Genomic DNA, 56,943 nt, shown 5'->3' on the forward strand with positions numbered 1-56,943 from the left:
ACCCGCCGCTGCACGAGTTCCTGCCGAAGGGCGAGCAGGAGATCGCCGAGACGGCCGTGATGCTGGGGATCAGCGTCGAGGTGGTGACGGAGCGGATCGAGGCGCTGCACGAATTCAACCCGATGCTCGGCCACCGCGGCTGCCGCCTCGCGATCTCGCATCCCGAGATCGTCGAGATGCAGGCGCGTGCGATCTTCGAAGCGGCCATCGAGGCGGGCGAGCGCAAGGGCAAGGCCGTGGTTCCCGAGATCATGGTGCCGTTGGTCGGGCTTCGTAAGGAGCTCGACTTCGTCAAGGCGCGCATCGACGAGGTGGCCGAACTCGTGATCGCCGAGCGCGGCAAGAGCTTCACCTATCTCGTCGGCACGATGATCGAACTGCCGCGCGCCATCGTGCGCGCCGACACGATCGCCGAGGTCGCGGATTTCTTCTCCTTCGGCACCAACGACCTGACGCAGACCGTCTACGGCATCTCGCGCGACGACGCGGCCAACTTCCTCTCGACCTACGAGCGTCAGGGCATCATCGAGCGCGATCCGTTCCAGTCGCTCGACATCGAGGGCGTCGGCGAGTTGATCGCGATGGGTGTCGAGAAGGCGCGGCGCACCCGGCCCGACATCTCGCTCGGCGTCTGCGGCGAGCAGGGAGGCGATCCCACCTCCATCGCCTTCTTCGAGCAGACCGGCCTCGACTACGTCTCGTGCTCGCCCTACCGCGTGCCGATCGCCCGGCTCGCCGCCGCGCAGGCCGCGATTCGCTTCGAACGCGCCCTGCGCGCCGCCGCCGCGCCGAAGACCCGCGGCCGTATCTGACGGGAGCTTCGAGCGCGGCTTCGTGAAGGCCGGGCGCGCGCGCGAACTGGACAAAGAGGACGCGAACCGAAATCCTCACCCCAAGCGCCGGGCAACGGCGCATCGGGAGGACGATATCGCATGCTCGGACTGATGCAGGACTGGCCGCTTCTCTGCACGAAGGTGATCGACCACGCCGCCGAGAATCACGGGGGTCGCGAGGTCGTCTCCCGGTCCGTCGAGGGGCCGATCCACCGGACGAACTACCGCACGGTGCGCACCCGCGCGCTGCAGCTTGCCAAGCGCCTCGAGATGGAAGGTGTCGGCCGCGGCGACCGGATCGCCACGATGGCCTGGAACACGTGGCGCCATCTCGAATGCTGGTACGGCATCCTCGGCGTCGGCGCGGTCTATCACACGCTCAATCCACGCCTGTTCCCGGACCAGATCGCCTGGATCATGAACGACGCGCAAGACCGCATGGTCTTCGCCGACCTGACCTTCCTGCCGATTCTCGAGGCCATCGCGCCGCGCGTTCCCAGCCTGAAGCGGATCGTCGTCCTCACCGATGCCGCCCATCTGCCGCAAACGACGCTCGACGTCGTCGCCTACGAGGACTGGCTGGCGGAAGCCGACGAGGACTTCCGCTGGGTCGCCATGGACGAGCGAGACGCCGCTGGCATGTGCTACACGTCGGGCACGACGGGCAGCCCGAAGGGCGTCGTCTATTCGCATCGCTCGAACATCCTGCATTCCTTCATCGCCATTCAGCCGGACGCGATGAACCTCTCGTCGATGTCGCGGGCCATGCCGGTCGTGCCACTCTTCCACGCCAACGGTTGGGGTATCGCCTTCTCGTGCCCGATGGTCGGCGCGACGATGATCCTGCCCGGCCCGAAGATGGACGGCGCCTCGATCTGCGAGTTGCTCGTCGGCGAGCGGGTGACCTTCTCCGCCGCCGTTCCCACGGTCTGGCTGATGCTCCTGCAGCATCTGGAGAAGACCGGCGGGGCGCTGCCGGATCTCGGCCGCGTCGTGATCGGCGGTGCCGCGTGCCCGCGCGTCGTGACGGAGGCCTTCGAGACCCGCTACGGCGTCGAGGTCGTCCATGCCTGGGGCATGACCGAGACCAGCCCGCTCGGCACGCTCAACACCGCCAAGCCCGAAACCGGACACCAGACGGGCGCCGAACTCTTCGACCGCAAGCAGAAGCAGGGGCAGGTGCCCTTCGGCGTCGAGATGAAGGTGACGGACGACGAGAACCGCGAGCTGCCGCGCGACGGGCGCACCTTCGGCCGGCTGAAGGTGCGCGGCCCTGCCGTCTCCAGCGCCTATCACGGCGGGTCGGGACAGGAGGCGTTCGACGCGGAAGGCTGGTTCGATACCGGCGACGTCGCCCATATCGACGCGAACGGCACGATGCAGATCACCGACCGGGCCAAGGACGTCATCAAGTCGGGCGGCGAGTGGATCTCGACGATCGACCTCGAAAACCTCGCGGTCGGCCACCCCGACGTGCAGGAGGCCGCGGTGATCGGCGTCGCCCATCCCAAATGGGACGAGCGCCCGCTGCTCGTCGTGGTGCGCCGCGAGGGCACCGACGTGTCGCGCGAGGCATTGCTCGAGTTCCTGGCCGGCAAGGTTGCGAAATGGTGGATGCCGGACGACATCGCCTTCGTCGAGGAGATCCCGCACACCGCCACCGGCAAGATCCAGAAGATGGCCCTGCGCCAACAGTTCGCCGATTACCGCCTGCCGACGGCTTGAGCGAACTGTTGCGCGCGGAGGCGACCTGATAGGACTGCCTCCAGGATCTTGAGGCGCGAGGCGGAACCGCGGTGGCCGGACATTACCTGAGAACGCGGGCGCGATCGGCGGGGATCGCGTGGTCGCTCGGTGCCTTCGCTCTCGTGCTCATCCCCGTCTCGATCGCGTTTTTCCGCCTGCATCTGCTCGATCAGGAAACCCTCTCCTGGTCGCTTGCGCTCGCCGCGCTTCTCGCCTTGACGGGTCTTCTTCTGGCGATCTACGCGATCGCCCGCGTTTGGCATCGCGGCGCCTATGGCGGCGGGCGCGCCGTCGCGGCCTTCGCCGTCGGTTGTCTGGCCGTGCTGCCCTTCGTCGGGATCGCCGCGCTTTTCGCCGAGTATCCCGACGGCAACGCCGCCGAGACCACCGGCCTGACGACAGCCGCCGCGACCGTCTCGGACATGCCCGCGGCGATGCCGGACGCCGCGGCGAAGGACGTGCTCGTCGGGCAGGATTTTCGGGCCACCGCTTCGGTCGTCTACGGCGCGGCGCGCACCGCCATCGAGGCGAGCGGCATGGAGATCGTCGATGTCGCGACCTCGGCGATGCCCCGCGCCGACGACGCGGATCTCGGCGTCAGCGGCACGGTGCTGGTTCCGCTGCCGACGCCGCGCGACAGCGTCGATCCCGCCGAGCCCTATGATCGGTTCGCCGTGCCCGATGCCGACGAGTACACGATTCAGGCCATCGCCTACTCGCCGATCCTGGCCCTGCCGAGCGACGTGACGATCCGCATCGCGGAAGACGGCGACACGACGTTCGTCGACATGCGCTCGGCCTCCCGTACGCTGGAGCGCGATCTCGGGCAGAACCGCCGGATTGTACAGGGCTTCTTCACGCGCCTCGAGGCGGCGATGAACGTGCTCGAAGGCGTGACGCCGGAAAGCTGAGGGCTCAGGCGGGGGTGAAGACCGCGTCGATCGCCACCGGGCCTTCGGTCGCGATGAGCCCGCGTTCCGCAAGATCTTCGAGATGCGCGAGCACCGAGAGGCCAGCCGCGCCGTGGAGACGCGGATCGGTGCTGCGGTAGATCTGCGCGACGATGGCCGGGATGGTCCGGTCGCCCGCCCGGATGCGGGCGAGGATCGCGCCCTCGCGCATGCGACGATGGGTGCGCAGTGCCCGCACGAACGCCTGCGGTCGCTCCACCGGCCCGCCATGTCCCGGCAGATAGGTCGTGTCGTCGCGCTCCAGCAGGCGGTCGAGCGAAGTCATGAAGTCGGCCATCCGCCCGTCCGGCGGCGCGACGACGCTTGTCGCCCATGCCATGACGTGGTCGCCGGAAAAGAGGAGGCCGGTCCCTTCCAGCGCGAAGGCCATGTGATTGGCCGTGTGTCCGGGTGTCGCCACCGCCCGGAAGCGGCCTGCCGGCCACTCCGCAACCTCGCGGTCGGTCAGCCGCCGGTCGGGCACGAAGCTTCGGTCGGCGGCGGCGTCGAGGAGGTTGCGCTCGCCCTCGCGCAATGAGCGCGAGGTGCGGTGAATCCCCTCGCCGATGAGCGGCGCGCCTGTCTTCGCTGCCAGCGCATGGGCAAGGCCGGTGTGGTCGAGATGGGTGTGGGTGGCGAGGATGGCATCGACCGGCCGGCCCGCGATGGCGGCGAGCAGCGTTTGCAGATGGGCGGGATCGTCGGGACCGGGATCGATCACCACGACGCTCGTGGAGCCCACGACGTAGCTGTTGGTGCCGTGAAAGGTCATGGGGCCGGCGTTGGGGGCGGTGATGCGCAGGATGTTCGGCGCGACCGGGACCGCTTCGCCGTGGGCCGGCACGAAATGCGTATCGAGGGTGAGGCTCATGGCCGAACGAGGTCGCGCCACGTGGGCGCGAAGTCAAGTCGGGCCCGGTTTGATGCCGCCGCTCCCGCCCGATATAGGCAGGCGATGACCTGGACCGTTGCCGCCCTCTACCGTTTCACCGAGATCCGCGACCTCGACGCCATGAAGCGCGAGCTTCTCGCGTTCTGCGCCCAGCGCGAGATCTGCGGAACCCTGCTGCTGGCCGGCGAGGGCATCAACGGTACGATCGCGGGATCGGAGGCCGCGATCGACGACGTGATCGACGAACTCGATCGCCGGCTCGGCATCCGGCAGGGCGAGCTCAAGTTTTCGCAGGCGTCGGCCAGGCCGTTCCCGCGGCTGAAGGTGCGGATCCGGCCGGAAATCATCACGATGCGCGCGCCCGAAGCCAACCCGAACGAGCGCGCGGGAACCTACGTGACCCCGCAGGACTGGAACGCGGTGATCGCCGATCCCGACGTACTCGTGCTCGACACGCGCAACCGCTACGAGACGCGCGTCGGCACGTTCCGGAATGCGGTCGATCCGGGCATCGAGAGCTTCACCGAGTTCAAGGACTTCGTGGCCGAGACGCTGGACCCTGCCCGGCATCGCAAGATCGCGATGTTCTGCACCGGCGGCATCCGATGCGAGAAAGCCTCTGCCTACATGCTGGCCCACGGGTTCGACGAGGTGTTCCATCTGAAGGGCGGCATCCTGCAATATCTGGAGGACGTGCCGGCGGAGGAGAGCCGCTGGGAGGGCGAGTGCTACGTTTTCGACGGGCGCACCGCCGTCGGCCACGCGCTGGAAGAGGCGGAATGGCACCGCTGCTTCGGCTGCGGCGAACCGCTGACGCCGGAGGAGACGCAGCTGCCGTCGTTCGAGGCCGGGGTCTCCTGCACTCACTGCATCGACCGACTCACCCCGAAGCGCGCGGCGGGTCTGCGAATGCGACATTCGCAACGTTCGAGCCGGTAATCCACAAGTCCGGCGAGCCTGTGGATAAGTCTGCAGCGGCCGTGATCGCGCCGTTGTCGCAGCGCAGCAACCCGACCATAAATCGATTCAATTCATACCCTTGGTCGGAGTTTCGGCAGTGCACGCGTTTCGTGACCGAAAGCTACAGATGGCCGGTTTCGCAGGGTTGAGCGTCGTCGCGCTCTACCTCGTTTCGGACCGGATCGACGCCTTCGCCTTTGCGCCCACCGGCGGGACGGTGCGCGACCGCATCGCCGACATGCGCTCGACGCTGCCGGCCGACCAGTCCGATGGCACGGTGCTGGAGGACGTCGAGTTCGACGGCCGTCGCGTGACGCTCGCCTTCACCGGCGACGAGCGTATCGATATTCGCATGGTGCGCGACGCCGATCGCGACAGCCGCTGCAAGCTCTGGCGCAAGGCGTTGCGCTCGCGCGAAATTTCCAGCGTCGAGTATCGCTACCGGCTGCAGGGCAGCAGCACCTCGATGTTCCTCGACCGGACCGTCTGCGGCTGACGCGAGACGATCCGGTCGAGCGCTCGCTGAGCCTCAGCTCGTCTTCAGAGCCTTGACGATCTCGGCCGCATTCGAGCGGAACATCTGCTCGTAGGTCGGTGCCGGGCCGTTGGCGTCGGACAAGGCATCGGAAAAGAGCGAGCCGCCGATGCGCGCGCCGGTCTCGCGGGCGATCTGGTCGATCAACCGCGTGTCCGAGATGTTTTCGACAAAGACCGCAGTGATCTTCTCGGCCCGGATCTGGTCGATGATCTTGGCAACGTCGCCCGCCGAGGCTTCCGATTCCGTCGAGACGCCTTCGGGCGCGATGAACTGGATCCCATAGCTGCCGGCGAAATAGCCGAAGGCATCGTGCGAGGTCACGACTTTACGACGCTCGGCTGGAATGGCGGCGAGTTCGCTGCGGACCTGCGTATCCAGCGCTTTCAGCTCCGCCACGTAAGCCTCGCCCTTGGCGTGATAATCGGCGGCATTCTCAGGGTCGGCCTTGGCGAGGCCTTCTGCGATGTTGCGCGCATAGATCTCGCCGTTGCGAAGGTCCTGCCAGGCATGCGGATCGACCGCGCCATGATCGTGATCATGGTCATGACCGGCCTCGGCGGCATGATCGGCATGGGCTTCGTGCGTCTCGGCCTCTTCCTTTTCCGTTTCCTCCGGCGTGAAGGCGCGGGGCGTCACGCCGCTCGAGGCGACCACCGTCTCGCCCTTGAACTCCGAGGTCTTGACGAGGCGCGGCATCCAGCCTTCGAAATTCAGGCCGTTGACCACAAGAAGCTTGGCCTCGCCGAGCGCGCGGGCATCCTTGGGCGAGGGCTCGAAGACATGCGCGTCACCATTGGCACCGACGAGCGTGGTGACCTCGACATGGTCGCCGCCGATCTCGTGAACCATGTCGCCGAGGATCGAGAAGGAGGCGACGACCTTCAACGGGTCCTGCGCAAGGGCCGGCGAGAGCGCGGCGACGGACGCACCGAAGGCGAGGGCGAGACGGAGGGAACGAAGCGTCATGGAGGGACTCCTCTGAATGTCGCCGCTAGGCGAAAGCCTAGCCGGCGAGGGTTTCGACCGGCGAGCGCCGGGCATGCGAAAGCCTTCACCGTTCGCGAGCGGCGAGCGGTGGGGTGATGGGTTGGTGCGATAGGCTGAACCTGCCTGACGAGGTCTAGTGGTGGTGCCGAAGGCGGATGGAGCGGGCGGCGATGCTGTCGACCCGGCCGAACAGGACCGACACCGCGTAGGCGACGCTGGCGGACAGGATGATGGCGGGCGAGGCCGGCAGGTTCTGGTGGTAGGAGACGAGCAGCCCGGCGAGCGACGAGACGATGCCGATGAGGCCGGAGACCGCCATCTGGCCGGTCACGCTTTCCGACCAGAACCGCGCCGAGGCTGCCGGCAGCATCATGATGCCGACCACCATCAGCGTTCCCAGCGCCTGGAACCCGCCGACGAGATTGAGCACCACGAGGACGACGAACATCATGTGGATGGTGCCGCCGCCGCCGCCGACCGCGCGCAGGAAGCCGGGATCGAGGCATTCGGCGACGAGCGGGCGGTAGAACAGCGCGAGCACGGTGAGCGTCACGGTCGCGACGCCTGCCATCAGGAGGATCGCGGGATCGTCGAGCGCCAGCACCGTGCCGAACAGGACATGGAGGAGATCGACGTTTGAGCCGTTCACGGAGACGAGGAGCACGCCGAGACCGAGTGACGACAAGTAGAAGGCGGCGAAGCTCGCATCCTCCTTCAGCGGCGTGAAGCGCGAGACGAGGCCGGCGAGGACGGCGACGAGAAGGCCGGTGATCATGCCGCCGATCGTCATCGCGAAGAGCGAGAAACCGGCGAGGAGGAAGCCCACCGCGGCCCCCGGCAGGATCGCATGCGACATGGCATCGCCGACGAGGCTCATGCGGCGCAGCACCAGCATGACGCCGAGCGGGCAGGCGCCGAACGACAGGGCGAGGCAGCCGACGAGGGCGCGGCGCATGAAGCCGTAATCGACGAACGGGGCAAGCGCGAGGTCGTAGAGGCTCATGCCGCCATCCGCGGCGGGGCGTCGAGCCAGGATTCGCTCAGGTTGCGCGCGCTGCGCAGCTTGTCGGCGGTGAGCACGGCGTCGGTCGGCCCCCAGTCCACCAGTTCGCGGGCCATGAGCAGCGTCTCGGGAAAATGCTCTCGCACCAGTTCGATATCGTGCAGCACGGCGATGATCGTGCGGCCTTCTCCGTGCCAACCCTGCATGAGACGCACCAGATCCGACGTCGTTCGGGCGTCGATGGCGGTGAACGGCTCATCGAGCAGCAGCAGCTTCGCGTCCTGAACCAGCATCCGGGCAAACAGCGCGCGTTGAAGCTGGCCGCCGGACAGGGTGCCGATCGACCGATGCTCGAACCCTTCCAGCCCCACGGCGTGGATGGCCTCCAGCACCTTGTCGAGATGGCGTCCGGTGATCCGGCCGAAGACGCCGACGCGGCGCCAGGCACCGAGCGCCACGAGATCCATGACGTCGATCGGGAAGCTGCGGTCGATGTCGTTGGCCTGCGGCAGATAGGCGACGTCCCGCGCCGAGACGCCGGCCAGATGGATGCTGCCCTCCGACACGGGAACGAGGCCCATGATGCCCTTGAGGAGCGTCGACTTGCCGGCTCCGTTCGGCCCGACGATGGCGGTCAGCGATCCCTCGTGGAATCGGCCGCTGACATGATGCACCGCCGGATGGCGACGATAGGCGAGCGTCAGGTCGTGAAGTTCGACGGCTGCCGTCATCTCAGAGCGCCAGCGTCAGCGCGACGAGGAGCCAGAGGACGACGATCGGCCCAGCGACGACGGCCAGCCGGCCGGCTGCGGACTGGCGCAGCGCGGAGGGCCGGATAGAGGAACGGGACGGGGACAAGGGGCTCGGCATCGGATCCGTTCTCGGCGATTTTCATTTTGTTATAACATAACATTCGAGATCGCCAGAGGCTGAACGAAAAAAGGCCGGACCCATCGGGTCCGGCCTTTCGATCGATCGGCGAAGCGCGATCTCGCGCGCGGCTCAATCCTTGGCGGGGCGCGGCCGGCGGGGCTTGCCCTGCGCCTTGAATGATCCGCGCGGACCGGCATCGTCGGTCTTGCGCGTGAACGTGCGGGGATGCTGCGGCGGCTTGGAGCGGCCGGGACGATCGCCCGGCTTGCCGGCCGGCGGGGCGCCATCGGCATAGGTGATCGTGATGTCGTCGTCCGTGCCCTCGGCGGCTGCCGCGAATTTCTTCGCCACGGCCTCGGTGATCTCGAACTTGGTTTCCTTGTCGAAGATGCGGATGGCGCCGATGTCGTCGCGCGTGATCTTGCCGCGACGGCAGAGCAGCGGCAGCAGCCACTTCGGGTCGGCATTGTTGTTGCGGCCGATGTCCAGGTGGAACCAGACGGAGGGACCGGACGGACGCCCGCGCGGGCCATCGCTCTCGCCGCGTTCGGGACGACCCGGACGAGCGCCCTCGTCGCGCTCGCGCGGACCCTTCGAGTCGCGCGGCGTACCGGGATCGTAGATGTCCTCCGGTGCGGGGAGGCGCTGGCGATAGACGCGCGCGAAAGCGGCGGCGATCTCCTCGGCTGGGCGTTTGCGCAGGAGTTCGCGACCGAGCTCCAGATCTTCCTCGCTCGCCTCTTCGGTCAAGATCGGATCCGACAGGAGGCGGACGCGGTCGAGTTCGCGGATCTCGTCGGCCGACGGCGCAGCACTCCAGATCGGGCGGATGCGGGCATCGGTCAGCAGGCGCTCGGCCTTGCGGCGCTTCGACAGCGGCACCAGCAGGACCGACACGCCCTTGCGCCCGGCGCGGCCGGTACGGCCGGACCGGTGCTGCAGGGTCTCGGCGTCGTTCGGCAATTCGGCATGAATCACCAGCCCGAGGCTCGGCAGGTCGATGCCGCGGGCGGCGACGTCGGTGGCGACGCAGACGCGCGAGCGACCGTCCCGCAGCGACTGGAGCGCCTGGTTGCGCTCGGCCTGGCCCAGTTCGCCCGACAGCGCCACGGCGGCGAAGCCACGGTCGAGAAGGCCGGTGTGGAGGTGGCGCACCTGCTCGCGCGTGTTGCAGAACACGATGGCGGACGGTGACTCAGACTGCCGCAGCAGGTTGACCACCGCATGCTCGGTCTCGGTCGGAGCGATGCGGATCGCGCGATACTCGATGTCCACGTGGCTGGTCGAGCCGGCCGTGGCCTCGATGCGCAGGGCGTCGCGCTGGTAGCGCTTCGTCATCGCGGTGATCGACTTCGGCAGGGTGGCCGAGAAGAGCAGCGTGCGGCGGCTGGCCGGCGTCGCCTCGAGGATGAACTCGAGATCCTCGCGGAAGCCGAGGTTCAGCATCTCGTCGGCTTCGTCGAGAACCACGGCCTTCAGGTTGCCGATGCGCAGGCGACCGCGCTCCAGATGGTCGCGCAGGCGACCGGGGGTGCCGACGACAAGATGGGCGCCGCGGGCGAGCGCCTTCTGTTCGGCGCGCGGATCCATGCCGCCGACGCAGGTGACGACACGTGCGCCGGTCTTGGCATAGAGCCACTCGAGTTCACGCTGCACCTGCAGCGCCAGTTCGCGCGTCGGCGCGACGACGAGCGCCAGCGGCTCGCCGGCCTCGGACAGGCGGTCGGCGTCGCCGAGCAGGGTCGAGACGAGCGCGAGACCGTAAGCGACGGTCTTGCCGGAGCCGGTCTGGGCGGAGACGAGAAGATCGCGGCCCTCGGCTTCGGGCTCGAGAACGGCGTCCTGCACCGGGGTCGGATCGACATAGTTGCGCTCTTCGAGCGCGGCGGAAATAGCGGGATGGGTCGGGCGGAAAGGCACCGGGTCGTCCTTGGGTTGGGACGCTCCTGGCAACGGGCGTCCTCTTGCACGATCGTTGCCGATGGTGCCGTTCTTGCGGGAATGGCGGCAGCCCGAACCCGGCCGCAAACGGCCATGTCGGACATGCGACATGTCCCGGATCGCCCCGCATTCATGCGGAGGAAGTCGGGCGAACGTCTCTGAGCCACCTGTCGATGGCTGGCTATAGGCAAAGACGGCTGGAAAAGACAGCCCTTCGCGAAAGATCGCACGGATTCGATGCCTGCGAAGTCCTCACGCGTTGCGTCAGGACAGGCAGTGCTTGCCCATCATCTCACCGATGAGAACGCGGGGCGCCGTATCCCGACCCGGATCTGCGCCCCACCCGGACCAAGGTCTAGAGTGACAGCCCGATATTGATCGCCGCCAGCCACATGATGGTCGACAGCATCATACCGAACGTCAGCCCGCGGCATGCGCTCAGTGGATCCCAATGCTGGTCCATGGTCCGTCCCTCCCAAGGATCGCGTCGTCCGCCGCATGTATCGCACGCGTGCGGATCGAAGAGAGCGTACCGGTTTGCGTAGCGAGAGCAACGGCTTCGCCGACTTGTCTGCATCTTATTTCAGTTTTGAGACAGTTTTCGGTGCATAAGACGCCCGCTTTCCATGCAGGCGATCCGTGACGAGGGAATCGCCGCTCCTAGACGGATCACGCGTCCGTCCGCGGCCGAGGGGCAAACTTCCCGATATCTTCCCCAAGTTCGAGACCCGCCGGAGCGTCGCCCTCGTTCTTTAACCCCTGGAAGGCATGGCGTTTCGTAAACCGCAGCCTTTGAGAAAAACCCGTGGCAGTTCGCCCGAATGGGGGAGACCGGTGCGGCTTGACCGACATCGCGATCTGACAAACACTATTCCTACCGGAACAGTAGGATTTCACCGATGCTCGCTCTTCGAACGACGACCCTTGCCCTCGGCGCGATTCTCTCGCTCGCCATGCCGGCATTGGCGCAGACGGCGCTTCTCAACGTCTCCTACGATCCGACGCGCGAACTCTATCGCGACTTCAACGCCGAGTTCTCCAAGCACTGGGCGGCCGAAGGGCATGACGCGGTCGCCGTCCGCATGTCGCATGGCGGCTCGGGCGCGCAGGCCCGCACCGTGATCGACGGGCTCGACGCCGACGTCGTGACGCTGGCTCTGGAAGCCGATATCGACGCGATCTCGAAGGCGACGTCGAAGATCCCGGCCGACTGGCGTGGTCGCCTGCCGAACAATTCGGCGCCCTACACGTCGACGATCGTCTTCCTCGTTCGCAAGGACAATCCGAAGGCGATCAAGGATTGGGGCGATCTGGTGAAGGACGGCGTCGAGGTCATCACGCCGAACCCCAAGACGTCGGGCGGCGCGCGCTGGAACTATCTGGCCGCCTGGGCCTACGCCAACAAGACCTTCGGTAACGACCCCGCCAAGTCGCAGCAGTTCGTTTCCGACATCTACCGCCACGTGCCGGTGCTGGATGCCGGTGCCCGCGGCTCGACCACGACATTCGTGCAGCGCGGCATCGGCGACGTTCTGCTTGCCTGGGAGAACGAGGCGTTCCTGGCGCTCGAGGAACTCGGGCCCGACCAGTTCGAGATCATCGTTCCCTCGATCTCGATCCTCGCCGAGCCGCCGGTGGCGCTGGTCGATGGCAATGTCGACACGAAGGGCACGCGCGAGGTCGCGCAGGCCTATCTCGAATACCTCTATACGCCCGTGGGACAGACGATCGCGGCCAAGCACTACTACCGTCCGTCGACGCCCGATGCGGTGACCGACAAGGCGCTGCTCGACCGGTTCCCGAAGGTCGAACTCGTAGGGATCGACGATGCGCAGTTCGGCGGATGGGCCAAGGTCCAGCCCCAGCATTTCGGTGATGGCGGCGTGTTCGACCAGATCTACAAGCCCGGCAACTGACGCGCGCATTCCGTTCGTCCGCCTCCACCAGGAACCTCCGGCCCCCAGCGGCCGGAGGTTCGATGCGATTGACGGATCGATCGTCTGCACGACATGCTGGGCCGGTGGCCACCCAGCGCCAACCAACGGCCAGCCTCGGACGGGACACGACATGACGGGACATCGCGCACGATGAGCGCCCCCTTTCGCCTGCGGGCACCCAGCGTCATTCCAGGGTTCGGCCTGGCGCTGGGCTTTACGCTTTCCTACCTCGCGATCCTCGTGCTGCTGCCGCTGTCGGCGCTGATCTTCCGCAGCGCCAGCCTGGGCTGGGCGCAGTTCGTGGCGCTGGCCTTCGATCCGCGGGTGCTCGCGGCCCTGCGCCTGTCGTTCGGCGCCTCGCTCGTTGCGGCCTTGATCAACATGGTGTTCGGGCTGCTCGTCGCCTGGGTGCTCGTTCGCTACCGCTTTCCGGGGCGCCGCTTCGTGGATGCGGTCATCGATCTGCCCTTCGCGCTGCCGACCGCCGTCGCGGGCATCGCGCTCACCGCGCTCTACGCGCCGAACGGCTGGGTGGGGCAGGCCTTTGCGCCGCTCGGCATGAAGATCGCCTACACGCCGGTCGGCATCGTGGTGGCGCTGGTCTTCGTCTCGCTGCCGTTCGTGGTGCGAACGGTTCAGCCGGTGCTGGAAGAGATCGACGCCGAGCTGGAACAGGCGGCCGCGACCCTTGGCGCCAACCGCTTCCAGACCGTGACCCGCGTCGTCCTGCCGACGATCATGCCCTCGCTTCTCACCGGCTTCGCGCTGGCGCTCGCCCGTTCGGTCGGCGAGTACGGCTCGGTCATCTTCATTGCCGGCAACATCCCTTACGTGTCGGAAATCGCGCCGCTTCTGATCGTGATCCGGCTGGAGGAGTTCAATTACGGCGGAGCCACGGCTGTGGCGACGATCATGCTGCTCATCTCTTTCGCCATGCTGCTGGCGATCAATCTGATCCAGGCTTGGAGCCGCAGGAGGTACGGTCTTGGTGCTTGAGGCTTCGTTCTCCGCCGTGGACACCACAATCACCACCGCCCCGCGCAAGCCGGTGACCACCGAAAGCGACGGGGTGAAGTGGACGCTGATCTCGATCGCGCTCCTCTTTCTCGGGTTCTTCCTCTTCCTGCCGCTCGTGGCGGTGTTCGTGGAAGCCTTCCGCAACGGGCTGGGCGTCTACATCGCCGCCATCGTCGAGCCGGACGCTCTAGCCGCGATCAAGCTGACGCTGCTCGTCGCCGCGATCGCGGTGCCGATGAACCTCGTGTTCGGGTTGGCGGCGGCCTGGGCCATCGCCAAGTTCGAGTTCAAGGGCAAGGCGCTGCTGATCACGATGATCGACCTGCCGTTCTCGGTCTCGCCTGTCATCGCGGGCCTGATCTACATCCTACTTTTCGGGGCGCAGGGTTATCTCGCGCCGTACCTGCAGGGCACCGGCATCCAGATCGTCTTCGCGCTCCCGGGCATCGTCCTTGCCACCGTCTTCGTGACGCTGCCCTTCGTGGCGCGCGAGCTGATCCCGCTGATGCAGGAGCAGGGAACCGGAGACGAGGAGGCCGCGATTTCGCTGGGCGCTTCCGGCTGGAAGACCTTCTTCCGCGTGACGCTGCCGAACGTGCGCTGGGCGCTGCTCTACGGCGTGCTGCTCTGCAACGCCCGCGCCATGGGCGAATTCGGCGCGGTGTCGGTGATCTCGGGCCGCATCCGCGGACTGACCAGCACGATGCCGCTGCATGTCGAGATCCTCTACAACGAGTACGCCTTCTCGGCGGCCTTCGCGGTGGCCTCGATCCTTGCCTTCCTCGCCATCATCACGCTGTGCCTGAAAGCCGCCCTCGAATGGCGCTTCGCCGGCGACATGGCCGCTTCGCGCGGCGGACACTGACCCCAAGGACCGACCCCATGGAAATCCGCGTCCGCAACATCCGTAAGGAATTCGACCGCTACCCAGCGCTGCACGACGTCTCGCTCGACATCCGCTCGGGGGAACTGATCGCGCTGCTCGGGCCGTCGGGCTCCGGCAAGACGACGCTGCTGCGTCTCATCGCCGGGCTGGAGTTCCCGACCTCGGGCCGCATCTTCTTCGGCGAAGAGGATGCCTCGACCAAGAGCGTGCAGGACCGCAACGTCGGCTTCATGTTCCAGCACTACGCGCTGTTCAAGCATATGACGGTGGCCGAAAATATCGGCTTCGGCCTCAGCGTGCGGGACTCGAAGACGCGGCCGACGAAGGCCGAGATCCGCCGCCGGGCAAGCGAGCTCCTCGACCTCGTGCAACTCTCCGGCCTGGAAGATCGCTATCCGCAGCAGCTGTCGGGCGGCCAACGCCAGCGCGTCGCATTGGCCCGTGCATTGGCGATCGAACCGCGCATGCTGCTGCTCGACGAACCCTTCGGCGCGCTGGACGCCAAGGTGCGCAAGGATCTGCGCCGCTGGCTGCGCGAGCTTCACGACAAGATCGGCCTCACGACCGTCTTCGTGACGCATGACCAGGAAGAGGCGCTGGAACTCGCCGACCGCGTCGTGGTGATGAGCCAGGGGCGCATCGAGCAGGTGGGCTCGGCCGACGACATCTACGACCGGCCGGCCTCGCCCTTCGTCTTCTCCTTCATCGGCCAGTCCAACACGCTGCCGGTAAAGGTGCGGGGAGGCGAGATCGCCTATCGCGACATCGTTCTCGGCCGCACCGACGAGGCGGACGGCGAGTGGCAGATGTTCGTGCGTCCGCACGATCTGGAGGCGGCAGCGCCCGGTACGCCCGCACTTCGCGGCACGGTGTCGCTGTCGCGCCGCGCCGGGGGATCGCGCTTCTCCGAGTTCGCGCTCGGCGAGGACCGGCGGCGGATCGAGGTGGAGATGCCGGCGGGCGAGGGCGGCGAGCCCGGCTCCGAGCTGAACGTGCTGCCGCGCCGCTGGCAGCTCTATCCCGGCGGCGCGTCGGCCTGAGGGTCAGCGCTCGCGCAGCGTCTTCATCACGAGGAAGGTCGCGGACGCTCGGTTCTCGACTCCGAGCTTGGCGAAGACGACCTCGAGATGCTTGTTCACGGTGCGCGGGCTTAGCGTCAGGATCTCGGCGATGTCGCGGTTCGACTTGCCGCGCGCCAGCCAGAGCAGAACGTCGGCCTCCCGCGCCGTCAGCGGGAAATGCTGGCGCAGAAGCGCCTCGTCGCCGGCCGAATCATCGGCCGTCAGCCGGAAGAGATGCTCGTCTTCGCCGACCTTGCCGAGGAACGAGAGCTGCAGCTCGGTGCCGGCGGGCGAGGGCAGGGCAATGGGTGCGGGGGGCGCGCCCGAGCCCGCGCCTTGACTGAGCCAGATGCGCAACGCCTCCGGCAGCAGCATCGCGCCATCCGCGCTCGGAAGGGCGGTCTGCAGCAGGCGCGTCGCCTGCGGCGTCGACCAGAGCACCCGGCCTGCCCCGTCCGTCGCCAGAAGGAAGCGTCCGGCGGTGTCGAGCGCGGCGCGGGCGCTCTGCGCGGAGCGCGCATTGGCGAGATGGACGCGGATGCGGGCCAGAAGCTCGTCCGGCACGATCGGCTTCGTCACGTAGTCGACGCCGCCGGCCTCCAACCCCTTTACGACGTGCTCGGTGTCGGTGAGGCCGGTCATGAAGATCACCGGCACATGGCGAAGCGCCGCGTCCGCCTTCAACCGGCGCGTGGTCTCGAACCCGTCCAGGCCCGGCATGATCGCATCCATCAGCACGACGTCGGGCGTTACATGGCCGGCGATGCCGAGCGCCTGCTCGCCGTCGAGCGCCACGAGCACAGTGGCCCCGGACTGCTCGATCGCATCGGTGAGCATGCGCAGCGTATCGGGCGAATCGTCGACGACGAGGATGATGTCGCGTTCCCGGCCACCCCCAGTGGCTCGGCTACCCACGGTTGCCGCGCCGCCCCCCGGCGCGTCACTCAACCCCGATCGCCTCCAGCACGGCGACGAAGCGCTTCAGGTCGAAATTTCGGACGTGGACCCGAAGGTCTTCGGCGAACGGGCGAATGATGGGATCGGCCTCCAGAGCCGCGAGCTTCTGTTCGATCCCTCTGACATAGCCGATCCGGCCGAGCTGGAGAAGTTCGGCGACGTGCTCGGGTGACGGGGCGACGATCGGCGCAGCGGGTGCCGGGCGGGCCTTGGCATCCTCTTCCGCCGCGCTCGTCCATTCGATGTCCAGCGTGTCGCGGATGCGCGCCGTCAACTGGCGGAGGTCGAAGGGCTTGGGCACCATGCCCTGCACCACCAGATCCTCCTCGGCGGGAACGAGAGGAGTGTCGGCGAGCGTCGCCGACAGCATGAGGATGGCGCCGCTCTGGCCGCCGGCCCGCAGCGTCCGCGCGAGGGTCCAGCCGTCCATGCCCGGCATCTGGATGTCGAGGAGGAAGAGGTCGGGGCGGATCTCGGCCACCAGCGACAGCGCGGTCGGCCCGTCGGCGGCGGTGAGGACGATGAAGCCGACCGGCCTCAGCACCTCCACCATGAGGTCGCGATGGGTCTCGTCGTCGTCCACCACGAGGATCGTGCGCCGCGCGCCGCGATAGCCGCGCACCGGTTCGGCGGGTTCGGCCGTCTTGGCCGCCGCCCGGCCGTTGCTGCCGGCGACGGCCGACAGCATCACCTTGACCTCGAAGCGGCTGCCCAAGCCGGCGGTGCTCTCGACCTTGACGTCGCCGCCCATCAGGTTGGCCAGAAGGCGCGTGATCGTCAGCCCGAGGCCGAGGCCCGGGGCCTTGCCGCGCGCCGCGCTGCCCCGCTCGAACGGCTCGAAGACCCGCGCCAACTCGTCGGCGGCAATGCCCGGCCCGGTGTCGGTGACGGTGAGCGTCGCCACCTGGCTGCGATAGGCGACGTCGAACGTGACGCTGCCGCGCTCGGTGTATTTCACCGCGTTCGACAGGATGTTGATGAGGATCTGCCGCAGGCGCTTCTCGTCGGTTCGCACGGTTTCGGGCAGGACCGCCGGACGGTTGAAGCGGAAGTCGAGGCCCTTGGCGGAGGCCTGCAGCGCGAACATGTCGACGAGCTGGGCAAGGAAGTCGGCGAGCTGCACCTCGCCGCGCTGCAACTGGAGACGGCCGGTCTCGATCTTGGAAATGTCGAGAAGCCCGTCGATCAGGCCCGACAGGTGCTCGGCAGATCGTCGGATGACGCGGATGCCGCCGACCTTGGCAGGCGGGATCGCCGCATCCTGTTCGAGAAGCTGCGCATAGCCGAGCACGGCGTTGAGCGGCGTGCGCAGCTCGTGGCTCATGCCGACGACGTAGCGGCTCTTGGCGAGGCTCGCTGCCTCCGCCATCTCCTTGGCCGATTGCAGCGCTGCGTCGGTGCGTCGGTGCGCCTCGATTTCCTTCAGGAGCAGCGTCGTCTGGCGGGCGGATTCCTCCTGCGCGACGCGCCGGCTCTCCTGCGCCAGCACGAAGAACCAGGTCGAGATGCCGGCGACGATGAGGAGGATGAAGAACGCCGCCCAGAGCGCCTTGGCGATCACCTCCGTGTCGTCGGGGCTGGCGAGGATCGCCTGATAGTAGATGATCGAGAGGACGATGGAGATGATGGCGGCAAGCAGCGTCAGCCCGCCGAGATAATGGCCGAGGCGTGAGTTGATCCGTCGTGCAACGGTTGTCGGCAGGGTGGCGTGGGCCGCCGATGCGACCTGCGCCGAAAAGCGGGCGTGCGGCTTGCAGAGGTCGTGGCAGCGCGCGTCGAGCGAGCAGCAGAGCGAGCAGATCGGCGCGGCATAGGCCGGGCAATAGGCCATGTCCTCGGGTTCGAACGCGTGTTCGCAGATCGAGCAGTCGATCTCCACCCGGTCCTTCCAGGCGGTGCGCGGCTTGCGGGCAAGGTAGTAGCGCCCGTCCGTGGCGTAGGCGATGAGAGGCGCAGTGATCATGGCGACGCCGAGCGCCACGAAGGCCGACAGCGCCTCCGCCGTCTCGCCCAGCCAGCCGCCGAAGGCGATGAGCGAGATCAGCGTCGCCAGCCCCATGGAGCCGAGCCCCACGGGGTTGAGATCGTAGAGATGCGCCCGCTTGAACTCGATGCCCTTGGGCGACAGGCCGAGAGGCTTGTTGATGGCGAGGTCTGCGACGATGGCGCCGAGCCATGCCACCGCGACATTGGCGAAGAGGCCGAACGTGACCTCGAGCGCACCGTAGATTCCGAGCTCCATGAGAAGAAGCGCGATCGCGACGTTGAAGACCAGCCAGACGACGCGGCCGGGATGGCTGTGGGTGAGGCGCGAGAAGAAGTTCGACCAGGCGAGCGACCCCGCATAGGCGTTCATCACGTTGATCTTGAGTTGCGACACGACGACGAAAGCCGCCGTCAGCACCGCCGCGGCAACGGGCGAGGGCAAGACGAAGCCGAACGCGATGTCGTACATGTAGGCGGGTTCCGAGGCGTGCTCGGGCGCGACGCCCGAGCGCAGCGCCAGCACCGCCAGGAAGGACCCGAAGAAGAGCTTCGGCGCGCCCAGCACGATCCAGCCGGGGCCGGCCGAGAACAGCGCGAACCACCAGGAGCGCGACGGTTTGCCCTCCTGCGCCGGCAGGAAGCGCAGGATGTCGACCTGCTCGCCGATCTGCGGCATCAGCGCCAGGATCACCGATGCGGCGGCGCCGAACTTGAGGATGTCGAGCGCGTTGGCGCCGGCGGGATCGTCGAGGCCGGGAAAGTTCACCCAGGCGTCCAGCGAGCCCCAGTCCTGCCATAGGATGAACCCCACCGGCAGGATGTTGAGGACGATCCACATCGGTTGGGTGAGAAGCTGGAACCGGCTGATCCAGGCGACGCCATGTGTCACCAGCGGCACCACGGCGACGGCCGAGATGATGTAGCCGAGCCAGAGCGGAATGCCGAAGGCGAGCTCCAGCGCGGCCGTCATGATCGAGGCTTCGACCGCGAAGAGGATGAAGGTGAAGGTGGCGTAGATCAGCGAGGTGATGGTCGAGCCGATGTAGCCGAAGCCCGCGCCGCGCGTCAGGAGATCGATGTCGACGCCGTATTTCGCCGCATAGTGGCTGATCGGGATGCCGGTCAGGAGCAGGAGAATGCCGACCACGACGATGGCGGCGGCGGCGTTGGTGAAGCCGAAGGAAAGGGTGATCGCACCGCCCACGGCCTCCAGCGCCAGGAAGGAGATGGCGCCGATCGCGGTCTGCGACACGCGCGGCGCGGTCCAGCGGCGGGCCTTCTTGGCGGTGAAGCGCAGCGCGTAGTCTTCGAGCGTCTGGTTGGCGACCCAGCGATTGTACTCGCGCCGGACGGGTAGGATGCGCTGCCGCCCTGTCATGTCGGTCCTTCGATCGGGGACGCACGCCCTGCGCCGCACTCAAGGTCTTAGACCGCGGCGGCCGGCACCGGTCTACGTCATTTAACGTATACCGCTCGTTCATATTCCAGCCGAAGGTCCCCGGCAGCGGCGAGTGCGCCGCAGCAAATCTCGACTCGAGGGGACCACCCATGCGACTTTCCACGAAAGCCGGCTGGCTCTTGGGCGCCTATGCGGGAGCCATGATGGCTGCCGGCGCCAATGCCTATGCTGCGGACGACACGATCAAGGTCGGCATCCTCCATTCGCTCTCGGGCACGATGGCGATCTCGGAGACGACGCTGAAGGACGCCATGCTGATGCTCATCGACGAGCAGAACGCCAAGGGCGGCCTGCTCGGCAAGAAGCTGGAAGCGGTGGTGGTCGATCCCGCCTCCGATTGGCCGCTCTTCGCCGAGAAGGCGCGTGGGCTGATCGCGCAGGACAAGGTCGCCGCCGTGTTCGGCTGCTGGACCAGCGTGTCGCGCAAGTCCGTGCTGCCGGTCTTCAAGGAACTCGACAGCGTCCTCTTCTACCCCGTCCAGTACGAGGGCGAGGAGTCCGAGCGCAACGTCTTCTACACCGGCGCCGCGCCGAACCAGCAGGCGATCCCGGCCGTCGACTACCTGATGGGAGAGGGCGTCGAGCGTTGGGTGCTGGAAGGCACCGACTACGTCTATCCGCGCACCACGAACAAGATCCTCGAGGCCTATCTGCAGTCGAAGGGCGTGGCGCCCGAGGACATCAAGATCAACTACACGCCGTTCGGCTTCTCCGACTGGCAGACCGAAGTCGCCGCGATCAAGGAATTCGGCGCCTCGGGCAAGAAGACCGCCGTGGTCTCGACCGTCAACGGCGACGCCAACGTGCCGTTCTACAAGGAACTGGCCAACCAGGGCATCACTGCCGAGCAGACGCCGGTCATGGCCTTCTCGGTCGGCGAGGAAGAGCTGGCGGGCATCGACACCAAGCCGCTCGTCGGCCATCTGGCGGCCTGGAACTACTTCCAGTCGGTCGAGACACCCGAAAACGAGGCGTTCATCGCCAAGTGGAGGGAGTTCACCAAGAACGACAAGCGCGTCACCAACGACCCGATGGAAGCCCATTACATCGGCTTCAACATGTGGGTGAAGGCGGTCGAGAAGGCCGGCACGGTCGATCCCGACGCAGTGATCGACGCGATGGTGGGCGTTTCCGTGCCCAACCTCACCGGTGGCTACTCGTCGATGGGCGCCAACCATCACATCACCAAGCCGGTGCTGATCGGCGAGATCCAGGACGATGGCCAGTTCGAGGTCGTCTACGAGACGCCCGGCCTGGTGCTCGGCGACGAATGGTCCGACTTCCTGCCGGAATCGAAGCCGCTGATCGCCGACTGGCGCGCGCCGATGTCCTGCGGAAACTTCAACACGGCCACCGGCAAGTGCGGCGGCGCGGGCGCGCAGGCCGCTGCCAACTGAGCCGACGGCTCCCGGCCTGTCTCCCGAGGCAGGCCGTCGCACCAGGGAGGTCCGATCCCCGCGGATCGGGCCTCCTGCTTCTTTCCATCCTTTCGACGCCGCGCCGGGGCCATCGTGTCCGTGGCGACAGGGAACGGACCGATGACGACCACCCTCCGCGAAGCCGTGTCCGGCTTCCTCGACGTCCTTGCCGTGGCGCTCGCGCTTCTGGCCGGCGCCTTCCTCGCCATGGGCGGGCGAGCTTACGCGCAGGCCGCAGATCCGGCCGCGATCATCCAGCAGTTCGGCGGCAAGAAGAGCTTCGACGACACCGAGGCGACCATCAAGGCGCTCGCCGCCACCGGCGATCCGGAGGTCGCTCGCGCGCTCAATGCGCTCGCCGACGGCAACCTCTACTATGGCAAGACGGACGGGCGCGTCGTGATCGGTGAGGCGAAGGGCGCCGCCATCGCGGCGAGCGATCCACTCACCGGCGCGAGCCTCGGCGAACAGCCGAAGGCAGCGCTCGAAAAGGTCCGCGTCAAGAATTCTATCCGTACGCTCGTCGCCGATGCGATGGGCGCGCTCACCCTCGGCTCGCCCGATCCCGTGCGCCGCCTCGGCGCCGCCACCTCGCTCTTCGAGAATGCCGAGCCGGCGCAACTGCCGATGCTCGATGCCGCGATCGCCAAGGAAGACGTTCCGGCGATCCGCACCAAGCTCGGCGAGGCCCGCGCCGTTGCGGTGCTGCGCTCGGAGGCGCCCAGCGAAGACAAGCTCGCCGCCATCGAGATCCTGACGCAGCGCGGCGACCGTTCGGCGCAGAACGTTCTGGCGAGCGTCGAGGGTAGTTCCGACCCGGCGATCGCCGCCGCCGCCAAGACCGGTGTCGCCGCGATCGCGCAGACGATCTCGCTTTGGGCCGCGATCCAGAACGTCTGGTACGGATTGTCGCTCGGCTCGGTGCTGCTGCTCGCCGCCATCGGTCTCGCCATCACCTTCGGCGTCATGGGCGTGATCAACATGGCGCATGGCGAGATGGTCATGCTCGGCGCCTACACGACCTTCGTCGTGCAGCAGACGATGCGCGACCACGCCCCGCAATGGCTGGACTACAGCCTGGCGCTGGCGCTGCCGCTCGCCTTCCTCGTCGCCGGCTTCGTCGGCTTCGTGATGGAGCGCGGCCTGATCCGCTTCCTCTACGGCCGGCCGCTGGAAACGCTGCTGGCGACCTTCGGCGTCTCGCTCATCCTCCAGCAGGCGATCCGCACGATCTTCGGGCCGACGAACCGCGAGGTCGGCAATCCCTCGTGGATGTCCGGCTCCTTCGACGTCGGGCTGATGTCGGTGACGTGGAACCGGCTCTGGATCATCGTCTTCGCGCTCGCCGTCTTCTCCGCGCTGCTCTTTGCGCTCAACCGCACCTCGGCCGGCCTCAAGATGCGCGCCGTCACGCAGAACCGGAAGATGGCGGCCGCGATGGGCATCCGCACGCCGATGGTGGACGCGATGACCTTCGCGCTGGGCTCGGGCATCGCCGGCATGGCCGGGGTCGCGCTCTCCCAGATCGACAACGTCTCGCCCGATCTCGGGCAGGGCTACATCATCGACAGCTTCATGGTCGTGGTGTTCGGCGGGGTCGGCAATCTCTGGGGCACGCTCGTCGGCGCCATGTCGCTCGGCATCGTCAACAAGCTGCTGGAGCCCTATGCCGGGGCCGTCCTCGGCAAGATCGTGGTGCTCGTCCTCATCATCCTCTTCATCCAGAAGAAGCCGCGCGGGCTCTTCGCCCTCAAGGGAAGGTTCGTCGACGCATGATCACCGCCCGCTTTCTCGGCCCTCGCGTCGTCTGGCTGGCGCTCGCGCTCCTCCTCGCCGCCGTCCTCGTTCCGCTCTCGAACCTCTGGCTCGATGCCGGCCATCCGCTGCGCATCCCCGACTACATGATGCCGCTGCTCGGCAAGTATCTCGCCTACGCGATCCTGGCGCTCGCGCTCGATCTCGTCTGGGGCTATGTCGGCATCCTCTCGCTCGGCCACGGCGCGTTCTTCGCGCTCGGCGGCTATGCGATGGGCATGTATCTGATGCGCCAGATCGGCGACCGCGGCACCTATGGCAACGCCGTGCTGCCGGACTTCATGGTGTTCCTGAACTACCGCGAACTGCCCTGGTTCTGGCTGGGCTTCGACCAGTTCTGGTTCGCGGCGCTGATGGTCGTGGTGGTGCCCGGCCTTCTGGCCTTCCTCTTCGGCTACTTCGCCTTCCGCTCGCGCGTCACCGGCGTCTACCTGTCGATCATCACGCAGGCGATGACCTACGCCCTGCTGCTCGCCTTCTTCCGCAACGACATGGGGTTCGGCGGCAACAACGGCCTGACCGACTTCAAGGAGATCCTGGGCTTTCCGATCCAGGCCGGCACGACCCGCGCCGGGCTGTTCGCCGCCACAGCCGTCATCCTTGCCGGGTTCGTGCTGATGGTCGGCGCCATCACCCGTTCCAAGCTCGGGCTGCTCATGGTCGCGGTGCGCGACGCGGAGAGCCGGACGCGCTTTCTCGGCTGGCGGGCCGAGCATGTGAAGCTGTTCGCCTTCACGCTGTCGGCCGTCATGGCCGGCGTTGCCGGGGCGCTCTACGTGCCGCAGGTCGGCATTATCAACCCCGGCGAGTTCGCGCCGCTCAACTCGATCGAGGTGGTGGTCTGGACGGCGGTCGGGGGACGCGGGACGATCCTCGGGCCAGTGATCGGCGCGCTGCTGGTCAACGGCGGCAAGAGCTACTTCACGGCCGCGGCGCCCGAAGCCTGGCTCTTCATCCTCGGCGGGCTCTTCGTGGTGGTGACGCTGTTCCTGCCGCGCGGCATCGTCGGCACGATCGACCACGGCTGGTCTGCGCTCGGTGATCGCCGCCGCGCCGCCCGCGCCGAGAAGGGCACGGCCGAGGCCGGCAGCGCCGCCCCCGTCGCCAATCCCGCGGAGTGAAGACGATGACGCTTCCCGACTTCGACCCCGCCGACGCCCGTCCGATCCGCGTCTCGCCGCATCCCTTCGCCACGCAGATGGCCGAGCGCGCCGAGGCCGAGGCGAAGCTTCGTCCGCCGCGCGGCGAGACGCTGCTTTATCTCAACGGGGTCAACAAGACCTTCGACGGGTTCAAGGCGATCAACGATCTGTCGCTGGTGGTGGCGCGCGGCGAGATGCGCGCGATCATCGGCCCGAACGGCGCCGGCAAAACGACGATGATGGATATCATCACCGGCAAGACGCGGCCCGATTCCGGCGACGTCTACTTCAACGGCACGACCGACCTGACGCGCCACGACGAGGCCGACATCGCCTCGATGGGCATCGGCCGCAAGTTCCAGAAGCCGACCGTCTTCGAGAGCCACACGATCGAGGACAACCTGCGCCTCGCCATGACCGGCAGCCGCTCGATCTTCACGGCGCTGCTGCAACGCAAAAGCGCGGAGGAGCGGACGAAGATCGACGCGATCCTCGCCACGACGCGGCTTGACGCCAAGCGCCACACGCTCGCCGCCGACCTCAGCCACGGCCAGAAGCAATGGCTGGAAATCGGCATGCTGCTGGCGCAGGACCCCGAGCTTCTGCTCGTCGACGAGCCGGTCGCCGGCATGACCGACGCCGAGACGGAAGAGACCGCACGCCTGCTGCGCGAGATCGCCGAGACGCGCTCGGTGGTCGTGGTCGAGCACGACATGCATTTCGTGCGCGCGCTCGGCGTCAAGGTGACGTGCCTGCACGAGGGCCATGTCCTCGCCGAAGGGCCGCTCGATCAGGTCTCGGCCGATCCGCGCGTCATCGAAGTCTATCTGGGGCGCTGACCATGCTGACCGTATCCAATGTCGATCTCTATTACGGCGCGGCGCAGGCCCTGCGCGGCGTCTCGCTCTCGGCCAAGAAGGGCGAGATCACCTGCGTCCTTGGGCGCAACGGCGTCGGCAAGACCAGCCTGATGCGGGCGATCGTCGGCCAGCAGGGGATCCGCCGCGGCGAGATCGCGCTCGACGGTACCAACCTGAAGAGCGAGGCGCCCTATCGCCGGGCGCGGCGCGGCATCGGCTTCGTGCCGCAGGGGCGGGAGGTCTTCCCGCTTCTGACCGTGAAGGAAAACCTGCAGACGGGCTTCGCACCGCTCAAGCGCGCCGACCGCAACATTCCCGAGCATGTCTACGAGCTGTTTCCGGTGCTGAAATCCATGCTGGGACGGCGCGGGGGCGATCTTTCGGGTGGCCAGCAGCAGCAACTCGCGATCGGGCGCGCGCTGGTGACCCGGCCAAACCTCCTCGTCCTCGACGAGCCGACCGAAGGCATCCAGCCTTCGATCATCAAGGATATCGGCCGCGCCATTCGCTTCCTGAAGGAGGAGGCCGGCATCGCGGTTCTCCTCGTCGAGCAATATCTCGATTTCTGCCGGGAGCTCGCCGACAAGGTCTACATCATGGATCGTGGCCAGATCGTCTTCGAAGGCGTTGGCGCCGATCTCGACGACCCGGAGGTGCGCAAGCACCTGACGGTTTAGACCGAAGGGCTCAGGCGCCGACCGTCTCGCTCAGCGTGCGCCGGACGGCGCGGCTCCAGCCCGTCAGCTTCCGGCCGCGCGTCACCGCGTCCATGCCGGGCTCGAAGCGCTGTTCCAGCCGCCAGCGCTGGGCGAAGCCCTCGCGATCCGGCCAGACGCCGCTCTGGTGGCCCGCCAGCCAGGCCGCGCCGAGCGCCGTCGTCTCCAAGACGGTCGGTCGGTCCACCGGCGCGTCGAGGAGATCGGCGAGGCGCTGCATCGTCCAGTCGCTCGCGACCATGCCGCCGTCGACGCGCAGCACCGTGTTCGCCGCCTCTGGCCAGTCGCGGCGCATGGCGGTGAGAAGGTCGGCAGTCTGGAAGCAGACGGCTTCGAGCGCGGCACGGGCGATCTCGTCCGGCCCGGTGTTGCGGGTGAGACCGTAGATCGCGCCGCGCGCCTCCGCATCCCACCAGGGCGCGCCGAGGCCGGTGAAGGCCGGCACGAGATAGACGTCCTGCGCCTCGTCGGCGCGCGCCGCCATCGGCCCGGTCTCGGCGGCCTGCGAGACGATCTTCAGCCCGTCGCGCAGCCACTGCACGGCGGCGCCGGCGATGAAGATCGAGCCCTCGAGCGCGTAGGTCGTCTGCCCGCCGAGCCGGTAGGCGATCGTCGAAAGCAGGCGGTTCTTCGACGCGACGCGCTCCGACCCGGTGTTGAGGACGGCGAAGCAGCCGGTGCCGTAGGTCGCCTTCAGCATGCCCGGCTGGAAGCAGGCATTGCCGAGCGTCGCGGCATGCTGGTCTCCCGCGATCCCCGAGATCGCGATAGCCTCGCCGAAGAGCGAGGCGTCGCACACGCCGAAATCGGCGGCGCAGTCGCGCACCTCGGGCAGGAGCGAGGCGGGCACGCGAAGAAGGCGCATGAGCTCGTCGTCCCATTCATTCGCGCTGGTGTCGAAGAGCATGGTGCGCGAGGCGTTCGTCGCGTCGGTCGCGTGGACCCGGCCGCCGGTGAGGCGCCAGAGGAGGAACGTGTCCACCGTGCCGAAGGCGAGCTGCCCGGCTTCGGCGCGGGCGCGGGCGCCCGAGACGTTGTCGAGGATCCAGGCGATCTTGGTGCCGGCGAAATAAGCGTCCACCACGAGGCCGGTCTTGTCGCGGATGGTCTCCTCGGCGCCGCCCTCCACCAGCTTGCGGCAGATCTCGGCGGTGCGCCGGTCCTGCCAGACGATGGCGTTGTGAATGGGCTGGCCGGTTTCGCGGTCCCAGACGATCGTGGTTTCGCGCTGGTTGGTGATGCCGATGGCCGCGATGTCGCGGGCCGAGAGCGAGGCGTCGGCGAGCGCGGCCTTCACGGTCGCGAGGACCGACTGCCAGATCTCCTCCGGGTCGTGCTCGACCCAGCCCGAGCGCGGCAGGATCTGCCGGAATTCCTGCTGCCCGACCCCGACGATGCGGGTGGAATCGTCGAAGACGATGGCGCGGGACGAGGTCGTCCCCTGGTCGATGGCGAGCACGTATCCCGACATGGGCGGCGGCTTTCTGCAAGACGATGGGGCGAGACCGGTGCGCCAACCGGCGCCGGTTGGCAAGGATGAAGGGAGCCGAGGCGGACCCGGCTCCCTTCCTGTCATGCGGACGATGCGCGGCCTACTTGGCCGGTGCCATCGCCGGCGTCGCGGAGACCGCGGCCGGGTCGGTGCCGGCCGCCGGGATGGCGTCGGCCCAGCTCTTCACCAGCTCGTCGTAGTTGACGGTGATCGGCTTTTCCTTCTCATCGGCCTTCTTGGGCTGGGGAGCGATCGTGCCCTCCTTCTTGGCTTCGGCGACCCAGTAGGCGAGGTCATGCTCCTCGTTCAGCTTGGGGCCCTTGTCGCCCTGGATGCCGGCGCGCTCGATACGGGCCATCACCTTTTCCTGCTCGGCGCAAAGCGAATCCATCGCTTCCTGCGGCGTCTTGTTGCCGGCGGCGGCATCGCCGATCGCCTGCCACCAGAGCTGCGCCAGCTTCGGATAGTCCGGCACGTTGGTGCCGGTCGGCGACCACTGCTTGCGGGCCGGCGAGCGGTAGAACTCGACGAGACCGCCGAGGTCCTTGGCGCGCTCGGTGAAGCTCTTGTCGCGGATCGTCGACTCGCGCACGAAGGTCAGGCCCATGTGGCTCTTCTTCACGTCCACGGTCTTCGACGTGACGAACTGCGCGTAGAGCCATGCGGCCTTGGCGCGCTCCGTCGGGGTGGACTGCATCAGCGTCCACGAGCCCACGTCCTGGTAGCCGAGCTTCATGCCCTCCTGCCAGTAGACGCCGTGCGGCGAAGGAGCCATGCGCCACTTCGGCGTGCCGTCCTCGTTGACCACCGGCAGGCCCTTCTTCACGGCATCGGCGGTGAAGGCCGTGTACCAGAAGATCTGCTGCGCGACCTCGCCCTGCGCTGGCACGGGGCCGGATTCGGAGAAGGTCATGCCTTGGGCGGCTGGCGGCGCGTAAGCCTTTAGCCATTCGAGATACTTCTCGATCGAGTAGACGGCGGCGGGGCCGTTGGTGTCGCCGCCGCGCGCCACACAGGAGCCGACGGGCTGGGACTGCGCGTTGACGCGGATGCCCCATTCGTCGACCGGCAGGCCGTTCGGCAGGCCCTTGTCGCCGTTGCCGGCCATCGACAGCCAGGCGTCGGTGAAGCGCCAGCCGAGCGAGGGATCCTTCTTGCCGTAGTCCATGTGGCCATAGACCTTCTTGCCGCCGATCTCGCGGCCGGTGAAGAACTTGGCGATGTCCTCGTAAGCGGACCAGTTGACGGGAACGCCGAGGTCGTAGCCGTACTCCTTCTTGAAGTCGGCCTTGTTCTTCTCGTCGTTGAACCAATCGTACCGGAACCAGTAGAGGTTCGCGAACTGCTGGTCGGGCAGCTGGTAAAGCTTCTTGTCCGGCGCGGTCGTGAAGCTGGTGCCGATGAAGTCGGCGATGTCGAGCGTCGGCGAGGTGACGTCCTTGCCCTCGCCGGCCATCCAGTCAGTGAGGTTGCGGACCTGGTTGTAGCGCCAGTGGGTGCCGATCAAATCGCTATCGTTGACATAGGCGTCGTAGATGTTCTCGCCCGACTGCATCTGCGTCTGCAGCTTTTCGATCACGTCGCCTTCGCCGATGATGTCGTGCGTCAGCTTGATCCCGGTGATGTCCGAGAAGGCTTTGGCCAGCACCTTCGATTCATAGTCGTGCGTCGTGATGTTCTCGGAGACCACCTTGATCTCCATGCCGGCGAAGGGCTTCGCGGCATCGATGAACCACTGCATCTCCTTTTCCTGGTCGGCGCGCGTCAGGCTCGACAGCTCGCCGATGTCCTTGTCCAGGAACGCCTTGGCGGCGGTCATGTCGGCCCAGGCCGGGCCGCTGGCGAGCGAGATCGCAAGACCTGCCGCCGTCATCATCCAATGCTTCTTCATCATCGTTTCCTCCCAGAAACTCCAGATGCCGGAGGGCGACCTTCCCAACCCGCGCGCCCGGCGACGCGCGGCGGGATAGACGAGTTCCGCTTCAGACGAAGCGGAACACCAGCCCCGCATAGGCGAGGCAGACGGCGAGGGCGGCCCAGAGCGAGGCGTCCTCGAAGAAGAACAGCGAGCCGAGGCAGATGAAGGCCGAGCCGAGCAGCGACACGAACAACCGGTCGCCGCGCGTCGTCTCGAACTGCAGGATCCCATGGCGCGGATGCCCCCCGGGCGAGGCCGCCTCCCAGACGCTCATCATCACGAGCAGCCCGAGGATCGAGAGAAAGAAGGCTGCGGTCGTCCAGGTCCAGGCCATCCATGTGAAGTTCATCGATCGGCCCTCTCAAACGCGACCCAGGGCGAAGCCCTTAGCGATGTAGTTGCGCACGAACCAGATGACGATCGCGCCGGGGATGATGGTGAGGGCGCCGGCGGCGGCCAGCACCCCCCAGTCCATGCCGGACGCCGAGACGGTGCGTGTCATGATCGCCGAGATCGGCTTGGCGTCGGTCACCGTCAGCGTGCGCGCGATGAGCAGTTCGACCCAGGAGAACATGAAGCAGAAGAAGGCGGCGACGCCGATGCCCGACGCGATGAGCGGCATGAAGATCTTGAAGAAGAAGCGCGGGAACGAGTAGCCGTCGATATAGGCGGTCTCGTCGATCTCCTTCGGCACGCCCGACATGAAGCCTTCGAGAATCCACACGGCCAGCGGCACGTTGAACAGGCAGTGCGCCAGCGCCACCGCGATGTGCGTGTCGATGAGGCCGAAGGCGGAATAGAGCTGGAAGAAGGGCAGGACGAAAACGGCCGGCGGCGCCATGCGGTTGGTCAGCAGCCAGAAGAACAGGTGCTTGTCGCCGAGGAACCGGTAGCGCGAGAAGGCGTAGGCCGCCGGCAAGGCTGCGGAGACCGAAATCACCATGTTCATAACGACATAGATGATCGAGTTGATGTAGCCGTTGTACCAGGACGGATCGGTGAAGATCGTCCGGTAGTTCTGGAGCGTCGGGTTCGCCGGCCAGAGCGTGAAGGCCGAGACGATCTCCTCGTTCGTCTTGAAGCTCATGTTCACCAGCCAGTAGATCGGCAGGAGCAGGAACAGGATGTAGATCGCGGGGATCAGGGCCTTCGGGCGGAAGCCGCCGGAGGCCTGACGCGCACGCGCCTTCAGCGCGTCTTCCGAATGAAGGGCCGGCGGAATGGTGCCGGCGCGCTCGGTGAGGCGGGGCGAGGCGGTGGCGCTCAATGGCCTGCTCCCTCATTCGGCTTGTCGGTGCCGGCATTGGTCATGACCGTGTAGAAGATCCACGACATCAGGAGGATGATGAGGAAGTATACGAGGCTCATCGCCGCCGCCGGGCCGACGTCGAACTGACCGACCGCCACCTTCACGAGATCGATCGACAGGAAGGTCGTCGAGTTGCCAGGGCCGCCGCCGGTGACGACGAAGGGCTCGGTGTAGATCATGAAACTGTCCATGAAGCGCAGCAGCACGGCGATGAGCAGCACGCGGCCCATCTTCGGCAGCTGAATGTAGCGGAACACGGCCCAGCGCGAGGCGCCGTCGATCTTGGCAGCCTGATAGAAGGCGTCGGGGATCGAGACGAGGCCTGCATAGCAGAGGAGCACCACGAGGCTCGTCCAGTGCCAGACGTCCATGACGATCACCGTCACCCAGGCGTCGACGGGGTCCTGCACGTAGTTGTAGTCGAAGCCGAGCGCCGCCATCGTGTGGCCGAGGAGGCCGATGTCGGTGCGCCCGAACACCTGCCAGATCGTGCCCACCACGTTCCACGGAATGAGCAGCGGCAGCGCCATCAGCACGAGGCAGACGGGAACCCAGATGCCCTTCTTCGGCATGGCCAGCGCCACGAGAATGCCGAGCGGGATCTCGATGGCGAGGATGATCGCCGAGAAGGCGAGATTGCGGATCAGCGCGTCGTGGAAGCGCTGGGAGTGCAGGATTTCGGTGAACCACTCGGTTCCCGCCCAGAAGAAGTCGTTGTTGCCGAACGTGTCCTGCACCGAATAGTTGACGACGGTCATCAGCGGGATCACCGCCGAGAAGCCGACGAGCACCAGCACCGGCAGCACCATGAACCAGGCTTTGTTGTTCCAGGTCTTCTCCATGGATCAGGCCCTTTCCTGCAACAGCCAGCTGTCGGCATAGAGGTTGACGGCGGCGGGATCGAAGGTCACCGCGGCATCGGTCGGCAGGCCCGAGCCTTCCGGCATCACGGCGGCCAGCTTCTCGCCGCCGAGGCGCGCGCGCACGATCCGCTCGGAGCCGATATCCTCGACCTTGTCGATCGTCACCGGCAGCGAGCCGGCGGTGCCGCGCTCGACGACGCGCACGAATTCGGGGCGGATGCCGAGTTCCAGCTTGCCGGCACCGGACGGCGCGACGGCGTTCCGGGTCGCGATCCGCTGGCCGCCGACGATCGCCTCGCCGTTCTCCACCTTGCAATCCATCACGTTCATGCCGGGCGAGCCGATGAAATAGCCGACGAACGTATGGCGCGGGCGCTCGAAAAGCTCTTCCGGCGTGCCGATCTGCACGACTTCGCCGTCATACATAACGACCACCTTCTCGGCGAAGGTTAGCGCTTCCGTCTGGTCGTGCGTGACGTAGACCATCGTCATGCGGAACTCGCGATGCAGCTCCTTCAGAAGCGAGCGCAGCACCCATTTCATGTGCGGGTCGATCACCGTCAGCGGCTCGTCGAAGAGAATGGCGTTGACGTCGGAGCGCACGAGGCCGCGACCGAGCGAGATCTTCTGTTTCTCGTCGGCCGTCAGGCCGCGCGCCTTGCGGTCGGCCTTGGCGTCGAGGCCGATGCGATGCAGCATCTCGCGCACGCGGATCTCGATCTCCCGCTCCGGCACCTTGCGGTTTCGCAAGGGGAAGGCGAGGTTCTGGGCCACGGTCATCGTGTCGTAGATCACCGGAAACTGGAACACCTGCGCGATGTTGCGCTGTTCGGGCGCCAGCATCGTCACGTCGCGTTCGTCGAAATGGATGTTGCCTTCCGAGGGCGTCAGCAGCCCGGAGATGATGTTGAGAAGCGTCGTCTTCCCGCAACCGGAGGGCCCCAGCAGCGCATAGGCGCCGCCGTCCTCGAAGGCGTGGTCGATCTCGCGCAGGGCATAGTTGCCGGCGCGCGCGAGTTCGGGCGTGTAGGCGTGGCGGATATGGTCGAGGCGGATGCGGGCCATCGGGATCTCCTCAGGCCGCCCGCGCGAGGGCGGGCGCGGCGGCGCGGCCCCCGGCGTCGAAGACGAGCATGGTGGCGGGGTCGAAGTGGAGCGGGATCCGGTCGCCGCGTTCCATGCGGCGGATGCCCGGCAGCAGCGCGACGATGCGGGTGGAGCCGAGATCGGCATGGACGAAGGTCTGCGATCCCGTTACCTCGGCGACGACCACGGTCGCGGTGAACCCGGCCGTGCCGCCGACCGCTTCGCCGGGGCGTAGGTGATGCGGGCGCACGCCGATCGAATAGCTGCCGTCGGCAAGGCCCGATGCCGGCAGATCGAGGCCGAGCGGCGAGACGAGACGGCCGTTCGTGGCCTGCATCGCGAGAACGTTCAGCGGTGGATCGGAGAAGATGCGGGCGGTGGCGAGGTCGGCGGGGCGGCGGTAGACGTCGGTCGTGCGTCCGAACTGGGTAATGCGGCCTTCGCTGAGCGCCGCGGTGTTGCCGCCGAGGAGCAGCGCCTCGGTCGGCTCGGTCGTCGCATAGACGAAGATCGCGCCGGAGGCCGCGAAGATGCGCGGCAGTTCCTCACGCAGTTCCTCGCGCAGCTTGTAGTCGAGATTGGCGAGGGGTTCGTCGAGAAGCACGAGATCGGCGTTCTTGACGAGCGCGCGCGCCAGAGCCGTACGCTGCTGCTGGCCACCCGAAAGGTTGAGCGGCGTGCGCTGGAGGTAGGGCTCAAGGCGCATCAGCTTGGCGGCGCGTGCCACCGAGGCCTCGATCTCGGCCTTGGGCTTGCCGGCCACCCGCAGCGGCGAGGCGATGTTCTCGTAGACGGTCATCGCCGGATAGTTGATGAACTGCTGGTAGACCATCGCGACGTTGCGCTTCTGCACGGGCAGGCCGGTCACGTCGGCACCGTCCATGGTGATGCGTCCCGCGGTGGGCTTGTCCAGCCCCGCCATCAGCCGCATCAGGCTCGTCTTCCCCGCGAGCGTCGGCCCGAGCAGCACGTTCAACGAGCCCCGTTCCAGCGACAGGGTCACGTCGGCGATATGAGCCTGTGCGCCGACCGTCTTGCCGACACCTGTCAATTGCAGCACTGTTTCCTCCCGTGCAGCGTTCCGTCATTTCAGTCGCCAAGCCGCCGTCCTCCCGAGACGGCGGCGCTTATTCCGCGGCTTGCCGGCTGCGGTCCTCCGCCGTCGGCAGGCTGGCCAGATAGGCTTCGAGCACCGCTTTCTCGTCGGCCGAGAAGCGGATGCCGAGCTTGGAGCGGCGCCAGAGCACGTCGTCGATCGAGCGCGCCCACTCCTTGGCCGCCATCCACTCGACCTCGCGCTCATGCAGGCCATGGCCGAGATCGCGGCCGAGATTGCCGCTTGCGGCGATCTTCAGCGCATCGGTGCCGTAGGCCCGGATCATGCGAGCGACGGTGGTCTCGGCCAAGTCGGGCGCGAGCGCGCGCAACCGGGCCTTCACCGTCTCGACGCCGTCCAACGGAAAGTCGCCGCCGGGCAGGGCGCGCTTCCCCGTCCACTCGCCGCCGCGCGGGCCGAGGCTCTTGCCGATGGCACCGAGCGCGTCTTCCGCGAGCTTGCGATAGGTGGTGATCTTGCCGCCGAAGATGTTGAGGAGCGCAGCCTCGCCGAGATCGCCCTCGACCTTGAGGACGTAGTCGCGGGTGGCTTCCTGCGCCTTCGAGGCGTGGTCGTCGAAGAGCGGCCGCACCCCGGAGAAGGTCCAGACGATGTCCTCGCGCTTCAGCGGGGTCTCGAAATACTCGCCGGCTGCGGCGAGGAGATAGGCGATCTCGTCTTCGGTGATGGCGACGTCGGCGGGATCCCCCTCGTAGTCGCGATCCGTCGTGCCGACGAGCGTGTAGTCGCCCTCGTAGGGGATGGCGAAGATGATCCGGCCATCGGCATTCTGGAAGATGTAGGCTCGATCGTGCTCGAAGAGGCGCCGCATGACGATGTGCGAACCCTGCACCAGCCGCACGTTCTGCGCCTCGTTGCGCCCGATCGCTCGCTGGATCACGCGGTCCACCCAAGGGCCCGCCGCGTTCACGAGGAAGCGAGCCCGCACCTGACGCGAACTCCCGCTCGCGAGATCTTTCAGCGTCACCAGCCAGCCGTCGCCCTCGCGGCGCGCCTCGGTGACTTCGGTGCGAACGCTGATCGCCGCGCCCTTGTCGGCGGCATCGCGTGCATTCAGGACGACGAGGCGGGTGTCGTCGACCCGCGCATCGGAATACTCGAAGCCTTTGGTGAACTTGCGCTTCAGCGGTGCGCCGAGCGGCCCCGTCAGGTCCACCGTCCGCGTCGCCTCCAGCCGCTTCCGGCCGCCGAGATGATCGTAGAGGAACAGCCCCGTGCGCAGCAGCCACGACGGGCGCAGGCCGGAATGGTAGGGCAGGATGAAGCGCAGCGGGCGAATGATGTGTGGGGCGATGCCCCACAGCACTTCGCGCTCGCGCAGCGCCTCGCGCACCAGCCGGAACTCGTAATGCTCGAGGTAGCGCAGGCCGCCGTGGATCAGCTTCGTCGACCACGAGGACGTGCCGCTGCCCAGATCGTTGCGCTCGGCGAGGCCGACGGAGTAGCCGCGGCCGGCCGCATCGCGGGCGATGCCGCAGCCGTTGATCCCCCCACCGATGACGAAGACGTCGAAGCTCTGCATTGGGGCCTTCTATTTCGCATTGCAGCAAAATCGCGGCAAAATCGAAACTCAGCGAATTAGAAGCGAGCGCAAGCGAAAGTCAATCGCGCCTTTCGATCAACGGTCGAGATTGTTCAAGGCGGTCTCGACGAGATGGACGCCCTTGTCCCGGCACATCTGGCGGATCTCCTCGGACGGGCAGCGATCGGTGACGAACGTATCCATCTGTTCGAGATGGGCGATGCGGACCGGGGCCGTCCGCTCGAACTTCGACGAATCGGAGACGAGCACCACGTGGCGGGCATTCGAGATGATCGCCTGCGCGACGCGAACCTCACGATAGTCGAAGTCGAGAAGGGCGCCATCAGGGTCGATGGCGGAGACGCCGACGATGGCGAAATCCACCTTGAACTGCCGGATGAAGTCCACGGCCGCTTCGCCGACGATGCCACCGTCGGAGCGCCGGATGACGCCGCCCGCGATGATGACTTCGATCTGAGGATTCGGCCGCATGATGTTGGCAACGTTGAGATTGTTCGTGATCACCATCAGGCCGGAATGACGCTGGAGCGCGTGGGCCGTGGCTTCGGTCGTGGTGCCGATGTTGATGAAGAGCGAGGACCGGAAGGGGATGATGTCGGCCGCCGCCCGACCGATGGCGGCCTTCTCGCCGGCTGCGATCGTGCGGCGCGCGTCGTAGCCGACATTCTCGGCGCCCGACCCGATGACTGCCCCGCCATGGATGCGCGACAGCAAGCGCTCCTCGCAAAGCTCATTGAGATCCTTGCGGATGGTCTGGACGCTCACCTCGAACTGGGCCGCGAGCTGCTCGACCAGCACGCGCCCTTCGCTCTTGGCGCGTTCGACGATTTGCAACTGACGTTCGGACAGCATGGCGAAACCTCCCGGCGGATCTTCGTTCCTAAACGAAAGCTGCCGGCCCGCAAAGCGAAACTCGGTCGCGCTTCCTGCCGGCAGATGGCGGTCTTGATCGAGCCCTTCCGCAGCGTTAACCCTTTGGTCATCTATGGGACGCTTCGAGCGCGTGCATCGTGTAGACGGGAGTGGTTCGCCGTTTTGCGGCTGCGAAAGGCGTGTCGTTGCTGTTGAGCTTCCGATCGAGAGAGGCCCCGGGGTCGTCGCTGTCCGTATCGCCGGCCGGCACCCGGTCGGCGCGCGAGCAGCGCGCGTCGGGGACGGCGCTCGACGCGGTGGTCGCCGAGCGCATCTCGCTCCTGCGCCTCGTGCTGATCTGCGCCATCGTCTTCATCCACGTGCCCGTTCCCGACGCCTACCTGTCGCCGTCCGCCTGGGGCTTCGCGATGCTGCGCGCCATCCTCTGCGACGGGCTGTTCCGCGTCACCGTGCCGATGCTGACGGCGATCTCGGGTTTTCTTCTCTTTCGCGCTTCGCTCGACGAGCGATGGGGCGAACTCCTGCGCCGCAAGTCCCGTACGATCCTGCTGCCGCTCGTGGTGTGGAACCTGCCGCTTCTCATGGCGCTCTATGTCGTCGAAAGGGACGGGCTCGGCGGGCATGAGTTCGCCGTACGCGCCTATCCGTTCGACCTCTGGACCTGGGCCGACTCGACGCTGGGCCTGACCTACCAGCCCGCCAACTATCCGCTTTACTTCCTGCGCGATCTCTTCATCACCAGCCTGATGGCGCCGATGATGGGACTGCTGCTGCGCCGTGCGCCCTGGCTTGGCCTGGCGCTCGTGGTTGGTCTTTTCTACCCCGACCTCGACGGTTCGCTGATCCTTCGAGATACGATGCCGATCAACTTCTTCCTCGGGGGCCTCGTCGCCGTGCGTCGTTGGAACGTGCGGCGTCTCGATCGAGCCTGGCCGCTGTGCTTCGCGGCACTGGCGGTGAGCGCCGCGGCGATCGGGGCCTTCGGCATCACGGACATCCGCTGGTTCGCGGTTGCAGCGCCCTTCCTCGTCTGGCCGGCGTCATCCGCGCTCGCGGGAACGCCCTTGTCGCGATGGATGGCCCGCCACTCGTCGAAGAGCTTCGCGATCTTCGTGTCGCACGCGCCGATCCTCGTTGCGCTCTGGGTGGCGTTCGAGCATGTCGGCAGCGATCGGATCTATCCCGCCTTCTGGCTGCTCGCGCCCTTCGTGGCCATGGCGGTCGCCGTGGCGATCCGGCTCGTCGCCTACCGCATCGCGCCCCGGCTGGCGGCGCTCGCCTACGGAGCTCGTTAGGCGATGGCGGCCGCCCGGTTTTCCATCGACGACGTGCCGCCGCCGGCCCGCGATCCGCAGGCCGCCGAGGCGGCGGCGGGATGGGCGGTGTTGCGCAGCGCCGGGATCACCGTCGCAGCGCTCTCGATCGTCGCCTTCGCGGTCTTCGCCCACACGCTGCATCCCGCCGTCGCGCTGGCGGCGACCGCGGCGGTCGCGCTTTCTGCCTCGATCGCGGCGCCCGCGCTGGCGGTCGCCACGATCCTATGCGCCGCGCTGTTCCAGAACCTCTTCGTGTCGCTGGCGTCGCCCGGCATCGGGTCGGGCATGGATTTCGATCTCGTGCGCGGCTACGCCTTCCTGATCCTCGCGACGGTCTGGGCCTCTGCGTTCACCCGGCATGTGCTGACCCGGCGCGGCGTGAGCCCGATGCTCGACCGGCATCTGCTCGTGACCAGCATCGCTTTCGCCGCGATCGGCTTCTACCTCCTCGTCGGCATGGCGGTGAGCGTGCCCTCGGCCATCATTTACCTGCGCAACGTCGCGACCGGCCTGATGATGTATCAGGCGGCGGTGATCTCCGCGCGGGGCGGGCACCTGCGGCTCCAGACGGTCTTCGCGCTCGTGGCCGGTCTCGTCGTCGTGTGCGGCTACACCGAGCTCCTGTTTCGCGACGACTGGCTGCGCTTCACCAACGGCGCGACGTTCTGGGACCTCTCGATGGCGGATGCGAAAGCCGCCTCCTACTGGGACAAGCAGGCGCAGGAAACCGGCATCGTCGTGCTCGGTCTCGTCGACACGTTCAAGATCACCCTGTTCAACACGCCGCTCCTCGCCGATCTCGGCATCACGCTGTCGCGGCTCTTCGGCCCCAACATGCACGCGATCAGCTACGGCTACGCCCTCTCGTTCCTGGCGATCTACGCGCTCTTCACCTCGCGCTTCCTGCTGGCCACCGCGCTGCTGCCGCTTCTCGTCCTTTCCAACGCCAAGGGCGCGATCATCACCGTCCTGACGGCGGTTTTGGGCTGGGGTCTGGCGCGGCTGTTCGGAAGCCGGTTCGCCTTCTGGTGCATCTTCGTGCTGCTCGTGGCCTATTCCGCGATCGGCATCGTGGTCGGGCGGCGGATCGGGGATTTCCACGTCCTCGGCCTCATCGGCGGCGTCTACAACTTCGTCGAGTTTCCCTTCGGGCACGGCCTCGGGTCGGGCGGCAATCTCGGGCTGGACTTCGCCACCCTCGACTGGTCGCAGTTCCAAGCGGCCGGGCGCACGCCGATCGCGATGGAGAGCGCCATCGGCGTGCTGCTCTATCAGATGGGCTTTGCGGCCTTCGTCCTGCTCGGCGTCTATGTCTGGCTAGCCTGGCGCACGACGCTGATTGCCGAGCGCACGCTCGACCCGCTGCATCTGGCGGCCGGGTTCGCGCTGCTCAGCATCGTCTTCAACGGTCTCTTCCAGGAAGAGGCGCTGTTCTCGCCGCTGGCCGTCGGACTGCCGCTGCTTCTCTGCGGCCTGATCCACGGCGCCACCTTCCGCAACGCCGCGCTGTGACCGACAGTCCTATTGCGCGTCGACCGAGCCTTGCCGGACCCCACGACATGACCCGACCCAAACGCCTTCTCTTCATCCAGACGCAGGCCGAGAACGCCGGGGCGCAGGAGATCTCCCGCCTCATCGGGCAGGGGCTCATGGCACGGAGCTACGAGGTGCATCACCTCTTCTTCTATCGGGTCACGGATGGATGCGACGCGCTGCCGAACGTCACCTTCGTCTCGCAGGAACGGCCGGGCGGATCCCTACGCTTCGCGCGCTTCCTTCTGCGCCTGCGCGCGACGATCCGGCGGATCCGGCCCGATGTCGTGCTGACGTTTCAGCATTACGGCAATGTGCTGGGCGCGCCCGCCGCACGGCTGGCCGGTGCCCCGGACGTCATCGCCAATCACGTCTCGGCACGTGCGACGGTCGGCAATGCCGCGCGTCTTCTCGATTGCATCTTCGGCCTCATCGGCGTCTATCGCCGGATCACCGTCAATTCGCGCGACCTCCAGCGCGACTATGCCGGCTATCCCGCACGATACCGTCGGTTGATGACCCTGGTGCCGCACGGGTTCGAGCGAAAGGCGAGCGGCCTCAGCCAGGCCGAAGCGCGGCGACGCTTCGCCCTGCCGCAGGACGCTCGCGTCATCGGCACGGTGTGCCGGCTGCATCCGCTCAAGCAGATCGACCATGCGATCCACGCCCTGCGGCACCTGCCGGGTGTCCATCTGGCGGTGGCGGGGCAGGGGCCGGATGCCGACCGCCTCGTCGCGCTCGCTGTGGCGGAAGGGGTGGCGGAGCGGTTCCACCGGATCGGGGAACTGCCGACCCACGAAATCGGCGATTTCCTCCAGAGCCTCGATCTCTTCGTGTTTCCGACGGCCGCCGAAACCTTCGGGCTCGCCGCGGTGGAGGCGGCGCAGGCCGGCCTTCCCGTCGTCGCCAACGACATTCCCGTCCTGCGCGAGGTGCTGGCAGTGGAGGGCGAGCCCTGCGCCGTCTTCGTCGACACGGGGGACGCGGCGTCCTTCGCCTCGGCGGTGGCGGGCCTGTTCGACGATACGGCGCTTGCCGAAGCGATGACGGTGCGGGGCCGCCACTTGGCGGAGCACCATTCGCTGGAGCGCATGATCGACGCCTACGAGACCATGATCGAGCAGGATGGGCGGGGCGGCCGGCGGGGCGCGGCATGACGATCATCGATCTCATCGTCGATCGCGACGCGCGCGGCGACTGGCCGGCGGTCGCCGCACGCATCCTCGCGATACCCGGCCGGACCGTTCGCCTGCGGGCGCACGCCTCCGATCTGCCGCTGCCCGGTGCGGTCGAGACGCTACTGCGGCTGGAAGCGATGCTGTTCGGTCGCGGGCAAGGCGCACGACCGGCGCTGCAAGCCGACGAGGTGGCACCGTTCGATCCCGGCGATCTCGCTGCGGACCTCGTGGTCAATCTCACGCGCTCGCCGCTCGTCCTGCCGGGCCGCCGCGTCTGGCAGCCGCGCTATGGCGGAGCACTCGGCGACCTCGCGCTGGCCGACGCGCTGCTGGGCGGATCGTCGCCGCTGATCGAGATCGAGGATGTCGGCGCCGGGACAATCCTCGCCACCGGCCGCGCCTCGCTGGAGGTCGCCGACCGTCTGGCGACCGGCACGATCTCGGTGGTTTCGCGCTCGGCCATGCTGATCGGGCGATGCCTGGCGAGCCTCGGGCCGGGCACGGTTGCCGCACCCGTGCCGGTCGCCGCCGGCGTCGTGACGCCGCTGTTGGCGGGGCGGGCGCTTGCGTCCGGCGTCGTTTCGCGCGCCGTTCGGTCGGCCTACCGGCTCTGCTTCCGCGCACCGCACTGGCGGGTGGGCTGGCGCCGCACGCAGCAGTCGGTCTGGGATCGCCGCGATCTCGGCGGCACGCCCTGGACCGTGCTGCCCGATCCCGGCCACCATTTCTATGCAGACCCGTTCGCGATCCGCTGGTGCGGCCGGGACTTCCTCTTCTTCGAGGACCTCGACCATCGCACGAACAAGGGCATCATCTCCTGCGCCGAGATCGCCGTGGACGGAACGAGCGGTCCCGTCGTGCCGGTGCTGGAGGAAGCCTGGCACCTGTCCTATCCGTTCCTGATCGAGCACCACGGCGAGATCTACATGATCCCCGAGGGCTCGGCGAACGGCGAGGTGGCGATCTACCGTGCGGTCGACTTCCCGCTGCGGTGGGAGCGTCACGCGCGGCTCCTGAGCGGGATCGAGGCGGCGGACGCGACCGTCGTGCGGCATGACGATCTCTGGTGGATGTTCGCCGTGGTTCGCCCCGGGCTCGGCGGCTATTCCGACAGCCTGGGGATCTGGCATGCGCCCGATCTCTTCGGCCCCTGGACGCCGCATGGTGCCAACCCGCTGATCGTCGATCCCGCCTCGGCGCGCCCGGCCGGCCATTTCGTGCGGCGCGGCGGCGTCCTGATGCGGCCGGTGCAGGACTGCACGAACGGCTACGGCGCGGCGCTCGGCCTCGCGCGGATCGACCGGCTCGACCGCGACGGGTTCGAGCAGAGCGTCGAAACGATCCTCGCGCCGACTGCCGCCTGGCCCGGGCGCAAGCTCCACACGCTGAATGCCGCCGGAACGCTGGAGACAATCGACGGCTGCGTGCTGCGGCCCAAGCTCGACGTCGCGAATCGCTGGCTGACGCAACGTTACGATCCCGTAGCCACTGTTGCAGACGCACAGATGGTTACGACCGCCTGATATTTGAGCTATCTTGTCAATATTACTTAATGAGAGCAAATTAACCATACGGAATGGTGAGGTTCGTTTCTATGGATTAAGAGGATCTTTAGCTTTATGTAAGGCTGAACGACTTGACGATTCACGGGGGTAAGGTTTTGGGACTCGTCAATCACGAAATCGAAATGTCACGGGTGCCGACGAGCTTGTCTCCCACTTTCATCGAAGCCCGCGACATGGCGCAGTGGCCGACCGTCTGTCTCGGCGGCCTGCCGATCACACGGGTGGATCGTGCCACGGTGGCGCGGGGCTTCATCGATCGCGTCCTTCACAACCGGCATTCGATGCGGCGCCCGTTCTACTCGACCTCGGCGAACGGCGAGGTGCTCGCGCTTTATCGACGGGCACCCGAGATGATCGAGGAGTTCGCCAGCGCCGATCATATCCTCGCCGACGGCATGCCGATGGTGCTCTATTCGCGCTTCTTCGGCGGCACGCCGCTGCCCGAGCGCGTCGCGACGACCGACCTCGTGCATGACGTCGCCAAGCTGGCGGTGCGCGAGAAGGTCAGCTTCTACTTCCTGGGCGCGACTGAGCGGGTCAATGCGCTCGCGGTCGAGCGGATGAAGTCGCTGCATCCGGGCCTGATTTTCGCCGGGCGCCACAGCGGATATTTCACGCCTGGCGAGGAGGAGGCGTTGATCGACGAGATCAACGAGAGCCGCGCCGACATCCTCTGGGTCGGGATGGGCATTCCCCTCGAACAGCGCTTCATTCGCCGCAACCTCGACAAGCTGCGCTACACGTCCGTGGTCAAGAGCAGCGGCGGCCTGTTCGATTTTCTGTCGGGCGACCGGGCGCGGGCACCGCGTTGGATGCAGATTGCCGGCTTCGAATGGGCGTTCCGGGCCTGGCTCGAGCCCCGTCGCCTCGGTCCGCGTTATCTCGCAACGAACGGTGTCGCGCTGCACCGGCTGTTCTTTCACTCCCGCTGATCCGTTCCGTCTTCCACCCCACCGCCTGAAGGATTGCCCGCGCGTGTTTCGCCCCGTCCGCCATGCCCGAGCGCTGTCGTTGGCTTGCGCCATCGGCGTCGTCGCGCCCGCGCAGGCAGTTGAGCGCTGCGCGGCGCCGCCGGGCTTTGCGAACCCCGCCGCCCTCGTCGCGATGGCGCAGGGCTTCAACCTGCCGGGATGGGACCGCGACGGACGCCCCGGGGAAGCGCGGCTGCGGACGCTGCGCAAGCTGCACGTTCGCGGCATGACGCATGTGCGCCTGCCCATCGACGACGCGCAGTTGCGGGCGGGCGGCGGCGCGGCCGCCGATGCCGATGCCTATCTTGCCGATCTCGACGCCTGGATCGTCGCACTCCACGGCCTCGGGTTTGCGGTCTCCGTCGACCTGCACCCCGGCAGCGGTCTTGGGACCCTGTTCCGCGAGCGTCCCGCCGCGGCGCTGGCCGAGACGAAGGCGATCTGGGCGCAACTGGCGCCCGTGCTCGCCCAATTCGATCCGGCAACGACCTATGCCGAACTCCTCAATGAGCCCCCGGTCGACCCGTCCGTCTGGCGGACGCAACTGCCCGAACTCGCGGCCGTCGTTCGCTCGCTTCTGCCGAAGCACACGCTCGTGGTCGCGCCGTTCGGTCCACAGCGGCACGAATCGCTGGCCGACGTGCCGCTTCTCGACGACCCGAACGCGATCTACGCCGTCCACTACTACGACCCGTTCGCCTTTACCCATCAAGGTGCCGACTGGACGGGACCGGACAGCGTGCTGCCGAAGCTGGTCGGCCTGCCGTGGCCGAGCCCGGCCGGCGATCGCACGATGACCGATGTCCTCGACGATCTGGCCAAACGAGGTGAGGATGCGGCCCGCAAGGTCGTCGCCGACTCGCTTCTCGACGGCTGGACCGAAGCCGATGTGGCCCGCGCCTATGCGACGATGGCGGACTGGTCGGACCGGACCGGACGACCGGTGGTGGTCAACGAGTTCGGCGTCTACGCCGGAGCCGCACCGCGTCAAGCGCGGCTGGCCTGGCTGACGACGGCGGCGAAGGCGGCTCGATCGCGCTGCATCGGCTGGACGCACTGGGACTACGAGGACGGCTTCGGGATCCTGGACGCTTCAGGCCGCATCGACGCAGCCGTGCTGGATGCGCTGTTGCCGAACGCGCTGGAAACCCGGCCGTAGCGGATGGCATGGTAGACCGGGGTCGAACGGCGCCGGTTCCGGCTGGCGGCGGCACATGATGGACGAGACGGATCAGTGGCACCCCGCGGGGGGTGCGGCAGCCAGACCGACGAATAGGAAACCGAAAGTCGTGACGATGCGCTCAGATTGGGAAAACCCGGATGTTCTGCGGTCGTCGGCTCGCCTCGCGGCGCTGCGGCCGGTCGCTCGCATGGACGCGGGACCGGCTGGCAGCGCGGCAGTCCCGGTGGACAGCGGCGGGCGCGACGGCGCCTTCAGCCCGTCGGCATTGGTCCGCTATCTCTTCCGCAACAGCTTGATCGTGCTTCTTCTGGCTGCTTTCCTTCTCGGCGGCGCGCTTTACGCGTTCCGGCTCGTGCCGTTCCCGTATCGCTCGACTGCGATCGTCATCGTCGATCCGCGCGAGCAGAAGATCTCGCCCACGCAGGAGGTGTTGCCGGGAATAGGGACCAACACCGCGGCTCTGGAAAGCGTCGTGCAGATCGTCCAGTCCGGGGGTTTCCTCGCCGAGCTTCTGAAGCGCATGGATGTTTCCGCCGATCCCGAACTCGCCAACGCCCGCACGCTCGATCCGCGCAGCCAGTTGCAGGAATTCCGCGACCGGCTGACCGTGGAGCGGCGCGGCGCCACCTATCTGGTCGACATTTCCTACACGTCGAAGGATCCCGAACGCGCGGCGCTCTACGCCAATCGGGTCGCCGAGGCGTTCGTGGCGAACGAGAGCGATGCGCGCACCGGGGCCGCCTCGAATGCCGCCGACAGCCTGTCGGGTCGCCTCGGCGATCTCCGCCAGACGCTGCGTCTCTCGGAAGAGGCGGTGGCGCGGTTCAAAGTCTCCTCCGGCATGGTCGATGTCGATGCCAACAGCACGCTCGGCCAACGCGAGATCGCCGAGTTGAGCGAGCAGCTGACGCTGGCCCGCTCGGCCACCGATGCGGCGCGGGCGAGGGCGCAGAACCTCGCCTCGGCGACGGCGGGCGGCGATGCGCAATCCTCGGAGCTTTCGCTCCTGCGCCGCGAGCAATCCGATCTCGCGCGTTCGCTCGCCGAACTTAGCCAGACCTACGGCGCGCGCCATCCTCGCATCGTCGACATCCGCTCCAAGCTGTCCGCCATCGACACGCAGATCGAGCGCGAGCGTTCGCTCGTCGGGCTCTCGCTCAAGCGGCAGCTGGACGTGGCACAGGCGCAGCAGGCCGATCTCGAGCGGCGGCTGTCGCAGCTCGTCGGCCGAGCCGGGCGGACGGACGAAGCGCAGGTGCAACTGGCCGACCTCGAACGACAGGCCGCCTCCGACCGCGCGATCTACGAGCAGTACCTGACCCAGTACAAGGCGGTCGACGAGCAGCGTCTCATGCCCTTCGAGGACGTTCGCGTGGTCTCCGCGGCCATGCCACCGCTGAAGTCGACGCGGCCGAGCCTCGTCCTCGTCGGCGTCGTCGCCGGGATGGTCAGCCTCGGGATCGCGGTTCTGCTCGTGCTCGTTCCCGGCGTGATCCGCGGCCGTTTCAGCCGGGCGTGACGGCATGATGGGCCTTCCGCTGGGTTAACCAAGGATCGAAGCTTTGGGGCGGATCGGCGGATACTTCGACCTCTACGCCCTCAGTCCCACCGATCTGCGTTAAACTGTGCCGATCAAGCACGACAGCCGCTTTTCGATGCGTTGCTTCCCCCTTTCGGTCCCATGGACAATGTCCGACAGACGGAGAATGAGATGAACTCGATGGCCCCCACGCAGGACCTCCTGGCCGACTGGCAGCCGCGCCACGCGCAGCTCTTCGGCCAGCATGCGATCAAGCTCCAGCACCGGCTGGCGGAAACCGGGCTCTTCACCCGCGAGGCGCTCGGCCGTCTCATCGAGCGCTGCCCGCCCGATCACTACGGCATCCTCAGCATGGGTCTCGACAAGACGAAGTCTGAGAAGATCCACGGCGAGTTCGGCGGCTGCAGCGGCATCGAGGTGATCGAGGCCATCGAGCGCGGTCGCATGTGGCTGAACATGCGCCGGATCATGGATTTCGATCCGACGTATCGCGCGCTGCTCGACCGCGTCTTCACCGAGTTCGAGGCCCGCGTTCCCGGCCTCAAGACATCCAAGCGCAACATCGGCGTGCTCGTCTCCTCGCCGAACGCGCAGGTCTATTACCACGCCGACATTCAGGGTCAGTCGCTCTGGCAGATCTCCGGCTCGAAGCGCGTCTATCTCTACCCGACGTCGGAGGTCTTCCTGCCCTCGACGAGCATCGAGAAGATCCTGCTGCGCGAGACCGACGAGGACGTTCTCTACAAGCCGTGGTTCGACGAGTTCGCGACTGTCCACGACCTGTCGCCCGGCGAGATGCTGACCTGGCCGCTCTATGCGCCGCACCGGGTCGAGAACCACGATTGCCTGAACATCTCGGTGACCATGGAGCACTGGACGAAGGAAATCTGGAACGCCTACGCCGTACACTACGGCAACGGCGTGATGCGCCGGACCCTGAAGCTCGGCAATCCTTCGACACGCACCAGCGGCCTGTCGGTCTACCCCAAGGCTGCCTCCGCCTTCGCCTGGAAGAAGCTCGGCCGCGAGACCAAAGGTGACGTGGTCAAGACGAAGGGGTTCCGCGTCGACGCGAACTCGCCGAACGGCGTCGAGTTCTACCGATGAGCATGCTGGCGGCGCCGTCGGCGGACGCCGCGCCTGGCGGTTCGATCGTGCCGACCGGCGAGATCGTCGTCGCCGGTCCGCTGGACGTCGCCATCGAGCCCGGCTTCGATTTCCTGTCCGATGCCTATCGTGCGCTCTTTGTGCAATCGGCGGCGACCGCCTTCCAGTCGCCGCTCTGGCTCCACGCCATCCACCGCGATCTCGTGCCGTCGCTGGGCGCCGAACCGCGAACGGTGACGGTGCGCGAGCGGCAGACGGGGGACCTCGTCGCCGTGCTGCCGCTGGTCAGCCAGCGCCGCATGGGCGTGACGATCGTGCAGCCCGCCGATTTCGGCATCTGCGACTACAACAGCCTTGTCGCCTCCACAGCGGCCTTCGACCGTTTCGTCGGTGACGACGGCGTGCGCACGGCCCTGCGCGCCGTGCTGGAGCCCGGCAGCCTCCTGATGTTCCGCAAGGTTCGGGCCGATGGGCTCGACATGCAGCGCCTGTTTCCCGGTGCCCGACAGACGCTGAACGAGAACGCGGCCTTTCACAGCGTTATCGGCGACGACTTCGAGGAGTGGCGTCGTCGGACGTTGAAGAAAAAGTTCTCGAAGGAACTCAACCGTCTGGCCCGACAGATCGAGCGCGACATCGGGCCCTACGAGCACGCGCCGGCCACCACCGAAGCTGAAATCCGCGAGGCGTTCGAGTTCGCCCGTGCCGCCCGCACCGGGCGGTTCGAGGACGATCTCTTCCTGCGCGACGATTATTTCCGCTTCTACCTGAACGTCGCGATCGAAGGCGCAGCCAGTGGCGAAACCGTCACCTTCGTCAGCCGCGTTGCCGGCCGGCCCGTGGCGGTGCTGTTCGGTCCGGCCGGCGACGGCGTCTTCCACGCCGTGGTCACAGCGTCCGATACGGCCGAGATCGGCAAGTTCTCGCCGGGCGTCCAGATCCTCTACCAGATGATCCGACAGCGCTTCGACGAAGGGCATCGCCTTTTCGACATGGGGCTCGGCAACACCGGCTACAAATCGCATTTCCGCGTCGAGGAAACCGCGATTTACAACCTGACGCTGGCCCGCACGCTGGCCGGGCATACCGTGTCGCAGGTCTACCACAACGCCAAGCCGGTGAAGAACCTGCTGCGCCGCTTCGTCCCGCAGGTCCGCTGAACGATGATTCTGCATGACGTCACGGTGGAGCGGGCGAGTGCGGCGCGGGCCGCGTGGCATCCATGAGCCTCTCCACGCTGGCGGGGCGGGCTTTCGACCTCGCGCGCCGTCCGGCGGTGCGGGGCATCGTCGGCGTCGTCGCCCTGAAGGCGTCGATCATCGCGGTCAACTTCGCGCTGATCTTCCTCGCCGCGCGGCTTCTGGGCGCCCACGACTTCGGCGCCTACTCGATCCTCTTCAGTGCTGCGGGCCTTTGCGGCGTCGCCGCCACGTTCGGCCAGCAGATGCTGGTGATGCGGTCGTGGAGCGAGTATGCGGGCCCGAGCGACGCCGGCCTCCTCAAGGGCTCGCTACTCTTCAGCACCGGCATCTGCCTCATCGGCGCGATGATGACCTTCGCAGGGTTCGTCCTCTGGACCCGCGTGACGACCGAAGCGGATGCGGCCTGGCCCGTCGCCGCCTATGCCGGGCTTCTGACGCTCGTGCTCTTCACCTCGCATCTCGTGCGCTCGGCCGTCGGCGTCGGACGGGGCGACGGCTACGCCAACATCGCCTCGGCGCTGCCGCCCGTGCTTTACCTCGCCGCATGCTGGGCCATGGGTTGGCAGGCCGATCTGGCGGGGACCTTCCTGTTCTATGCGCTCGGCCTTCTGCTGGCGCTGGTCGTCCATGTCGGTTCGATGGCCTTCACCCTCGGCCGCCGGCCGGACTTTGCCGCCGCCGCGCCGCGCATCGATCTCGCCGCATGGCGGCCGCGCTCGTGGAAGCTCTGGCTGTCCTCGATGCTGGAGGCGGCGAACCAGTATCTCGACGTCCTCATCGTCGGCCTGCTGCTCAGCCCGTCCGTCGCCGGCGCTTACTTCGTGACGACGCGGCTGGCCAACGCCTTCGCCACAGCCTCCGATGCGCTGAACATGTTCTCGACCCGCCATATTCCCGATCTGCACTTCCGGCGGGACAAGGTCGCCCTGCGAGCGCTGCTCGATTCGATCTCGTGGATGACGGCGCTGATGATCGCCGGTGGTCTTCTTGTGATCGCAGTGGGCGGCCCGTTTCTCCTGCGCGCCTTCAACCCCGACTACGCCTCCTACTATCCCGCCCTCATCGTCCTGTCGGTCGGGACGGCTGCGGCGGCAGGCGCCGGGCCATCCGCCTCGGTGCTGATGCTGACCGGCCACGAGGGGCGTTATCTCTCGATCATGGCCGTCGCGCTCGCCACGCGCGCACTCGGGTTTTTCCTGCTGATCCCCACCTTCGGGTTGATGGGGGCAGTGGTCGCCACGGCCGTGTCCTTCACGATCATGGCGTGGCAACTCGCGCGGTCCTCCAAGCGACTCGCCGGCCTCGACTGTTCGGTCGGGCGACTGGTCGGAACGCGCACGCCCTGAAGCGGCGCCTCAGTCGTCGTTGGCCGTCGTCAGGTCTTCCGGCCGGGTGCCGACCTCCGGCTTGTGCGGGAGGTGGCCGGCGTCCTCCAGAGCCTTCGCAAGAAGCGTCGCGATGGCCTGCTGACGGGAGTGGATCATCTCCGCGGCGGCAAAACCGTCGATGGCCTGTAGGATTTCGACGGGCAGGTCGAGCGCGACGGGCATGGGTTGTCCTCCGATGGCTGCCGACGGCGCAGTGCCGAGCGATCCCGCGCGAGCGGCCTCTCCTTGAGCCCGCTCCGCGTCCACCGCCGAGCCCACTCGCCGTCGACCGATTTCGACGACATAGGGCCTGTTGCCGTGGAAGCCATGGACAGGCGAGGGCGGTCGACCCGCCATCCCGGCCGAAAGGCGCACATGTCGTCAGCGCCGCGAACGTGACGCCGCCTGTTTCATGGCAATTCGATGACGGATTTGACGAGGCGGCTGCGTCGCCGCGTTGTCAAACTGACATGCCGCCAGCCTAGAGAGCGCAGGCGGATCGAACGGCTTCAGGCCCGATCCGCCCGACCCGTCGAAGGCGCCGCGCATGAAGATCGTCCAGATCACCGATACCCATCTCAGCCCCGGCAAGTGTCACTTCAACGGCAACTGGGGTCCGCTGGCCGAGTGGGTCGAGTGCGAGCAGCCCGACCTCGTCATCCACACCGGCGACCTGACCATCGACGGCGCCGACCTCGCCGAAGACCTCGTCTACGCCAAGGCCCTGCTCGATACGCTTGGCGTGCCGTGTCTCGTCGTGCCCGGCAATCACGACGTCGGCCATGCCGGAACCGCCCAGCCGGTCGATGCCGCGCGGCTGGCGCGCTGGCGCGACCTCGTGGGGCCGGATCGCTGGATGGCGGATCGCGGCGACTGGCGGCTGATTGGCCTCAACTCGCTTCTCCTCGGCCTCGGCGACGACGAGGAGGCCGCGCAACTCGAATGGCTGACGCAAGCACTGGCGATGCGTGGCGACCGCCGTGTTGCCGTCTTCGGCCACAAGCCGCTCTTCCTCGACGATGCCGGGGAGGGCGAGACCGGCTACTGGGGCGCCCAGCCCGCGCCGCGCCGTACGCTTCTCGACCTCTTCGCAGCGCACGACGTCGCGCTCTATGCCAGCGGTCATCTCCATCGCGGCTGGATCGGGCAGGGGGGAACGACGGCTCTCGTCTGGGCACCGGCCTCGTCCTTCGTCGTCGGGGCGATGGCCGGTCGGGTCATGCCGGGCGAAAGCGTCGTCGGCGCTGCCATCCACCATCTGGGTTCGGACGTCCGCTCCGAGCTCGCAACCGTTCCAGGCCTCATCCCCCATCTCCTCGACGACGTGATGGACGAGGTCTATCCCGCCGCCGTGCAGGAGGGCGTTTCGCGATGAGCACCTTCGGCCTTCGGGCGATCTCCAAGGGTTTTGGCGGCAACCCGATCCTTCGTTCCGTCACGATCGAGGCGGAAGCCGGCGAGTTCATCGCCCTCGTCGGCCCGTCCGGCTGCGGTAAGAGCACGCTGCTGCGCATCGCGGCCGGGCTGGAAACGGCCGACGAGGGCCAGGTGGTCATCGGCGAGCGGGACGCAACGGATCTCGGTCCCGGTGAGCGCAACGTCGCGATGGTGTTCCAGTCCTACGCGCTTTATCCTCATCTCACCGCCGGTCAGAACATCGCGGTGCCGCTGGCCATGCGCGAACTGAGCGCGCTTCAGCGCCTGCCGATCATCGGTTCTGCGATGCCGGGCGCGCGCGGTCGTGCCGCCGACATCGGTCGGCGCGTCGGCGAGATGGCGGTCTCGCTGAAGATCGACCACCTGCTCGATCGCAAGCCCGGCGCGATGTCGGGCGGGCAGCGCCAGCGTGTCGCCCTGGCGCGGGCCCTGGTGCGGCGTCCCGACGTCTTCCTGATGGACGAGCCGCTGTCGAATCTCGACGCCAATCTGCGCGTCCATGCACGCGGCGAGATCGTCGAACTGCACCGGCGGACCGGCGTTCCCACGCTCTATGTCACCCATGACCAGGCCGAGGCTCTGTCCATGGCCGACCGCGTCGCGGTGATGATCGGCGGCCGCGTGCTGCAACTGGCGAGCCCGCAGGCGATCTACGACGACCCCGCCCATGTCGAGGTGGCCCGCTTCGTCGGCAGTCCGCGCATCAATTTGCTGCCTGCGACGCTGGATCCCGCTGGCATCGCGCGGGTCGGCGACGTTGCCATCCTTCCGGTTCCCGGCGCCGCGCCCGGCGAACTCGTCACGATCGGCGTTCGCCCCGAGCATCTCGTGCTGCGCGAGGTCGGAGCGGAGGCCATCCCGGCGCGTGTCGGTCGGCTCGAATATCTCGGTTCTGAAGTTCTGGTCTTCCTCGACGTCGAAGGGCTTTCGGACCCCTGTGTCGCCAAGGTCTCGCCTCGGCAGGCCGCGTCGCTTCGCGCCGGCACGGCGCTGGGCCTCGACGTCGATCCTGCGCATGCCCTGGTCTTCGACGGGGACGGCGCCCGTCATCCTCTTCCGGCCGTGCAGCCGCGCCGACGGGAGCCGGCGCATGTCTGACGCGATCGCCCTCGGATCCTCCACGGTACCGCGCCGCCGCGCCCGTTCGCGGGCCGCCCGTGACGAGGCCAAGGCCTGGGCGCTGGCCTTGCCTGCCATCCTCCTTCTTTCGCTTTTCGTGATCCTGCCGACGTTGGCGGTGATCGGCCTTAGCCTCACCGACTTCGAACTCGGCTATGACGGGTTCCGCTTCGTCGGCCTTGAGAACTACGCCGAACTCTGGAGCGACCGCACCTTCCGGACCTCGCTCGGCAACACCGCGGTCTACAGCGCGATCGTGACCCCGGCCTCGATCGCGCTCGGCCTCGGCGTGGCGCTCCTGATCGAAGCTGAGACACGGGGGCGGGCCTTCTTCCGCACCGTCTACTTCCTGCCCGTCGCCTCGCTTCTCGTGGCGATGGCGACCGTCTGGCAGTATCTCCTGCATCCCACGATCGGCCCGGTGAATGCCATGCTGGCGATGGTCGGCATCGCCGGTCCGAACTGGCTGGGGTCGAGCGACACGGTGCTCCTGAGCCTCGCGCTCATCGGCGTCTGGCAGTCCGTCGGCTTCAACATGGTGCTGTTTCTCGCCGGCCTCACCGCCATTCCCCGCGATCTCTACGCCGCCGCGGCGGTAGACGGGGCGTCGAGCGGCTGGCAGCGCTTCCGGCTCGTCAGCTGGCCGATGCTGGGGCCCACCACGCTCTTCGTCGCGACGATCAGCGTGATCAATTCGGTGAAGGTCTTCGAGACCGTGAAGACGCTGACGGAGGGCGGGCCGAACAAGGCCTCCGAGGTCCTGCTCTTCACCATCTACCAGGAAGGCTTCGTCTACCTGCGCGTCGGCTACGCCTCGGCGATGACCGTCGTTTTCCTCGCCATCCTCATCGTGCTGATGGTGATCCAGTACCGCGTTCTCGATCGCCGGGTGCACTACTGATGGCCGCTTCGTCCTTCTCGCCGGCGCGCATCGTCCGGCTGTCGCTCCTCTCCGCCGGTGCGCTCGCGATGCTCGCGCCCTACGTCTGGATGGTATCGGTGGCCGGCAAGTCCCGCGCCGAGATCTTCTCCTCGTCGCTGAACATCTGGCCGCAGACGTGGTCGTTCGGCGTCAACGTCGCGAAGGCGCTGACCCGCGTGCCCATGGGAACGCTGCTCCTCAATGGCGTCCTCGTCTGCGCGGCGATCCTCGTGCTGCAGGTCGTGGTCGCCATCCCCTGCGCCTACGCCATGGCCAAGCTGCGCTTCGGCGCGGCGCGAGCGATGATGACACTCGTGATGCTCGGCCTGCTGGTGCCCATCCATGCCACCGCGCTGCCGATCTACGTGGCCTTCGAGAAGACGGCGCTGCTCAACAGCTACACGGCCCTCATCGCGCCGTTCTCGATCTCGGTCTTCGCGATCTTCCTCTTCCTCCAGTTCTTCCGAGCTCTGCCGGACGATCTCTTCGACGCCGCCCGGCTCGACGGCATGTCGGAGGGCTCGATCATCGCCCGCGTCGTGGTGCCCAACGCCTGGCCGGCGATCACGGCCTTCTCGATCTTCTCGGTGGTGGCGCACTGGAACGACCTGTTCTGGCCGCTCATCGTCGTCAGCGACATGAAGCTCGCGACCCCTCCGCTCGGCCTCCTGTTCTTCCGCTCGGCGGAAGCGGGCGACGACTACGGCGCACTGATGGCGGCGACGCTCATCATCACCCTTCCTCTTCTCGCCGCGTTCCTGCTCGCTCAGAAACGTTTCGTCGAGGGGATCACCATGACCGGGCTCAAGGGCTGACCGGTCTCTTCCAGGAGACGTGACCTATGGCATTCCTCAAGAACGCGATCGCCGCCGCGGCGCTCGCGACGGCCTTCTGCGGCTCGGCTTCGGCCGAGACGACGTTGACCGTCCACTATCCGATGCCGGGCTTCTTCAAGGATGTGATGGAGAAGATCTCTACCAAGTTCATGGCGGAGAACCCGGACGTCAAGATCGAGTTCGCCAGCCCCTCGGCGACCTACGAGGAGGGCGTCCAGACGATCATGCGTCAGGTCGGCACCTCGGAAGCGCCGGACCTGACCTTCATCGGCCTCAACCGCCTGCGCATGGTCACCGAGCGCGACATTCCCGTCGATCTCGCCCCCTTCGTCGCAGCCGATGGCGACATGGCCGCACAGGGCTTCAGCGACACGATCCTCAAGCTTGCGCAGGTGCAGGGCAAGCAGGTTGGCCTCGCCTTTGCGACGTCCAACCCGATCATGTACTACAATGCCGATCTCGTGCGCGCGGCCGGCGGCAACCCGGACGTGCCGCCCACGACCTGGGACGAGGTGATCGCGCTCGGCGGCAAGATCAAGGCGCTCGGCGACGGCAACGAGGGCATCGACTTTCGCTGGCAGGGCGACGACTGGATGTTCTCGGCGCTGCTCTTCGGCGCCGGTGGCTCCATGCTGACGCCCGACGAGACGAAGGTCGCCTTCGGTGGCCCGGCCGGCCTCCAGGCCATGACGGTGCTCGATCGCATGGTGAAGGAAGGCGGCCTGCCCGTCTTCACCAAGCAGGCCGGCGAACAGGCCTTCGTGGCGGGCAAGGTCGGCTTTGCCTTCCAGACCACCGGGGCGCTGCGCAACACGATCAACAATGTCGGCGAGAAGTTCGACCTTCGCACGGCGCCGATCCCGCGTCTCGACACGGCCAACGGCAAGCTGCCGACGGGCGGCAACGCGGTGGTGATTCTCACTCGCGACGCGGAGAAGCAGAAGGCCGCCTGGCGCTTCGCCAAGTTCGCCGCCGGCCCCTATGGCGCTTCGGTCGTCGTGCCTGGAACGGGCTACGTGCCGAACAACGAGCTCGCGGCCAAGTCGCCCGAATATCTGGCAGACTTCTACGACAAGAACCCGCTGTTCAAGGCCGGCCTGTCGCAGATGCCGCTGATGCAGCCCTGGTTCGCCTTCCCCGGCAACAACGGCGTGCGCGTGACGCAGACGATCGTCGACAACCTGTCGCGCGTGGTCGAGCAGACGGCGACGCCCGAAGCGGCTCTCGCCGACGCCGTAGCGGAGGTCGAGCGCCTCCTGCCGCGTCGCTGAGACCAAAATCTCGCATCAAACTAGAGGAAGCGGGTCCGGCGACGGGCCCGCTTCCTCATGCCGTTCGGGTGCCAAGCCGGCTGGTGGTGTCTCCCTCGTAGAGCTGGACGCCGAGTTCGAGCAGACGCGGCGCGGCGCCATGATGCATCATGTCGAGCAGGAGGGACGCCGCGACCGCACCGATCGCGCTGTTGGGCATGTCCACCGTCGTCAGGATCGGCTCGATCATTCGCCCGATAGCCATGCCGTCGAACCCGGCCACCGACATGTCATCGGGAACGCGAAGCCCGAGACGGCGAACGGCTCTGATCACGCCGAGCGCCAGCAGATCGTTCGACGCCACGATCGCCGTGGGCCGGCCCCGCTCGATCGGTCCCGTCAGATCGAGTTCGGCATAGTCCTCGGTGAAGGACATCTCGACGGGCGGAAGCGGTTCGAGATTGGCCGCTGCCAACGCCTCGCGATACCCCGAGTGTCGAAGCCTTGCCCGGTCGGACGCTGCGAAATGGCCTGACACGAAGAGGATGCGGCGGTGGCCCTCCGCGACCAGATGCTCGACGAGAAGGCGCGCCGACGCGGCGTTGTCCACGGTCACAGCGGCAGGGAAGACCGTCGTCGGGCGGTTGAAGAGCAGCACCGTCGGCGGCAGCGCCATGGCCCGCACGGGGCTGGTCGAGGCGTCGCAGAGGGTCAGGAGCAGGCCGAGGACCGGCTCCGCCAGCAGCGACGACACGGCCGACACCTCCTCGGCGGGATCGTAGTTCGACTGGGCGATGAGAACGCTATGGCCGGCATGGCGCATGCGATCCTGGATGCGCGACAGCGACTGCGCGAAGACGGGGTTCGTGAGGCTGGGAACGAGAACGCCGATCGCATTGCGACGAGTGCCGGTTCTGACGGTTGCCGAACCCTCGTCGGCCAGCGGATGTCCAAGCTCCAGGGCGGCCTGACGCACCCGGGCCCGCAAGGCCGCGCTGACCGGCCCGTGGCCGTTGAGAACGCGATCGACGCTGGCGAGCGAACACCCGCAACGCTCGGCGATCTCATGGCGAACGCTCATTCTCACTCCCGTCCGCTGCCGCCGGCTCCGCAGTGCCGGAGTGGTCTATCACAGTCCGGATGCAGCGAAGGCCGAAAGGCGGACGCATCGTCCAGCCGTCGAGATCCGATACCGCGCATGGGTGAGCGCGCCATCGGCTTCGAACCGCAGCCAAGCTTCGAGGCGACGTCCGCCATATTGCGAGTGAACCCGTGATCGTGGACAACATCGCGACCGCGCCGCGGCGGACCGCACAACGGAGGCTCGACTCATTCATGCCCATCAAGGCTTTCGGCAACCGCAGCTTCGGCGCCTTCCTTTTCGACATGGACGGCACCGTGCTGTCGTCGATCGCCGTTACGGAGCGCGTCTACGGCGGATGGGCAACCTGCCACGGGCTCGACGTCGCCGCCTTCCTCTCGACCATCCACGGCGTTCGCGCCGTCGACAACGTGCGCCTCCTTAACCTTCCCGGGGTCGATCCCGAAACGGAAGCGGCGGTGCTGCTGGCCGGGGAAATGGCAGACGTCGACGGGATCGAGGCCATCGCCGGCGCGCACGCCTTCCTGACGTCGCTTCCCGCCGATCGCTGGGCCATCGTCACGTCCGCGCCGCGAACTCTCGCGCTGCGGCGACTGGAGGCGGGCGGCCTGCCGGTTCCCGACGTTCTCGTCGCCGCCGAGGATGTCGTGAACGGGAAGCCGGCGCCGGACTGCTTCATAGAGGGCGCACGGCGGCTCGGCGTCCCGATCGAGGATTGCGTCGTGTTCGAGGATGCGCCGGCCGGAATCGAGGCCGCGGAAGCGTCCGGGGCTGCGGTCGTCGTGATCACCGCCACGCATGCCCATCCCGTCGAGACGCGGCATCCCAGCATCGCCGGCTACGAGGCGCTTCGGGCCGCAGCGACGCTCGACGGGCCCCTGCGTTTCGAGGCCGCGTCCACGCCGGGACCCTTGGCCTGACCTGCCGAAGGGGTGCGGCGGATCAGGTGAGGGTGCGGCGATACTGCAGGAAGCCGGACCGGTCGGCGATGCGGTCGTATAGCTGCATCGCATCGACGTTCGTCTCGTGCGTCAGCCAGTAGACCCGCGAGGCGCCGGCCTGCCGCGCCTCGTCGTAGACGTGCTCGATCAGGCGACGACCGATGCCATGGCCGCGCATATCGTGATCGACGAAGAG

General features: G+C 67.3%; 50 protein-coding genes (1 of these 50 only partly in view). 30 read left to right on the forward strand and 20 right to left on the reverse strand.

Going from position 1 to position 56,943, the window contains the following annotated elements:
- The 3 genes from AUL33_RS17920 to AUL33_RS17930 form a co-directional block, all read left to right on the forward strand.
- Window positions 1–812: putative PEP-binding protein (locus tag AUL33_RS17920; RefSeq protein WP_304491499.1), on the forward strand; the 812-nt coding region annotated here is incomplete at its 5' end.
- 120 nt (window positions 813–932) lie between these two features.
- Complete coding sequence (locus AUL33_RS17925; protein ID WP_062211476.1) at window positions 933–2,558, forward strand: long-chain-fatty-acid--CoA ligase; 1,626 nt, start codon at window positions 933–935, stop codon at window positions 2,556–2,558.
- Between the two features lie 71 nt (window positions 2,559–2,629).
- Complete coding sequence (locus tag AUL33_RS17930) at window positions 2,630–3,490, forward strand: DUF1499 domain-containing protein (protein ID WP_062211479.1); 861 nt, start codon at window positions 2,630–2,632, stop codon at window positions 3,488–3,490.
- A 4-nt stretch (window positions 3,491–3,494) separates the two neighbouring features.
- On the opposite strand, the gene AUL33_RS17935 is transcribed toward AUL33_RS17930, so the two are convergent.
- Window positions 3,495–4,400 (reverse strand): MBL fold metallo-hydrolase, encoded by a 906-nt coding sequence (locus tag AUL33_RS17935; protein WP_062211481.1) that lies wholly within the window; start codon window positions 4,398–4,400, stop codon window positions 3,495–3,497.
- 84 nt (window positions 4,401–4,484) lie between these two features.
- On the opposite strand from AUL33_RS17935, the gene AUL33_RS17940 reads away from it, so the two are divergent.
- Complete coding sequence (locus tag AUL33_RS17940; RefSeq protein WP_062211484.1) at window positions 4,485–5,360, forward strand: rhodanese-related sulfurtransferase; 876 nt, start codon at window positions 4,485–4,487, stop codon at window positions 5,358–5,360.
- Between the two features lie 148 nt (window positions 5,361–5,508).
- Window positions 5,509–5,877: a hypothetical protein gene (locus AUL33_RS17945; RefSeq protein ID WP_062211487.1), complete on the forward strand. Its 369-nt coding sequence runs from the start codon at window positions 5,509–5,511 to the stop codon at window positions 5,875–5,877.
- Window positions 5,878–5,910: 33 nt separating this feature from the next.
- On the opposite strand, the gene AUL33_RS17950 is transcribed toward AUL33_RS17945, so the two are convergent.
- The 5 genes from AUL33_RS17950 to AUL33_RS17965 form a co-directional block, all read right to left on the reverse strand.
- Entirely contained in the window at window positions 5,911–6,885 is a 975-nt protein-coding gene (locus AUL33_RS17950; protein ID WP_062211489.1) for a metal ABC transporter substrate-binding protein, read from the reverse strand.
- 154 nt (window positions 6,886–7,039) lie between these two features.
- The gene (locus AUL33_RS17955; RefSeq protein WP_062211492.1) at window positions 7,040–7,909 is read right to left on the reverse strand and encodes a metal ABC transporter permease; all 870 of its coding nucleotides are present in this window, start codon (window positions 7,907–7,909) and stop codon (window positions 7,040–7,042) included.
- Window positions 7,906–8,640, reverse strand: a complete 735-nt coding sequence (locus AUL33_RS17960) for a metal ABC transporter ATP-binding protein (RefSeq protein ID WP_062211496.1) — start codon at window positions 8,638–8,640, stop codon at window positions 7,906–7,908. Before AUL33_RS17960 ends, AUL33_RS17955 begins: the two co-directional genes overlap by 4 nt.
- Window position 8,641: 1 nt before the next feature.
- Window positions 8,642–8,779, reverse strand: coding sequence for a hypothetical protein (locus tag AUL33_RS22310; protein ID WP_156419479.1), 138 nt, complete (start codon window positions 8,777–8,779; stop codon window positions 8,642–8,644).
- A gap of 132 nt (window positions 8,780–8,911) precedes the next feature.
- On the reverse strand, window positions 8,912–10,702 hold the full coding sequence (locus AUL33_RS17965) for a DEAD/DEAH box helicase (protein WP_062211499.1): 1,791 nt from the start codon (window positions 10,700–10,702) through the stop codon (window positions 8,912–8,914).
- Between the two features lie 920 nt (window positions 10,703–11,622).
- Between AUL33_RS17965 and AUL33_RS17970 the strand changes: the two genes are divergently transcribed.
- The 4 genes from AUL33_RS17970 to AUL33_RS17985 all read left to right on the forward strand — a co-directional run bounded on the left by AUL33_RS17970 (window position 11,623) and on the right by AUL33_RS17985 (window position 15,603).
- Window positions 11,623–12,639: a sulfate ABC transporter substrate-binding protein gene (locus AUL33_RS17970; RefSeq protein WP_062211503.1), complete on the forward strand. Its 1,017-nt coding sequence runs from the start codon at window positions 11,623–11,625 to the stop codon at window positions 12,637–12,639.
- A gap of 171 nt (window positions 12,640–12,810) precedes the next feature.
- Window positions 12,811–13,656: a sulfate ABC transporter permease subunit CysT gene (gene cysT / locus AUL33_RS17975; protein WP_062211506.1), complete on the forward strand. Its 846-nt coding sequence runs from the start codon at window positions 12,811–12,813 to the stop codon at window positions 13,654–13,656.
- A 16-nt stretch (window positions 13,657–13,672) separates the two neighbouring features.
- Window positions 13,673–14,542: a sulfate ABC transporter permease subunit CysW gene (cysW, locus tag AUL33_RS17980; protein WP_374754446.1), complete on the forward strand. Its 870-nt coding sequence runs from the start codon at window positions 13,673–13,675 to the stop codon at window positions 14,540–14,542.
- A gap of 17 nt (window positions 14,543–14,559) precedes the next feature.
- Window positions 14,560–15,603 carry a sulfate/molybdate ABC transporter ATP-binding protein gene (locus AUL33_RS17985; protein ID WP_062211510.1) on the forward strand — a complete coding sequence of 348 codons (1,044 nt, stop codon included), beginning with the start codon at window positions 14,560–14,562 and terminating at the stop codon, window positions 15,601–15,603.
- Window positions 15,604–15,606: 3 nt separating this feature from the next.
- Here AUL33_RS17985 and AUL33_RS17990 read toward each other — a convergent pair whose 3' ends face one another.
- Window positions 15,607–16,539, reverse strand: coding sequence for a response regulator (locus tag AUL33_RS17990; protein WP_062211513.1), 933 nt, complete (start codon window positions 16,537–16,539; stop codon window positions 15,607–15,609).
- A 25-nt stretch (window positions 16,540–16,564) separates the two neighbouring features.
- Window positions 16,565–19,945, reverse strand: coding sequence for an ATP-binding protein (locus tag AUL33_RS17995; protein ID WP_062211516.1), 3,381 nt, complete (start codon window positions 19,943–19,945; stop codon window positions 16,565–16,567).
- 221 nt (window positions 19,946–20,166) lie between these two features.
- Between AUL33_RS17995 and urtA the strand changes: the two genes are divergently transcribed.
- The 5 genes from urtA to urtE all read left to right on the forward strand — a co-directional run bounded on the left by urtA (window position 20,167) and on the right by urtE (window position 25,938).
- On the forward strand, window positions 20,167–21,423 hold the full coding sequence (gene urtA / locus AUL33_RS18000; protein ID WP_062211781.1) for an urea ABC transporter substrate-binding protein: 1,257 nt from the start codon (window positions 20,167–20,169) through the stop codon (window positions 21,421–21,423).
- Between the two features lie 141 nt (window positions 21,424–21,564).
- Entirely contained in the window at window positions 21,565–23,220 is a 1,656-nt protein-coding gene (urtB, locus tag AUL33_RS18005; RefSeq protein ID WP_082652714.1) for an urea ABC transporter permease subunit UrtB, read from the forward strand.
- Window positions 23,217–24,380 carry an urea ABC transporter permease subunit UrtC gene (gene urtC, locus AUL33_RS18010; protein WP_062211519.1) on the forward strand — a complete coding sequence of 388 codons (1,164 nt, stop codon included), beginning with the start codon at window positions 23,217–23,219 and terminating at the stop codon, window positions 24,378–24,380. The genes urtB and urtC overlap by 4 nt, the downstream gene beginning before the upstream one ends.
- A gap of 77 nt (window positions 24,381–24,457) precedes the next feature.
- On the forward strand, window positions 24,458–25,240 hold the full coding sequence (gene urtD, locus AUL33_RS18015; RefSeq protein ID WP_062211788.1) for an urea ABC transporter ATP-binding protein UrtD: 783 nt from the start codon (window positions 24,458–24,460) through the stop codon (window positions 25,238–25,240).
- A gap of 2 nt (window positions 25,241–25,242) precedes the next feature.
- The gene (urtE, locus tag AUL33_RS18020; protein WP_062211522.1) at window positions 25,243–25,938 is read left to right on the forward strand and encodes an urea ABC transporter ATP-binding subunit UrtE; all 696 of its coding nucleotides are present in this window, start codon (window positions 25,243–25,245) and stop codon (window positions 25,936–25,938) included.
- Between the two features lie 10 nt (window positions 25,939–25,948).
- On the opposite strand, the gene glpK is transcribed toward urtE, so the two are convergent.
- From glpK to AUL33_RS18065, 9 genes are all read right to left on the reverse strand, one after another.
- A complete protein-coding gene (gene glpK, locus AUL33_RS18025) occupies window positions 25,949–27,448 on the reverse strand; it encodes a glycerol kinase GlpK (RefSeq protein WP_062211528.1) in 1,500 nt (499 codons plus the stop codon).
- Between the two features lie 121 nt (window positions 27,449–27,569).
- Window positions 27,570–29,360 (reverse strand): ABC transporter substrate-binding protein, encoded by a 1,791-nt coding sequence (locus tag AUL33_RS18030; RefSeq protein WP_244492338.1) that lies wholly within the window; start codon window positions 29,358–29,360, stop codon window positions 27,570–27,572.
- A gap of 91 nt (window positions 29,361–29,451) precedes the next feature.
- Window positions 29,452–29,736, reverse strand: a complete 285-nt coding sequence (locus tag AUL33_RS18035; protein ID WP_062211532.1) for a DUF2160 domain-containing protein — start codon at window positions 29,734–29,736, stop codon at window positions 29,452–29,454.
- Between the two features lie 12 nt (window positions 29,737–29,748).
- Entirely contained in the window at window positions 29,749–30,579 is an 831-nt protein-coding gene (locus AUL33_RS18040; protein WP_244492344.1) for a carbohydrate ABC transporter permease, read from the reverse strand.
- 71 nt (window positions 30,580–30,650) lie between these two features.
- Complete coding sequence (locus AUL33_RS18045) at window positions 30,651–31,538, reverse strand: carbohydrate ABC transporter permease (protein WP_062211535.1); 888 nt, start codon at window positions 31,536–31,538, stop codon at window positions 30,651–30,653.
- A 3-nt stretch (window positions 31,539–31,541) separates the two neighbouring features.
- Complete coding sequence (locus AUL33_RS18050; protein ID WP_062211538.1) at window positions 31,542–32,624, reverse strand: ABC transporter ATP-binding protein; 1,083 nt, start codon at window positions 32,622–32,624, stop codon at window positions 31,542–31,544.
- Between the two features lie 10 nt (window positions 32,625–32,634).
- Window positions 32,635–33,705: an ABC transporter ATP-binding protein gene (locus AUL33_RS18055; RefSeq protein WP_062211541.1), complete on the reverse strand. Its 1,071-nt coding sequence runs from the start codon at window positions 33,703–33,705 to the stop codon at window positions 32,635–32,637.
- A gap of 67 nt (window positions 33,706–33,772) precedes the next feature.
- Window positions 33,773–35,284: a glycerol-3-phosphate dehydrogenase gene (gene glpD / locus AUL33_RS18060; protein ID WP_062211544.1), complete on the reverse strand. Its 1,512-nt coding sequence runs from the start codon at window positions 35,282–35,284 to the stop codon at window positions 33,773–33,775.
- A 96-nt stretch (window positions 35,285–35,380) separates the two neighbouring features.
- Entirely contained in the window at window positions 35,381–36,157 is a 777-nt protein-coding gene (locus AUL33_RS18065; RefSeq protein ID WP_062211547.1) for a DeoR/GlpR family DNA-binding transcription regulator, read from the reverse strand.
- 206 nt (window positions 36,158–36,363) lie between these two features.
- On the opposite strand from AUL33_RS18065, the gene AUL33_RS18075 reads away from it, so the two are divergent.
- The 10 genes from AUL33_RS18075 to AUL33_RS18120 all read left to right on the forward strand — a co-directional run bounded on the left by AUL33_RS18075 (window position 36,364) and on the right by AUL33_RS18120 (window position 49,119).
- On the forward strand, window positions 36,364–37,473 hold the full coding sequence (locus AUL33_RS18075; RefSeq protein WP_192843216.1) for an acyltransferase: 1,110 nt from the start codon (window positions 36,364–36,366) through the stop codon (window positions 37,471–37,473).
- A 3-nt stretch (window positions 37,474–37,476) separates the two neighbouring features.
- Window positions 37,477–39,006: a hypothetical protein gene (locus tag AUL33_RS18080; RefSeq protein ID WP_062211555.1), complete on the forward strand. Its 1,530-nt coding sequence runs from the start codon at window positions 37,477–37,479 to the stop codon at window positions 39,004–39,006.
- A 47-nt stretch (window positions 39,007–39,053) separates the two neighbouring features.
- Window positions 39,054–40,184, forward strand: coding sequence for a glycosyltransferase family 4 protein (locus tag AUL33_RS18085; RefSeq protein WP_062211559.1), 1,131 nt, complete (start codon window positions 39,054–39,056; stop codon window positions 40,182–40,184).
- Window positions 40,181–41,728 carry a hypothetical protein gene (locus AUL33_RS18090; protein WP_062211562.1) on the forward strand — a complete coding sequence of 516 codons (1,548 nt, stop codon included), beginning with the start codon at window positions 40,181–40,183 and terminating at the stop codon, window positions 41,726–41,728. The genes AUL33_RS18085 and AUL33_RS18090 overlap by 4 nt, the downstream gene beginning before the upstream one ends.
- A 185-nt stretch (window positions 41,729–41,913) precedes the next feature.
- The gene (locus AUL33_RS18095; protein ID WP_280137833.1) at window positions 41,914–42,702 is read left to right on the forward strand and encodes a WecB/TagA/CpsF family glycosyltransferase; all 789 of its coding nucleotides are present in this window, start codon (window positions 41,914–41,916) and stop codon (window positions 42,700–42,702) included.
- 43 nt (window positions 42,703–42,745) lie between these two features.
- Window positions 42,746–43,900, forward strand: coding sequence for a glycoside hydrolase family 5 protein (locus tag AUL33_RS18100; RefSeq protein ID WP_156419480.1), 1,155 nt, complete (start codon window positions 42,746–42,748; stop codon window positions 43,898–43,900).
- Window positions 43,901–44,111: 211 nt separating this feature from the next.
- A complete protein-coding gene (locus tag AUL33_RS18105) occupies window positions 44,112–45,443 on the forward strand; it encodes a GumC family protein (protein WP_192843217.1) in 1,332 nt (443 codons plus the stop codon).
- Between the two features lie 192 nt (window positions 45,444–45,635).
- Window positions 45,636–46,571, forward strand: a complete 936-nt coding sequence (locus tag AUL33_RS18110) for a hypothetical protein (protein WP_062211796.1) — start codon at window positions 45,636–45,638, stop codon at window positions 46,569–46,571.
- Complete coding sequence (locus AUL33_RS18115; RefSeq protein ID WP_082652717.1) at window positions 46,568–47,731, forward strand: GNAT family N-acetyltransferase; 1,164 nt, start codon at window positions 46,568–46,570, stop codon at window positions 47,729–47,731. The genes AUL33_RS18110 and AUL33_RS18115 overlap by 4 nt, the downstream gene beginning before the upstream one ends.
- Before the next feature lie 62 nt (window positions 47,732–47,793).
- The gene (locus tag AUL33_RS18120) at window positions 47,794–49,119 is read left to right on the forward strand and encodes a lipopolysaccharide biosynthesis protein (RefSeq protein ID WP_062211577.1); all 1,326 of its coding nucleotides are present in this window, start codon (window positions 47,794–47,796) and stop codon (window positions 49,117–49,119) included.
- Window positions 49,120–49,128: 9 nt separating this feature from the next.
- On the opposite strand, the gene AUL33_RS18125 is transcribed toward AUL33_RS18120, so the two are convergent.
- A complete protein-coding gene (locus AUL33_RS18125; RefSeq protein ID WP_062211580.1) occupies window positions 49,129–49,323 on the reverse strand; it encodes a hypothetical protein in 195 nt (64 codons plus the stop codon).
- A gap of 364 nt (window positions 49,324–49,687) precedes the next feature.
- Between AUL33_RS18125 and AUL33_RS18130 the strand changes: the two genes are divergently transcribed.
- From AUL33_RS18130 to AUL33_RS18150, 5 genes are read left to right on the forward strand one after another with little or no spacing between them, the layout of a single operon-like run.
- Complete coding sequence (locus tag AUL33_RS18130) at window positions 49,688–50,515, forward strand: metallophosphoesterase (protein WP_062211583.1); 828 nt, start codon at window positions 49,688–49,690, stop codon at window positions 50,513–50,515.
- A complete protein-coding gene (locus AUL33_RS18135) occupies window positions 50,512–51,675 on the forward strand; it encodes an ABC transporter ATP-binding protein (RefSeq protein ID WP_062211586.1) in 1,164 nt (387 codons plus the stop codon). Before AUL33_RS18130 ends, AUL33_RS18135 begins: the two co-directional genes overlap by 4 nt.
- The gene (locus tag AUL33_RS18140; RefSeq protein ID WP_062211800.1) at window positions 51,668–52,597 is read left to right on the forward strand and encodes a carbohydrate ABC transporter permease; all 930 of its coding nucleotides are present in this window, start codon (window positions 51,668–51,670) and stop codon (window positions 52,595–52,597) included. Before AUL33_RS18135 ends, AUL33_RS18140 begins: the two co-directional genes overlap by 8 nt.
- Window positions 52,597–53,433, forward strand: a complete 837-nt coding sequence (locus AUL33_RS18145; protein WP_062211589.1) for a carbohydrate ABC transporter permease — start codon at window positions 52,597–52,599, stop codon at window positions 53,431–53,433. The genes AUL33_RS18140 and AUL33_RS18145 overlap by 1 nt, the downstream gene beginning before the upstream one ends.
- Before the next feature lie 26 nt (window positions 53,434–53,459).
- Window positions 53,460–54,725 (forward strand): ABC transporter substrate-binding protein, encoded by a 1,266-nt coding sequence (locus AUL33_RS18150; protein ID WP_062211591.1) that lies wholly within the window; start codon window positions 53,460–53,462, stop codon window positions 54,723–54,725.
- A gap of 55 nt (window positions 54,726–54,780) precedes the next feature.
- Here the strand turns inward: AUL33_RS18150 and AUL33_RS18155 are convergent, their stop codons facing one another.
- Window positions 54,781–55,785, reverse strand: a complete 1,005-nt coding sequence (locus tag AUL33_RS18155; protein WP_062211594.1) for a LacI family DNA-binding transcriptional regulator — start codon at window positions 55,783–55,785, stop codon at window positions 54,781–54,783.
- Between the two features lie 254 nt (window positions 55,786–56,039).
- Between AUL33_RS18155 and AUL33_RS18160 the strand changes: the two genes are divergently transcribed.
- Window positions 56,040–56,726 (forward strand): HAD-IA family hydrolase, encoded by a 687-nt coding sequence (locus AUL33_RS18160; RefSeq protein ID WP_062211803.1) that lies wholly within the window; start codon window positions 56,040–56,042, stop codon window positions 56,724–56,726.
- A 22-nt stretch (window positions 56,727–56,748) separates the two neighbouring features.
- Here AUL33_RS18160 and AUL33_RS18165 read toward each other — a convergent pair whose 3' ends face one another.
- Window positions 56,749–56,943, reverse strand: partial view of a GNAT family N-acetyltransferase gene (locus AUL33_RS18165; RefSeq protein WP_062211598.1) — the 3' end only. Its footprint extends 243 nt past the window's final position; only the last 195 of its 438 coding nucleotides appear in the window; its start codon lies beyond the right edge, outside the window; the stop codon is at window positions 56,749–56,751.

The organism is Aureimonas sp. AU12, assembly GCF_001463705.1.
Lineage (GTDB): Bacteria > Pseudomonadota > Alphaproteobacteria > Rhizobiales > Rhizobiaceae > Aureimonas.

Excerpts from the sequence above, each read along its gene's own strand:
- AUL33_RS17925 (WP_062211476.1), top strand. The coding sequence starts at position 933 with ATGCTCGGACTGATGCAGGACTGGCCGCTTCTCTGCACGAAGGTGATC.
- AUL33_RS17935 (WP_062211481.1), bottom strand. The coding sequence starts at position 4,400 with ATGAGCCTCACCCTCGATACGCATTTCGTGCCGGCCCACGGCGAAGCG.
- AUL33_RS17940 (WP_062211484.1), top strand. The coding sequence starts at position 4,485 with ATGACCTGGACCGTTGCCGCCCTCTACCGTTTCACCGAGATCCGCGAC.
- AUL33_RS17945 (WP_062211487.1), top strand. The coding sequence starts at position 5,509 with ATGGCCGGTTTCGCAGGGTTGAGCGTCGTCGCGCTCTACCTCGTTTCG.
- AUL33_RS17950 (WP_062211489.1), bottom strand. The coding sequence starts at position 6,885 with ATGACGCTTCGTTCCCTCCGTCTCGCCCTCGCCTTCGGTGCGTCCGTC.
- AUL33_RS17955 (WP_062211492.1), bottom strand. The coding sequence starts at position 7,909 with ATGAGCCTCTACGACCTCGCGCTTGCCCCGTTCGTCGATTACGGCTTC.
- AUL33_RS17960 (WP_062211496.1), bottom strand. The coding sequence starts at position 8,640 with ATGACGGCAGCCGTCGAACTTCACGACCTGACGCTCGCCTATCGTCGC.
- AUL33_RS22310 (WP_156419479.1), bottom strand. The coding sequence starts at position 8,779 with ATGCCGAGCCCCTTGTCCCCGTCCCGTTCCTCTATCCGGCCCTCCGCG.
- AUL33_RS17970 (WP_062211503.1), top strand. The coding sequence starts at position 11,623 with ATGCTCGCTCTTCGAACGACGACCCTTGCCCTCGGCGCGATTCTCTCG.
- cysT (WP_062211506.1), top strand. The coding sequence starts at position 12,811 with ATGAGCGCCCCCTTTCGCCTGCGGGCACCCAGCGTCATTCCAGGGTTC.
- AUL33_RS17985 (WP_062211510.1), top strand. The coding sequence starts at position 14,560 with ATGGAAATCCGCGTCCGCAACATCCGTAAGGAATTCGACCGCTACCCA.
- AUL33_RS17995 (WP_062211516.1), bottom strand. The coding sequence starts at position 19,945 with ATGACAGGGCGGCAGCGCATCCTACCCGTCCGGCGCGAGTACAATCGC.
- urtA (WP_062211781.1), top strand. The coding sequence starts at position 20,167 with ATGATGGCTGCCGGCGCCAATGCCTATGCTGCGGACGACACGATCAAG.
- urtB (WP_082652714.1), top strand. The coding sequence starts at position 21,565 with ATGACGACCACCCTCCGCGAAGCCGTGTCCGGCTTCCTCGACGTCCTT.
- urtC (WP_062211519.1), top strand. The coding sequence starts at position 23,217 with ATGATCACCGCCCGCTTTCTCGGCCCTCGCGTCGTCTGGCTGGCGCTC.
- urtD (WP_062211788.1), top strand. The coding sequence starts at position 24,458 with ATGGCCGAGCGCGCCGAGGCCGAGGCGAAGCTTCGTCCGCCGCGCGGC.
- urtE (WP_062211522.1), top strand. The coding sequence starts at position 25,243 with ATGCTGACCGTATCCAATGTCGATCTCTATTACGGCGCGGCGCAGGCC.
- glpK (WP_062211528.1), bottom strand. The coding sequence starts at position 27,448 with ATGTCGGGATACGTGCTCGCCATCGACCAGGGGACGACCTCGTCCCGC.
- AUL33_RS18030 (WP_244492338.1), bottom strand. The coding sequence starts at position 29,360 with ATGAAGAAGCATTGGATGATGACGGCGGCAGGTCTTGCGATCTCGCTC.
- AUL33_RS18035 (WP_062211532.1), bottom strand. The coding sequence starts at position 29,736 with ATGAACTTCACATGGATGGCCTGGACCTGGACGACCGCAGCCTTCTTT.
- AUL33_RS18045 (WP_062211535.1), bottom strand. The coding sequence starts at position 31,538 with ATGGAGAAGACCTGGAACAACAAAGCCTGGTTCATGGTGCTGCCGGTG.
- AUL33_RS18050 (WP_062211538.1), bottom strand. The coding sequence starts at position 32,624 with ATGGCCCGCATCCGCCTCGACCATATCCGCCACGCCTACACGCCCGAA.
- glpD (WP_062211544.1), bottom strand. The coding sequence starts at position 35,284 with ATGCAGAGCTTCGACGTCTTCGTCATCGGTGGGGGGATCAACGGCTGC.
- AUL33_RS18065 (WP_062211547.1), bottom strand. The coding sequence starts at position 36,157 with ATGCTGTCCGAACGTCAGTTGCAAATCGTCGAACGCGCCAAGAGCGAA.
- AUL33_RS18080 (WP_062211555.1), top strand. The coding sequence starts at position 37,477 with ATGGCGGCCGCCCGGTTTTCCATCGACGACGTGCCGCCGCCGGCCCGC.
- AUL33_RS18085 (WP_062211559.1), top strand. The coding sequence starts at position 39,054 with ATGACCCGACCCAAACGCCTTCTCTTCATCCAGACGCAGGCCGAGAAC.
- AUL33_RS18090 (WP_062211562.1), top strand. The coding sequence starts at position 40,181 with ATGACGATCATCGATCTCATCGTCGATCGCGACGCGCGCGGCGACTGG.
- AUL33_RS18105 (WP_192843217.1), top strand. The coding sequence starts at position 44,112 with ATGGACGCGGGACCGGCTGGCAGCGCGGCAGTCCCGGTGGACAGCGGC.
- AUL33_RS18110 (WP_062211796.1), top strand. The coding sequence starts at position 45,636 with ATGAACTCGATGGCCCCCACGCAGGACCTCCTGGCCGACTGGCAGCCG.
- AUL33_RS18115 (WP_082652717.1), top strand. The coding sequence starts at position 46,568 with ATGAGCATGCTGGCGGCGCCGTCGGCGGACGCCGCGCCTGGCGGTTCG.
- AUL33_RS18120 (WP_062211577.1), top strand. The coding sequence starts at position 47,794 with ATGAGCCTCTCCACGCTGGCGGGGCGGGCTTTCGACCTCGCGCGCCGT.
- AUL33_RS18125 (WP_062211580.1), bottom strand. The coding sequence starts at position 49,323 with ATGCCCGTCGCGCTCGACCTGCCCGTCGAAATCCTACAGGCCATCGAC.
- AUL33_RS18130 (WP_062211583.1), top strand. The coding sequence starts at position 49,688 with ATGAAGATCGTCCAGATCACCGATACCCATCTCAGCCCCGGCAAGTGT.
- AUL33_RS18135 (WP_062211586.1), top strand. The coding sequence starts at position 50,512 with ATGAGCACCTTCGGCCTTCGGGCGATCTCCAAGGGTTTTGGCGGCAAC.
- AUL33_RS18140 (WP_062211800.1), top strand. The coding sequence starts at position 51,668 with ATGTCTGACGCGATCGCCCTCGGATCCTCCACGGTACCGCGCCGCCGC.
- AUL33_RS18145 (WP_062211589.1), top strand. The coding sequence starts at position 52,597 with ATGGCCGCTTCGTCCTTCTCGCCGGCGCGCATCGTCCGGCTGTCGCTC.
- AUL33_RS18150 (WP_062211591.1), top strand. The coding sequence starts at position 53,460 with ATGGCATTCCTCAAGAACGCGATCGCCGCCGCGGCGCTCGCGACGGCC.
- AUL33_RS18155 (WP_062211594.1), bottom strand. The coding sequence starts at position 55,785 with ATGAGCGTTCGCCATGAGATCGCCGAGCGTTGCGGGTGTTCGCTCGCC.
- AUL33_RS18160 (WP_062211803.1), top strand. The coding sequence starts at position 56,040 with ATGCCCATCAAGGCTTTCGGCAACCGCAGCTTCGGCGCCTTCCTTTTC.